The organism is uncultured Aquimarina sp. (genome assembly GCF_947500065.1).
Classification (GTDB): Bacteria; Bacteroidota; Bacteroidia; order Flavobacteriales; family Flavobacteriaceae; genus Aquimarina.
Map to the genome: position 1 here is coordinate 57,672 of NZ_CANMQT010000004.1, position 57,671 is coordinate 115,342.

The 57,671-nt window shown below is 32.7% G+C and carries 54 protein-coding genes (2 of these 54 cut by a window edge); 34 read left to right on the forward strand and 20 right to left on the reverse strand.

What is annotated here, in order from left to right; genetic code table 11:
• The 21 genes from Q0975_RS13045 to Q0975_RS13145 form a co-directional block, all read left to right on the forward strand.
• Positions 1-1,407, forward strand: the 3' portion of a protein-coding gene (locus Q0975_RS13045) for a TonB-dependent receptor (protein ID WP_299437315.1). 876 nt of this gene lie to the left of the window's left edge; the window shows 1,407 of its 2,283 coding nt (coding positions 877-2,283); its start codon lies off the left edge, out of view; it ends in the stop codon at positions 1,405-1,407.
• Between the two features lie 44 nt (positions 1,408-1,451).
• A complete protein-coding gene (locus Q0975_RS13050; RefSeq protein WP_299437317.1) occupies positions 1,452-2,573 on the forward strand; it encodes a PQQ-dependent sugar dehydrogenase in 1,122 nt (373 codons plus the stop codon).
• Positions 2,574-2,576: 3 nt separating this feature from the next.
• A complete protein-coding gene (locus tag Q0975_RS13055) occupies positions 2,577-3,062 on the forward strand; it encodes a cytochrome c (RefSeq protein WP_299437319.1) in 486 nt (161 codons plus the stop codon).
• A gap of 147 nt (positions 3,063-3,209) precedes the next feature.
• Positions 3,210-3,962, forward strand: a complete 753-nt coding sequence (locus tag Q0975_RS13060) for a hypothetical protein (protein WP_299437321.1) — start codon at positions 3,210-3,212, stop codon at positions 3,960-3,962.
• A gap of 46 nt (positions 3,963-4,008) precedes the next feature.
• Positions 4,009-5,094, forward strand: coding sequence for an anhydro-N-acetylmuramic acid kinase (locus tag Q0975_RS13065; RefSeq protein ID WP_299437323.1), 1,086 nt, complete (start codon positions 4,009-4,011; stop codon positions 5,092-5,094).
• A gap of 89 nt (positions 5,095-5,183) precedes the next feature.
• The gene (gene udk / locus Q0975_RS13070; RefSeq protein WP_299437325.1) at positions 5,184-5,792 is read left to right on the forward strand and encodes a uridine kinase; all 609 of its coding nucleotides are present in this window, start codon (positions 5,184-5,186) and stop codon (positions 5,790-5,792) included.
• Between the two features lie 88 nt (positions 5,793-5,880).
• The gene (locus Q0975_RS13075) at positions 5,881-6,192 is read left to right on the forward strand and encodes a septum formation initiator family protein (protein WP_299438193.1); all 312 of its coding nucleotides are present in this window, start codon (positions 5,881-5,883) and stop codon (positions 6,190-6,192) included.
• On the forward strand, positions 6,185-7,552 hold the full coding sequence (locus Q0975_RS13080; protein WP_299437327.1) for a methylmalonyl-CoA mutase subunit beta: 1,368 nt from the start codon (positions 6,185-6,187) through the stop codon (positions 7,550-7,552). The genes Q0975_RS13075 and Q0975_RS13080 overlap by 8 nt, the downstream gene beginning before the upstream one ends.
• A 93-nt stretch (positions 7,553-7,645) precedes the next feature.
• Positions 7,646-8,269 carry a hypothetical protein gene (locus tag Q0975_RS13085; RefSeq protein WP_299437329.1) on the forward strand — a complete coding sequence of 208 codons (624 nt, stop codon included), beginning with the start codon at positions 7,646-7,648 and terminating at the stop codon, positions 8,267-8,269.
• A gap of 107 nt (positions 8,270-8,376) precedes the next feature.
• Entirely contained in the window at positions 8,377-9,045 is a 669-nt protein-coding gene (locus tag Q0975_RS13090; RefSeq protein ID WP_299437331.1) for a hypothetical protein, read from the forward strand.
• A gap of 26 nt (positions 9,046-9,071) precedes the next feature.
• The gene (scpA, locus tag Q0975_RS13095) at positions 9,072-11,207 is read left to right on the forward strand and encodes a methylmalonyl-CoA mutase (protein ID WP_299437333.1); all 2,136 of its coding nucleotides are present in this window, start codon (positions 9,072-9,074) and stop codon (positions 11,205-11,207) included.
• An 81-nt stretch (positions 11,208-11,288) separates the two neighbouring features.
• The gene (locus tag Q0975_RS13100; protein ID WP_299437335.1) at positions 11,289-12,170 is read left to right on the forward strand and encodes an SDR family oxidoreductase; all 882 of its coding nucleotides are present in this window, start codon (positions 11,289-11,291) and stop codon (positions 12,168-12,170) included.
• A 309-nt stretch (positions 12,171-12,479) separates the two neighbouring features.
• On the forward strand, positions 12,480-15,335 hold the full coding sequence (locus tag Q0975_RS13105) for a pitrilysin family protein (RefSeq protein WP_299437337.1): 2,856 nt from the start codon (positions 12,480-12,482) through the stop codon (positions 15,333-15,335).
• A 134-nt stretch (positions 15,336-15,469) separates the two neighbouring features.
• On the forward strand, positions 15,470-16,234 hold the full coding sequence (locus tag Q0975_RS13110) for an AAA family ATPase (protein ID WP_299437339.1): 765 nt from the start codon (positions 15,470-15,472) through the stop codon (positions 16,232-16,234).
• A gap of 6 nt (positions 16,235-16,240) precedes the next feature.
• Entirely contained in the window at positions 16,241-17,146 is a 906-nt protein-coding gene (locus Q0975_RS13115; protein ID WP_299437341.1) for a ParB/RepB/Spo0J family partition protein, read from the forward strand.
• The gene (locus tag Q0975_RS13120) at positions 17,136-17,738 is read left to right on the forward strand and encodes a DUF5683 domain-containing protein (RefSeq protein WP_299437343.1); all 603 of its coding nucleotides are present in this window, start codon (positions 17,136-17,138) and stop codon (positions 17,736-17,738) included. Before Q0975_RS13115 ends, Q0975_RS13120 begins: the two co-directional genes overlap by 11 nt.
• 28 nt (positions 17,739-17,766) lie before the next feature.
• Positions 17,767-18,465, forward strand: a complete 699-nt coding sequence (gene dapB / locus Q0975_RS13125) for a 4-hydroxy-tetrahydrodipicolinate reductase (protein ID WP_299437345.1) — start codon at positions 17,767-17,769, stop codon at positions 18,463-18,465.
• A 163-nt stretch (positions 18,466-18,628) separates the two neighbouring features.
• Positions 18,629-20,197, forward strand: a complete 1,569-nt coding sequence (gene lepB / locus Q0975_RS13130; protein ID WP_299437347.1) for a signal peptidase I — start codon at positions 18,629-18,631, stop codon at positions 20,195-20,197.
• Positions 20,198-20,237: 40 nt separating this feature from the next.
• On the forward strand, positions 20,238-20,861 hold the full coding sequence (locus Q0975_RS13135) for a WbqC family protein (protein ID WP_299437349.1): 624 nt from the start codon (positions 20,238-20,240) through the stop codon (positions 20,859-20,861).
• Positions 20,861-21,169, forward strand: coding sequence for a DUF6122 family protein (locus Q0975_RS13140; RefSeq protein ID WP_299437351.1), 309 nt, complete (start codon positions 20,861-20,863; stop codon positions 21,167-21,169). Before Q0975_RS13135 ends, Q0975_RS13140 begins: the two co-directional genes overlap by 1 nt.
• 73 nt (positions 21,170-21,242) lie before the next feature.
• A complete protein-coding gene (locus tag Q0975_RS13145) occupies positions 21,243-22,022 on the forward strand; it encodes a M949_RS01915 family surface polysaccharide biosynthesis protein (RefSeq protein WP_299437353.1) in 780 nt (259 codons plus the stop codon).
• Between the two features lie 67 nt (positions 22,023-22,089).
• Here the strand turns inward: Q0975_RS13145 and Q0975_RS13150 are convergent, their stop codons facing one another.
• From Q0975_RS13150 to Q0975_RS13180, 7 genes are all read right to left on the reverse strand, one after another.
• The gene (locus Q0975_RS13150; protein WP_299437355.1) at positions 22,090-23,106 is read right to left on the reverse strand and encodes an endonuclease/exonuclease/phosphatase family protein; all 1,017 of its coding nucleotides are present in this window, start codon (positions 23,104-23,106) and stop codon (positions 22,090-22,092) included.
• Positions 23,107-23,108: 2 nt separating this feature from the next.
• Complete coding sequence (locus tag Q0975_RS13155) at positions 23,109-24,002, reverse strand: rhomboid family intramembrane serine protease (RefSeq protein ID WP_299437357.1); 894 nt, start codon at positions 24,000-24,002, stop codon at positions 23,109-23,111.
• The gene (locus Q0975_RS13160) at positions 24,002-24,760 is read right to left on the reverse strand and encodes a rhomboid family intramembrane serine protease (protein WP_299437359.1); all 759 of its coding nucleotides are present in this window, start codon (positions 24,758-24,760) and stop codon (positions 24,002-24,004) included. Before Q0975_RS13160 ends, Q0975_RS13155 begins: the two co-directional genes overlap by 1 nt.
• 6 nt (positions 24,761-24,766) lie before the next feature.
• Positions 24,767-26,644: a DNA mismatch repair endonuclease MutL gene (gene mutL / locus Q0975_RS13165; RefSeq protein ID WP_299437361.1), complete on the reverse strand. Its 1,878-nt coding sequence runs from the start codon at positions 26,642-26,644 to the stop codon at positions 24,767-24,769.
• The gene (locus Q0975_RS13170) at positions 26,645-26,938 is read right to left on the reverse strand and encodes a hypothetical protein (RefSeq protein WP_299437363.1); all 294 of its coding nucleotides are present in this window, start codon (positions 26,936-26,938) and stop codon (positions 26,645-26,647) included. It lies immediately after the preceding gene.
• Between the two features lie 164 nt (positions 26,939-27,102).
• Entirely contained in the window at positions 27,103-27,600 is a 498-nt protein-coding gene (ribH, locus tag Q0975_RS13175; protein WP_299437365.1) for a 6,7-dimethyl-8-ribityllumazine synthase, read from the reverse strand.
• A 92-nt stretch (positions 27,601-27,692) separates the two neighbouring features.
• Positions 27,693-28,466 carry a tetratricopeptide repeat protein gene (locus tag Q0975_RS13180; protein WP_299437367.1) on the reverse strand — a complete coding sequence of 258 codons (774 nt, stop codon included), beginning with the start codon at positions 28,464-28,466 and terminating at the stop codon, positions 27,693-27,695.
• Between the two features lie 136 nt (positions 28,467-28,602).
• Between Q0975_RS13180 and Q0975_RS13185 the strand changes: the two genes are divergently transcribed.
• The 3 genes from Q0975_RS13185 to Q0975_RS13195 are packed head-to-tail and all read left to right on the forward strand — an operon-like array spanning position 28,603 to position 30,413.
• Positions 28,603-29,688, forward strand: a complete 1,086-nt coding sequence (locus Q0975_RS13185) for a DNA replication/repair protein RecF (protein ID WP_299437369.1) — start codon at positions 28,603-28,605, stop codon at positions 29,686-29,688.
• Positions 29,689-29,702: 14 nt separating this feature from the next.
• Entirely contained in the window at positions 29,703-30,116 is a 414-nt protein-coding gene (locus tag Q0975_RS13190) for a lipocalin family protein (protein WP_299437371.1), read from the forward strand.
• A complete protein-coding gene (locus Q0975_RS13195; RefSeq protein WP_299437373.1) occupies positions 30,117-30,413 on the forward strand; it encodes a DUF721 domain-containing protein in 297 nt (98 codons plus the stop codon).
• Here Q0975_RS13195 and Q0975_RS13200 read toward each other — a convergent pair.
• On the reverse strand, positions 30,399-30,791 hold the full coding sequence (locus tag Q0975_RS13200) for a hotdog domain-containing protein (RefSeq protein ID WP_299437375.1): 393 nt from the start codon (positions 30,789-30,791) through the stop codon (positions 30,399-30,401). The two genes, Q0975_RS13195 and Q0975_RS13200, sit on opposite strands and share 15 nt — an antisense overlap.
• Before the next feature lie 176 nt (positions 30,792-30,967).
• A complete protein-coding gene (locus Q0975_RS13205) occupies positions 30,968-32,431 on the reverse strand; it encodes a hypothetical protein (protein WP_299437377.1) in 1,464 nt (487 codons plus the stop codon).
• 743 nt (positions 32,432-33,174) lie between these two features.
• Here Q0975_RS13205 and Q0975_RS13210 point away from each other — a divergent pair.
• Positions 33,175-34,602 (forward strand): M57 family metalloprotease, encoded by a 1,428-nt coding sequence (locus Q0975_RS13210; protein WP_299437379.1) that lies wholly within the window; start codon positions 33,175-33,177, stop codon positions 34,600-34,602.
• A 153-nt stretch (positions 34,603-34,755) separates the two neighbouring features.
• Here Q0975_RS13210 and Q0975_RS13215 read toward each other — a convergent pair whose 3' ends face one another.
• Together Q0975_RS13215 and Q0975_RS13220 are read right to left on the reverse strand one after the other, a co-directional pair.
• Positions 34,756-36,180, reverse strand: a complete 1,425-nt coding sequence (locus Q0975_RS13215; RefSeq protein WP_299437381.1) for a hypothetical protein — start codon at positions 36,178-36,180, stop codon at positions 34,756-34,758.
• A 218-nt stretch (positions 36,181-36,398) separates the two neighbouring features.
• On the reverse strand, positions 36,399-37,823 hold the full coding sequence (locus Q0975_RS13220; protein WP_299437383.1) for a hypothetical protein: 1,425 nt from the start codon (positions 37,821-37,823) through the stop codon (positions 36,399-36,401).
• Positions 37,824-37,996: 173 nt separating this feature from the next.
• On the opposite strand from Q0975_RS13220, the gene Q0975_RS13225 reads away from it, so the two are divergent.
• From Q0975_RS13225 to Q0975_RS13235, 3 genes are read left to right on the forward strand one after another with little or no spacing between them, the layout of a single operon-like run.
• Positions 37,997-38,518: a sigma-70 family RNA polymerase sigma factor gene (locus tag Q0975_RS13225; RefSeq protein ID WP_299437385.1), complete on the forward strand. Its 522-nt coding sequence runs from the start codon at positions 37,997-37,999 to the stop codon at positions 38,516-38,518.
• A 54-nt stretch (positions 38,519-38,572) separates the two neighbouring features.
• Entirely contained in the window at positions 38,573-39,487 is a 915-nt protein-coding gene (locus tag Q0975_RS13230; protein ID WP_299437387.1) for a FecR family protein, read from the forward strand.
• 4 nt (positions 39,488-39,491) lie between these two features.
• The gene (locus Q0975_RS13235) at positions 39,492-42,041 is read left to right on the forward strand and encodes a TonB-dependent receptor (protein ID WP_299437389.1); all 2,550 of its coding nucleotides are present in this window, start codon (positions 39,492-39,494) and stop codon (positions 42,039-42,041) included.
• 99 nt (positions 42,042-42,140) lie between these two features.
• Here the strand turns inward: Q0975_RS13235 and Q0975_RS13240 are convergent, their stop codons facing one another.
• The 3 genes from Q0975_RS13240 to Q0975_RS13250 form a co-directional block, all read right to left on the reverse strand.
• Positions 42,141-42,560, reverse strand: coding sequence for a nucleoside-diphosphate kinase (locus tag Q0975_RS13240; protein ID WP_299437391.1), 420 nt, complete (start codon positions 42,558-42,560; stop codon positions 42,141-42,143).
• 176 nt (positions 42,561-42,736) lie between these two features.
• A complete protein-coding gene (locus tag Q0975_RS13245) occupies positions 42,737-42,943 on the reverse strand; it encodes a hypothetical protein (protein WP_299437393.1) in 207 nt (68 codons plus the stop codon).
• A complete protein-coding gene (locus tag Q0975_RS13250; protein WP_299437395.1) occupies positions 42,924-43,394 on the reverse strand; it encodes an alkaline phosphatase D family protein in 471 nt (156 codons plus the stop codon). Before Q0975_RS13250 ends, Q0975_RS13245 begins: the two co-directional genes overlap by 20 nt.
• Before the next feature lie 79 nt (positions 43,395-43,473).
• On the opposite strand from Q0975_RS13250, the gene Q0975_RS13255 reads away from it, so the two are divergent.
• The 3 genes from Q0975_RS13255 to Q0975_RS13265 are packed head-to-tail and all read left to right on the forward strand — an operon-like array spanning position 43,474 to position 46,183.
• Positions 43,474-44,490: a DHH family phosphoesterase gene (locus Q0975_RS13255; RefSeq protein WP_299437397.1), complete on the forward strand. Its 1,017-nt coding sequence runs from the start codon at positions 43,474-43,476 to the stop codon at positions 44,488-44,490.
• Positions 44,487-45,038, forward strand: a complete 552-nt coding sequence (gldI, locus tag Q0975_RS13260; protein ID WP_299437399.1) for a gliding motility-associated peptidyl-prolyl isomerase GldI — start codon at positions 44,487-44,489, stop codon at positions 45,036-45,038. Before Q0975_RS13255 ends, gldI begins: the two co-directional genes overlap by 4 nt.
• 14 nt (positions 45,039-45,052) lie before the next feature.
• Complete coding sequence (locus Q0975_RS13265; protein WP_299437401.1) at positions 45,053-46,183, forward strand: peptidylprolyl isomerase; 1,131 nt, start codon at positions 45,053-45,055, stop codon at positions 46,181-46,183.
• A gap of 73 nt (positions 46,184-46,256) precedes the next feature.
• On the opposite strand, the gene Q0975_RS13270 is transcribed toward Q0975_RS13265, so the two are convergent.
• On the reverse strand, positions 46,257-47,717 hold the full coding sequence (locus tag Q0975_RS13270; RefSeq protein ID WP_299437403.1) for an aminoacyl-histidine dipeptidase: 1,461 nt from the start codon (positions 47,715-47,717) through the stop codon (positions 46,257-46,259).
• Positions 47,718-47,813: 96 nt separating this feature from the next.
• On the opposite strand from Q0975_RS13270, the gene Q0975_RS13275 reads away from it, so the two are divergent.
• The 3 genes from Q0975_RS13275 to Q0975_RS13285 all read left to right on the forward strand — a co-directional run bounded on the left by Q0975_RS13275 (position 47,814) and on the right by Q0975_RS13285 (position 53,295).
• Positions 47,814-48,878, forward strand: coding sequence for a DUF3810 domain-containing protein (locus tag Q0975_RS13275; protein ID WP_299437405.1), 1,065 nt, complete (start codon positions 47,814-47,816; stop codon positions 48,876-48,878).
• 119 nt (positions 48,879-48,997) lie between these two features.
• On the forward strand, positions 48,998-51,985 hold the full coding sequence (locus Q0975_RS13280; protein WP_299437407.1) for an amidohydrolase family protein: 2,988 nt from the start codon (positions 48,998-49,000) through the stop codon (positions 51,983-51,985).
• 17 nt (positions 51,986-52,002) lie between these two features.
• Entirely contained in the window at positions 52,003-53,295 is a 1,293-nt protein-coding gene (locus Q0975_RS13285) for an amidohydrolase family protein (protein WP_299437409.1), read from the forward strand.
• Between the two features lie 56 nt (positions 53,296-53,351).
• Here Q0975_RS13285 and Q0975_RS13290 read toward each other — a convergent pair whose 3' ends face one another.
• The 5 genes from Q0975_RS13290 to Q0975_RS13310 all read right to left on the reverse strand — a co-directional run.
• Positions 53,352-53,669, reverse strand: a complete 318-nt coding sequence (locus tag Q0975_RS13290; protein WP_299437411.1) for a hypothetical protein — start codon at positions 53,667-53,669, stop codon at positions 53,352-53,354.
• Positions 53,670-53,789: 120 nt separating this feature from the next.
• Entirely contained in the window at positions 53,790-54,911 is a 1,122-nt protein-coding gene (locus Q0975_RS13295; protein WP_299437413.1) for an alanine--glyoxylate aminotransferase family protein, read from the reverse strand.
• A 298-nt stretch (positions 54,912-55,209) separates the two neighbouring features.
• Positions 55,210-56,016, reverse strand: a complete 807-nt coding sequence (locus Q0975_RS13300; RefSeq protein ID WP_299437414.1) for a DUF6503 family protein — start codon at positions 56,014-56,016, stop codon at positions 55,210-55,212.
• A 78-nt stretch (positions 56,017-56,094) separates the two neighbouring features.
• Positions 56,095-57,075 carry a DKNYY domain-containing protein gene (locus Q0975_RS13305; protein WP_299437416.1) on the reverse strand — a complete coding sequence of 327 codons (981 nt, stop codon included), beginning with the start codon at positions 57,073-57,075 and terminating at the stop codon, positions 56,095-56,097.
• Between the two features lie 101 nt (positions 57,076-57,176).
• On the reverse strand, positions 57,177-57,671 hold the 3' portion of the coding sequence (locus Q0975_RS13310) for an asparagine synthetase B (RefSeq protein ID WP_299437418.1). 804 nt of this gene lie beyond the right edge of the window; the window shows 495 of its 1,299 coding nt (coding positions 805-1,299); the start codon falls outside the window, past its right edge; its stop codon occupies positions 57,177-57,179.

A 57,671-nucleotide genomic window follows, 5' to 3' on the forward strand; every position in this document is an offset into this window, starting at 1 on the left:
GAGAAAAACAACTTTTCTATTATTGCCAGTTATGTTGACCTTAAAGCTGGAATCCCTAGTTCTTTGGATCAAGAAGATTTTGATAACAATCCACAGCAAGCGGCTTTTACTTGGGGGCAATCCAAAGCATTTGAAGATGTTAACTATGGAATTGTAGGACTTTCCTGGAAACATGATTATAACACATCATTTTCGCAACATACCAGTATATTTACTTCTTTCAGGAATAATTACGAGCCAAGACCATTCAATATTTTAAAAGAAGAATCCAACACGATTGGAATTAGAAGTAGAATTGTTGGAACGACTACCTTATTCAAAAAAAAATGGAACTGGACAGCAGGTGGAGAATTATTTTTTGATTTTTACAATGGAAAAACTTTTGATAATTTATATGAAGATTTTCCAATAGGCACTGGTAGCGTTTTAGGAAACCAACTCTCAGATCTTGATGAAAAAAGAAATTATTATAATCTTTTTGCAGAAACCAACATAAAACTGAACAACAAACTTCAATTCAATTTTGGAATACATCTAAACCAGACATTTTTTGAAATTGACGATGAATTTTTAGATGATGGTAATGATAGTTCTGGAAGCTTTGATTTTGACCCAATTCTTTCTCCCAAAATTGGAGCAAACTATCAATTAAATAATAATTTCATTTTTTTCGGAAACATAGCACATGGTTTTTCTACTCCTACTACTTCAGAAACTTTATTACCAGATGGAGAATTCAATCCGAATATACGACCAGAAATTGGTTGGAATTATGAAATAGGTACTCGATACAACTTTTTAGAAGGTAAATTATATGGAGCTCTTTCTGCATATTCTTTAAGAGTTAAAGATTTACTAGTAGCCAGAAGAACTGAGGAAGACAACTTCTTTGCTATCAATGCAGGGAAAACGATTCATAATGGAATTGAAGGAACACTTAATTATAGACTTCTCCAAATGGATAAAGGTCAACTAAATGTATTTATCAATACAACCATCAATGACTATGAATTTGATAACTTTGTAGATCTGGATAACGATTTTTCTGGTAATGATCTTACAGGTGTTCCATCGCATATTATTAATGCAGGAATTGATTTTATTAAGAAAAAAGGAATCTACGGAAACCTTAATTTTCAAGCTATTAGTAAAATACCTGCAAATGATGAAAACACTGTTTTTAGTGATCATTATGAATTATTACACGGTAAAATAGGATACAAAAATAATCTTGGCAAACATGTTTCCTATGACGTCTATTTAGGAATTAATAATATTTTAGACACTAAATATGCCTCTCAGTTACAAATTAATGCTAGAGGGTTTGGTGGTAATGCTCCCAGATATTTTTACCCAGGATTACCTTTTAATATGTATGGAGGCATTAACATAAAATATAGATTATAAATAATTATTATTTGTACTTTTCAAAAGTAAAACCAATTATAGCTATGAAGAATTTTATATTTCTCAAACTATTAGTATTATGTACGCTACTTTCTTGCGCCCAAGAAAAGAAAAATGATATCCCAATAGCTCCTGACCCAAAAAATTATACTACGGAAATTGTGGTTCCGGATTTACAAATTCCATGGGGTATGGTTTGGCTTCCTGATGGAAGCATGCTTATTACAGAAAAAAGTGGTGAATTGATTCATTATAAAGATGGAGTCAAAACCCAAATTGGTAATGTCCCTGAAGTATATAATCGTAACCAAGGAGGATTACTGGATATAGAGCTACATCCTAACTATAGCAAAAATAGATGGTTATATATCACATATTCCTCTAGAGAAGGATCCGAAAAAGGAGGACATACCGCATTAATCAGAGCTAAACTCCAAAATAATCAATTAACTTCTATTGAAAAATTATACAAGGGAACTCCTAATACTACTCGTGGACACCATTTTGGTTCTAGAATAGAATTTGATAATGAAGGATATCTGTATTTTAGTATTGGAGATAGAGGAAACAGAGATGAAAATCCGCAAGATGTAACCAGAGATGGTGGAAAAGTTTATAGATTGAATGATGATGGAAGCATTCCTAGCGACAATCCTTTTGTAAGTAAAGCTGGAGCAAAAAAAGCGGTCTTTTCTTATGGACACAGAAACCCACAAGGAATGGCCATCAATCCTGTCGACGGAAAAATATGGGTACACGAACACGGTCCTAGAGGAGGTGATGAAATAAATGATATCAAAAAAGGAGTAAACTATGGGTGGCCAATTATTACGTATGGAATTAATTATAGTGGATCCTCAATTACGGATATAACCAGCAAAGAAGGAATGGAACAACCAATATATTACTGGATCCCTTCAATCGCTCCAAGTGGAATGGATTTTGTGACCAGTGACAAATATCCTGAATGGAAAAATGACTTGTTAGTAGGCTCTCTCAAGTTTCAATATTTAGAACTTATAGAGTTAGATGACAATAAAGTAGTCGGTAGAAAAAAAATAGTAGAAAATATTGGTCGAGTGCGCAACGTTCGGCAAGCTCCCGATGGATATATTTATGTTGCCGTAGAAAATAAAGGAATCGTAAAAATCATCCCTAATCCCTAATGAATGTTGGTTAAACTAAAGATAAGAAAACGTTTAAAACAAATACTGATTTTAGAAATCATTTCTATTCTGTTTTGTATTTCTATGTTAGCTAAACAAGGTACGTCTAATAACAATGGATATGTCACAAATGTCAAACTGGATTACCAAGAGACAGAACTATCTAAAAGTATTATACGGGGCGAGGAGATTTATGTTGATTTCTGCATGCAGTGTCATTTACCTGATGGAAAAGGAACCCCTAAAATTTTCCCTCCATTGGCTGGATCAGATTGGTTAGTAAATAAGCGCAAAGAGAGTATTCACTCGATAAAATATGGATTAAATGGCCCTATAAAAGTCAACGGAATTACTTATAATAGTGCTATGACACCTCTAGGGTTAGAAGATGAAGAGATAGTAGATGTTATGAATTATATTATGAATAGTTGGGGTAACAAACAAGAAAAAATAGTTACTATCGAAGAAGTGATTGCAGTAAAGAAATAACAGTAATTATAACTCATCTTTAAATCCTGTATTTTAAGAGTTAAAACATTTCATTGATTAAAAACATAACAATCTTAACATAATTTACGTTAAGATTTTTATAACTATTACAAAACATATTCAGAAAGTCTGTAGAAACCAAGATTTATGAAATCTCTATTATTTTTTGCCATCCTTTTCATAAGTTACTCTGGTTATAACCAACAAATAGATTATGAATCTCCTAATAGATATAGATTTAAGTACAGATCCATAGTATACAAAGGATCAAGAATGGACATAACGGCGCAGCTTAGAAAAATAAAAAATGGCCCTAAATTTTCTGGTATTCCAGAAGAAATACAAACTGGACTTAATGAACTTTTTATAGATGCTAAAAGTCAAGCATTCCCTAAAGTATATCGAAAAAAGGCAATTTTATTTCTTGATGCTTTATATAATTATGAGGAGTTCGTAATTATGTACAATGGTGCTCTTTATGAGGTTGTTGAAAAGTTAAAAAGAGATATGAAACGCATCGATTTCAAGCTTGAAAGGCAATATATTAAGTCTAAAACAGCAGTAGACCGCGTAAAAAAGAATGATTCGACGAATACAAAGGAAATAACTTTTTTAAATGAAGAACGACAGAAAAGTTTAATTAGATTGGCAAGTCATCGGTGGATGAAGAAAAAATTTGACGCATATAAAGGCATCAATATTGTCAAAAACCCAGATGAACTTATTACAGAATTTAAGAAAGCAGAAGCTTCATATATATTTTCCCTTTTTAACAAAAAAAGTGTTGATGAGATCAAAAAGTATCTTGAAAATGAAATTATAGATTTTTACTATAAAAAGGCAATTGTAGAAATTGACCCAGAAAAACTTGATCTTCAATACATCAATAAATATAACTAGATAAAAAGAATATTGTTAAAAATATTTTACTAGTTTGCATGAATAAATGTCAACTCTTCCTATAACATACAAGGTAATTGGATTAATGTCTGGAACTTCTTTAGATGGTTTAGATATTGCTTATTGTCAAATAGAAATACAACAAGGTTTATGGTCTTTTTCTATTCTTAAAACGAAAAACGTTGAATATAGCAAAGAACTTAAAAACAAGTTAAAGAACGCAGTAAATCTTGATGCTGTCAATCTACTTGCCTTTAACAACACTTATGGATCTTGGTTAGGCTTACAAGTAAAAAATTTTATAGACCAAAATAATCTTACAGTAGATTTCGTTTCAAGCCATGGTCACACGGTTTTTCATCAACCAGAAATCGGATTAACCTATCAGATAGGTTCTGGTCAACATATTGCTAATTCATGCAATCAAAAAGTGATTTGTGATTTTAGAACCAATGATGTCGCCCAAGGAGGACAAGGAGCTCCGTTAGTTCCAATTGGAGATCAACTGTTATTTAACAAGTACGGTTTTTGTCTTAATCTAGGAGGAATAAGTAATATTTCGTTCGACCTTAATGGTAAAAGAATAGCCTATGATATTTCTCCTGCCAATATGTTATTAAATCTTATTTGTGCTACCATACATGTTGAATATGATGATGGAGGACAGCTTGCCAGAACAGGAACATTAAACAATGAAATGCTAGCATCATTAAATAGACTAGCCTTTTATGAGGAACCCTATCCAAAATCACTAGGGTATGAATGGTTTGTAGAAAAGGTTATTCCAATTATTAAAAACACCGAGGATTCTGTTGAAAATTTATTACATACTTCAGTGTTACACATCACAGAACAAATTGCTAACGCAATAAAGAAAACTGACAAACAAAATTCATCTCTTTTGATAACTGGTGGTGGTGCTAAAAACGACTTTCTAATAGAAATTTTACAACAAAAACTTCAAAAATTCTCCAAAATCATTATACCCGACACCAGTATTATCGATTATAAAGAGGCTTTAATCTTTGCATTTATGGGAATATTAAAAGATAGGAATGAAATAAACTGTCTGAAATCAGTTACTGGTGCTAAAATAGATACTGCTTCTGGAGTTATTTATTATCCAAGTTAATATTTCTTTTTATTCTCACCATTAATAAAAAAAAGGCTATCACTCAAAAACTCGATAACTATTTCTAAATTTGCCAAAAACAATAGGGAATGCTTATTATTGGAATAGCTGGAGGAACTGGTTGTGGAAAAACAACTGTAGTAAAACAAATTGTAAATGAACTACCTGAAAATGAAGTATGCGTAATTTCACAGGATTCATATTATAAAGACACTAGTCATCTTCGATATGAAGAAAGAACTAGAATTAACTTTGACCACCCACAATCCATCGATTTTGAATTATTAGGAGTACACCTAGATGCATTAAGAAAGGGAGAAACTATTGAGCAGCCTGTATATTCGTTTGTAGAACACAATCGAACAAAAGAAACGGTAAAGACTGAACCTAGTAAGGTAATTATTGTAGAAGGAATTTTGATTCTTACGAATCCCCAAATTCGAGATATGTTTGACATAAAAATATATGTACAAACAGATAGTGATGAACGTCTAATAAGACGATTAAAACGTGATATTGCGGAAAGAGGTCGAGATATGGAGGAAGTTTTAGACCGTTACCAAAATACTTTAAAACCTATGCATCAGCAATTTATTGACCCAACCAAGGAGTTTGCCGATTTAATTATTCCGAATAATAATTATAACAACGTAGCTATTGATATTGTTCGTACTATAGTAAAAGAACGCTTGAATTAACTTTTGTACCTTTATAAACTAATAAATTACTGGATCTAAATTGAAGCTAAAACGCTATTTTGAAAAGCTAAGGAATACACCTGCCTTAATACCGATTTTTGCCATATTTTTCAACAAATATGTGTTAATCATTCTGGTATTTGTGGTGTGGATTTTGTTTTTGGACACAAATTCCTGGCTTATTCATAGAGAATTAGATCAAGAAATTAAGGAATTAAAAAATAATAAAGAGTATTACAAAAAAGAAATTGTCAAAGATCAAAAGAATATAAAAGTCCTAAAAGATAGTAGTGAACTAGAAAAGTTTGCAAGAGAGGAATATTTTATGAAGCGAGATAACGAAGAGATTTATATTATTGAATACGAAGACAGTATCCCTAAAAAAAAGAAAGATGACTAAAACTTTGTTCGATAGCTTTGATAAAGTTTCTACAAAAGAATGGAAACAAAAAATCCAATTCGATTTAAAAGGAGCAGATTATAACGAAGCCTTAATTTATAAATCTTATGAAGGGATTGATATAAAGCCTTTCTATAATGAAGAAGATATTACAGGAATTCATAATGATGTTACTAATCCTTCATCCTGGATAAATTCTCAAAAGATTGAAGTTGAAGATGCAGTAACTGGAAATAATGCTGGATTAGATGCTATAAAAAAAGGAGCAGAAAGTATTTATTTTGTTATCGCTTCAGAAAGTATTGATCCCATAACATTATTGTCTAATATCTCCCCAGACATATCTGTTTATATTGAAACTTTATTTTTATCAGCTAATTATATTCGTAAGATAAATGATATTGCCGATAAATCGCAGCTTTCTATTTACCTGTTAACCGACATCATTGGCAATCTAGCAAAAACTGGGAACTGGTTTAAAAGTCTAAAAGAAGATCACCTCGGTTTAGAAAACATTATAAAAGAAAGCTCTAATTTAAAGAACATTATTAGTATAGACCTTAGTATTCTTCAAAATGCTGGTGCTACTATGATTCAACAATTAGCTTATGGATTGGCACACGCTAATGAATATCTTAACCATTTTAAAAATCTTGAAAACAACCCTTTCCAGAAAACTCCTATAGTCTTTAATGTAGCTGTAGGGGGAAATTACTTCTTTGAAATTGCCAAATTGAGGGCTATCAGAGTATTATGGAATTCTTTAGCACAAGAATATAAAATGTTAAAAAAATGTTATATATTCGCCCATCCTTCACACAGAAACAAAACCATTTTAGATTATAATGTAAATATGCTTCGTACAACTACCGAGTGTATGAGTGCCATATTAGGTGGCGCAGACGCTATTCATAATTTGAGATATGATGATGTATATAATCTAGATAATGATTTTGGGGCAAGAATAGCAATCAATCAATTGTTAATCCTAAAAAATGAAAGCTATTTTGATATCGTAAACAATCCTTCATCTGGATCTTATTATATCGAAAGTTTAACAAATCAGTTGTCCGATAAAGCATTGTCTTTATTTAAAAACATCGAAAAAGGTGGAGGTTATCTGAAACAATTAAAATCTGGAACAATCCAGAAAAAGATAAAAGAAAGTGCAGAAAAAGAACAAGAGCTTTTTGACAAGGAAGAAATTATTTTAACAGGAGCCAATACCTACAAGAATCCTGAAGAATTAATACCTCCATTACAGAAAAGTCCTTTTCTAAAAAAGAATATACGAAAGACTTTAATAAGCCCAATTATTAAACGAAGATTGTGTGAGAAAATTGAGAAAAACATTTTATAACGCAAATAATTCATAATTTATTGTTAACTTTCGTAAAAATTAACATTTAAACAACAAACAATTAACAAAACTAAATCTTAATCGATGCCCCAAATGATTAGATCTAGAATCGCTTTAGTAACTTTATTACTATTAACATCTATTAGTTATTCGCAAAATGGTATAAATTGCCTAAGTGTTGACAGCAGTGGACTCTATTCCAAAGCATTCGACGCATTTGAAAAAGACTTATTCGAATATTACAAATTTGGAAACGACTCTATAAAGACATACCGTACTTTCTTAGCAGAAGTAGCAAGTTTATCTCTAGATTTAAGAAAATTACCCTCAGATAATTCTATTCAATTAGCAAGAGTTTTTAAAAAGAAGTCTAATGATCCTAATTCTATTTGGGTTAAATTAAGTGATTACGAAAATCAGGAAGCTACAAAAAAACCATCTCCATACACCCATCCTTCTAAAAAAAATGAAGAAGAAATTCTGATATTTAACTATAGAGGAGGACTTATTCAATGTTTAAAAAACAATAGTGACAGTGATGATTTTCGAGAAATAATAAGTACCCTTGAACAAGATGGAAACGTAAGTACATCTTTAATTGCACAAAGGATTTATTATATTCCTGACACGAAATTTCGTGCCTCCGAAATAAAAAAGTTTATTGCTTTTGATATCTACTACTCTATTCTGATGGTTATCGAAAAAGCTTTTGGTTAATCATTATTGCAATATTCTATCCTAAAGTGTTAACTTATTTTATATTTTCTAAAATAGATCATTAATAAAACCGTAATTTTACGTTTTCAATAATGGCTTATTTTTTTATGAAAACAACAATAATTATATCCATAATTCTTGTGAGCATTTTATGCTCTTGTTACAATAAAAAACAAAATACAATTCAGTGCGGTACTATTTCTAATCAGAAAATTATCAACAAAGCATTTGTTTCTTTCGAAAATGATCTATTTGCATATTATAAATTAGAAAATGATACCATTGGCACCTACAAAAAATTTCTTTCTGAAATTTCCAGTATGTCAATTGACCTAAAGACTATAGCATCCAATAAGTCCAGAAATATTACTGGAAAAATTTTAGAAAATGCTAGCACTGATAATTCTCTTTGGATTTCTTACTATGATTATTATCGACAACCTATTGAAAATAACAAAGAAGAAATTCCAACATCTCAAATACTTGAAAATTTAGATATTGAAACAGAGGAAGAGAAAAAAATTAGAATTCAACAAGAGAATAATATGCTTGTCCTGAACTATAAAGGACCACTTATACAATGCCTTAAAAATAATTCTAAAAATAATGATTTAACAAAAATTATTGAAAAACTAGAATGGATTGGACCTATTAATCCAAAAATAATAGCTGACGGTTTTAATGCCATTAACCCTGAAGACACTTTTCGATCTAAGGAAGTTAAAATCTTTATTGCTTTTGAAATATACTATTACATGCTAATGATTGCTGCGTAGCAGAAACTGAATAAGTTATCTTAAAAATGACCAGAAAGAACATTCAACATATTACGTTAAACAAAGAAAGTGAGCCGCTAAATTCACTTTCAGAAAATAACACGTTCACTACTTCGGAAGGGATCGACATAAAATCAAAATATACCGAAGTAGATATACAAAATCTTAAACATCTGAATTTTGCTGCAGGAATCCCTCCTTATTTACGTGGACCCTACTCTACCATGTATGTAAGAAGACCTTGGACTATAAGACAATATGCCGGATTCTCTACTGCAGAAGAAAGCAACGCATTTTATCGCAGAAATCTTGCTGCCGGTCAAAAAGGATTATCCGTTGCTTTTGATCTTGCAACACATCGTGGATACGACAGTGATCATGAAAGAGTATTTGGAGATGTCGGAATGGCTGGAGTAGCCATTGATACTGTGGAGGACATGAAAGTACTCTTTGATCAAATACCATTGGATAAAATGTCTGTCTCTATGACAATGAATGGAGCTGTGTTACCAATAATGGCTTTTTATATTGTAGCTGCAGAAGAACAAGGAGTAGATCAGAAATTATTATCCGGAACCATTCAGAATGATATTTTGAAGGAATTCATGGTACGTAACACCTATATTTATCCACCTACTCCATCCATGCGAATTATCAGTGATATTTTTAAATATTGCTCTAAAAATATGCCCAAATTCAATCCAATAAGTATTTCTGGATATCATATGCAAGAAGCAGGAGCCACTTGCGATATTGAATTAGCATATACACTAGCAGACGGATTAGAATATATCAGAAAAGGAATTGATGCAGGTCTGGATGTTGATTCTTTTGCTCCTCGCCTATCCTTCTTTTGGGCTATAGGAATGAACCATTTCATGGAAATTGCTAAAATGCGTGCAGCACGCATGCTTTGGGCAAAATTAATCAAACAATTTAATCCGAAAAACCCAAAATCCTTAATGCTCAGAACACATTGTCAAACCAGTGGATGGAGTTTAACAGCTCAAGATCCATTTAACAATGTAGCTAGAACTTGTATAGAAGCAAGTGCAGCAGCTTTTGGAGGTACTCAAAGTTTGCATACAAATGCATTGGATGAAGCTATTGCATTACCTACAGATTTCTCTGCAAGAATAGCGAGAAACACACAAATATATCTTCAGGAAGAAACACAAATCAACCGAACAGTCGATCCTTGGGCTGGAAGCTACTATGTAGAATCTTTAACAAATGATATTGCAGAAAAAGCCTGGAAACTCATAGAAGAGGTTGAAGAATTAGGTGGAATGACTAAAGCTATAGAAGCCGGAATTCCTAAAATGCGTATTGAAGAAGCTGCTGCACGTAAGCAAGCCAGAATTGATAGTCAACAAGACGTAATTATTGGAGTTAACAAATTTCAACTAGAAGAAGAAGAACATATCGCTACTCTGAAAGTAGATAACAATGCTGTAAGAAACCAACAAATTGAAGGATTAACAAAAGTAAAAAACTCTAGAGACGAACAAGCCGTAAAACAAGCGATACATAATTTAACCCAAGCGGCAAAAGATGATGCTCAAAATCTATTATCTTTAGCCGTGGATGCTGCCAGATCAAGAGCAACCTTAGGAGAAATTAGTGATGCCCTTGAAAAAGAGTTTGGAAGATATAAAGCGGAAATTAAATCATTTACAGGAGTGTATGCTAAAGAAATAAAAAATGACAAATCTTTTGCCAAAGCAAGAGAACTCGCTAACCAATTTGCGGATTTAGAAGGAAGAAGACCTAGAATAATGATTGCCAAAATGGGGCAAGATGGTCATGATCGTGGAGCTAAAGTAGTTGCTACTAGTTATGCAGACGTAGGTTTTGACGTAGATATAGGTCCCTTATTTCAGACCCCAACAGAAGCAGCAAAACAAGCTGTAGAAAATGACGTACATATCGTAGGGGTTTCTTCATTAGCTGGAGGACACAAAACATTAGTACCACAAATCATTGCTGAGTTAAAAAAATATGAAAGAGAAGATATTATGGTTATCGTTGGTGGAGTAATCCCTCCTGATGATTATGAATTCTTATTTCAAGAAGGAGCTGTTGCCATATTTGGCCCGGGAACGAAAATTAGTGACGCTGCAATTACTATATTGGAAATCCTGATTTCAACATTCGAATAACTTTAAAGTGCTATGCGCGCATAGTATTTTAAATATAAATTGTAACTTTCACCAAAATAATGATATTATAATACATAACATATGAGCTATACTGATAAAATGCTTCGCGATGGAGCGCTAGAAGGAAAAAATATTGTCGTTACTGGAGGTGGTAGCGGATTAGGAAAATCTATGACCAAGTACTTTATGGAGCTTGGAGCAAAAGTAGCTATCACATCGCGTAACCTTGAAAAATTACAAGGTACTGCAAAAGAGTTAGAAGCAGAAACTGGAGGTACTTGTCTACCAGTTCAATGTGATGTAAGACATTATGATCAGGTGGAAGCTATGAGGGATCAAGTTCTTGAAGCATTCGGATCTGTAGATGTATTATTAAACAATGCTGCAGGAAATTTCATTTCTCCTACAGAACGTTTATCAGCTAATGCCTTTGATACAATTATAGATATTGTACTTAAAGGAACTAAAAATTGCACACTTGCTTTTGGAAAACATTGGATTGATACCAAATATAAAAACACCAATGTATTAAATATAGTAACTACTTATGCTTGGACTGGTTCTGCTTATGTAGTGCCAAGTGCTACTGCTAAAGCAGGTGTACTAGCAATGACTAGATCTCTTGCTGTGGAATGGGCAAAATACGGTATGCGATTCAACGCAATCGCTCCTGGGCCTTTCCCAACTAAAGGTGCTTGGGATCGTCTCTTACCTGGTGATATGAAGGATCAATTTGACCTTTCTAAAAAAGTACCTTTACAACGTTTAGGAGAACATCAAGAATTGGCAAACTTAGCTTCTTACCTTGTATCTGACTTTTCTGCATATGTAAATGGGGAAGTAATAACACTAGATGGAGGTGAATGGTTGAAAGGTGCTGGGCAATTTAATTTATTAGATCAAGTTCCTGAACAAATGTGGGACATGCTCGAAGCGGCTATCCGAGCTAAAAAGAGCAAATAAGTGTAAAAACAAGTCAAATTAACTATAGCTGGATGTCAGATTTTTTATCTGACATCCAGTTTTTTATGCAAAAAAAACAAAGATTACGGGTAACACATCTAACTAATTCTGCACTTATACATATAGAATAAGTAATTCTTAATCTATAATAAAGAGTATTGAAAACCTATTATACTTTAAAGTAGGTATCTAATTAGGTTTCCAATACTCTTAACTAAACATTCAACTAAAAAAATAGTTCAAAGATGAAAGTTTTAACTATTTTTAGCTAATTAATAACTAAAACTAATTCACACTAATAAATCATCAATGAATAGAAAAACAATTTTCAACACATTCTTAGGAGTTTTTTTATGCAGTATTCCATTTTCTGGAATTGCTCAAACAACTACTAGTAAAGAGCTTGGAGCAGCTACTAATGTAAAAAATGAAGGTAAGATTCCTACGGATCCCAATGTCAAAATAGGAAAATTAGATAATGGTCTTACCTATTACATTCGTAATAATGGAAAACCTGAAGACAAAGTAGAATTAAGACTCGTTGTAAACGCAGGTTCCATTTTAGAAGACGAAAACCAACTTGGATTGGCTCACTTCATGGAGCATATGAACTTTAATGGAACTAAGAATTTTAAAAAAAATGAACTTGTAGATTATCTACAAACAATCGGGGTTAAATTTGGAGCAGATCTAAACGCATATACAAGTTTTGACCAAACCGTTTATATTTTACCTATTCCTAGTGATGATCCGGAAAAATTAGAAAAAGGATTTCAAATTATAGAAGATTGGGCTCATAATGCAGAATTGACAGAAGAAGCAATTGATGGAGAAAGAGGTGTTGTATTAGAAGAATATCGATTGGGCAAAGGAGCTAATGAACGTATGCTACAAGAGTATCTACCTATCATAGCCTACAATTCTAGATACTCTGAACGTTTACCTATCGGTACAAAGAAGATCCTAGAGAATTTCAAATACGAAGATGTAAGGACTTATTATAAAGATTGGTACAGACCGGATTTAATGTCTGTAGTTGCTGTGGGTGATCTTGACGTAGCCACATTAGAACAAAAAATAAAGGATCATTTTAGTGGTATTAAAATGCCGAAAAACCCAAAAAAGAGAGAAACTTATGATACTCCTAATCATAAAGAAACTCTTATTGCAGTAGTATCAGATAAAGAAGCCTCTAACTCTATAGTAAGAATTATGTATAAGGATAGAGAGATTTCAGAACCAATCACTAAGGTGGAAGATTATAGAAAAGAAATAGTAGAAGGGGTATTTAGCCAAATGATGAATAATCGTCTTAATGAATTAAGAAACAAACCTAACCCACCTTTTGTATTCGCATTTAGCAGTCATAGTGGAACATTTGCGAGAAACAGAAAAGCTTACCAATCGTTTGCTATGACACCGGAAACAGGACAACTTAATGCCTTAAAAGTAATTTTACAGGAGAACAAAAGAGTTAAACAATATGGTTTTAAAGCAGGAGAACTTGAACGTGCAAAAAAAGATATTTCTGCGCGGTGGGAAAAACAATTTAAAGATAAAGATAAGAGAGAATCTAATAGGATTATAGGACAATATATTAATAACTATTTACAACAAGAACCTATTCCTGGAATCGAATGGGAATATCAATATACAATGTCTCAATTACCTACTGTTACTCTAGAAGAAGTTAATGGGTTAATTAAAGACTTCTTGCATGATGATAACCGTGCAGTTGTTATGACCGGACCAGAAAAAGAAGGTCTAAAACAAGTTACCAAAGAAGAAATTCTTTCTTTATTAAAGGAAGTAGAAACTGCCAACATAGAAGACTATAAAGACGAGAAAGTTCGTGAGAATTTGATCGAGAAAATGCCAACTCCAGGAAAAATTGTTTCATCTAAAAGAGATGAAAAACTAGATATTACGGTATTAGAATTAAGTAATGGAGCAAAAATCACGTATAAGAAAACAGATTTCAAAAATGATGAAATACTGTTTTCTGGGTATAGTTATGGAGGAAGTTCTTTGTATAGTAACGAAGATTATTTGCAAATAGCTCATGGCGGCGGTAGTGTTTCGCAGACAGGTTTAGGAGGATTATCTTTAAATGATATGAACAAAGTAATGTCTGGCAAAATCGTAAGACTAAGACCTTATATTGGTGGTATTTCTGAAGGTTTTAATGGATCATCTACTCCTAAAGATCTAGAAACTTTATTTCAACAAGTATACTTATACTTTACTGATGTAAACAAAGACGAGAAGGCATTTAGATCAGATCTGGAAAAACAAAAAGGTTTTTTAAGCAACTATCTTTCTAATCCTCAAAATTATTTTCGTGAAGAGTTTAATAAATTTCAATTCGGGAAAAATCCAAGATATGTTGGTTTCCCTACAGCTGAAAAATTAGATGCAGCAAACTATGAACTAGCATATAAAAAATATAAGGAAAGATTCGCCGGTGCTGGTGGTTTCAATTTTTATTTTGTGGGTAACGTGGATGATGCTAAATTAAAAGAATACGCAGAGAAATATATTGCTAGTTTACCAAATACGGGTAAAGATGAAACCTATAAAGTATCTGATTTCAGGCCATTATCAGGTGCTCACGAGAAAACCGTATACAAAGGTAAAGACCCTAAAAGTGCTGTAAATATTATTTGGAGAGGAGAAACGGAGTATACTAAATCAGAAGATTTAGCAATAAAAGCGCTAGGAGAAATCCTTTCGATCAAATTAATCGAAAAACTTCGTGAAGAAGAAGGTGGTGTATATGGAGTTGGTGCAAGAGGAAGACTTAATAAATTACCATATGGAAGTTATAACTTTAGTATAAGTTTCCCTTGCGGACCTGAAAATGTAAAAAAACTAACTGATGCCGCTATCACTGAGTTAAAAACAATCATACAAGAAGGACCAACCGATAAAGATCTTGCTAAAATTAAAGAATCTAGATTATTAGAATATAAAGAAAAAAGTAAACAAAACTCATTTTGGTTAAACAACCTTCAGAGTGCTGATTATAATAAATCACCAATGGAGACTGGAGAAACATATGCAGAAACTATTGCTAAGTTATCCAAACAAGATGTTCAAAATGTTGCTAAAAAGTACTTAGATAAAGGACATATTTTGGGTGTTTTAATGCCTGAAAAAGAATAATTCAAACTTATTATTCATTCTAAAGGCCATCTGCTACAGCAGATGGCCTTTTTTATTATGCACTGTTAATATTTTTCATTTTTATAATGTATAATTAATTGTATTTTTATCGCTTAAAATCCAAATCTCCCCCAATGGGTAAAATAATAGCGATTGCCAATCAAAAAGGTGGTGTTGGTAAAACAACCACTTCTGTAAATTTAGCAGCTTCTCTAGGAGTATTAGAGAAAAAAGTATTACTAATAGATGCCGATCCTCAAGCCAATGCGACTTCAGGACTGGGATTAGATGTAGAGAGTATAGAAAAAGGAACCTATCAGATCCTAGAACATACGATCAAACCTACAGAAGCAATTTTAGAAACCAACTCTCCCAATGTAGACATTATACCTGCACATATTGATCTGGTAGCAATAGAAATAGAACTTGTAGATAAAGATGAACGAGAATATATGCTAAAAAAAGCTATTCTGGATCTTAAAACATCGTATGACTATATTCTTATCGATTGTGCACCATCACTAGGTTTGTTGACACTAAATGCACTTACAGCTTCAGATTCTGTTATCATTCCTATTCAATGTGAGTATTTTGCACTAGAAGGATTAGGTAAATTACTAAATACGATTAAAAGTGTTCAGAAGATTCATAATGAGCATCTGGATATAGAAGGGTTATTGTTAACAATGTATGACTCCCGATTAAGATTATCCAATCAAGTCGTTGAAGAAGTACAGAAACATTTTAACGAAATGGTTTTTAAAACAATCATTCAGCGAAATATACGTTTAAGCGAAGCACCTAGTTATGGTGAAAGCATAATAAATTACGATGCTTCTAGTAAAGGTGCCAGCAATTACTTAAGTTTGGCGCATGAGATTATAAAGAAAAATAGTTAAGGATTCATGGCGAAGGCAACAAAAAAACAAGCTTTAGGTAGAGGATTATCAGCTTTACTTAAAGATCCGGAAAATGATATCAAATCAGCAGATGACAAAAATGCTGATAAAGTAGTTGGAAATATTATAGAATTGGATCTCAATAGTATTGAAGTAAATCCTTTTCAACCACGTACCAGTTTTAATGACGAAACACTTCAGGAACTTGCTACTTCCATAAAGGAAATAGGTGTAATACAACCAATTACAGTTCGTAAATTAGACTTTGACAAGTACCAGTTAGTAAGTGGAGAAAGACGTTTTCGTGCATCTAAATTAGTTGGATTAAAAACCATACCTGCATATATACGTATTGCTAATGATCAGGAATCATTAACAATGGCTTTGGTAGAAAATATCCAACGTCAGGATTTAGATCCTATAGAAATTTCATTGTCCTATCAAAGGTTAATCGATGAGATCAATCTAACGCAAGAACAACTAAGTGATCGTGTTGGTAAAAAAAGATCTACAATTGCTAATTACCTAAGGTTATTAAAATTAGACCCTATTGTACAAACTGGCATTCGAGACGGATTTATATCAATGGGTCATGGTAGAGCATTAATTAATATCCAGGATCAACAGCAACAGCTAGATATTTATGAGAAAATCATAGGAGATTCTCTATCTGTTCGTAACACTGAAAAATTAGTTCGGTCTTTAAATAATACAGAAGAAAAACCTGAAACTGAAAAAACTGAAAGTAAAGCTCCTACCTATATCTTAAAAGGAATCAAAGATTTCTCAGAATATTTTGGTGCTAAAATTGATGTTAAAGTTTCCAGCAATGGACGAGGGAAATTAATAATCCCGTTTTCTTCTGAAGAAGATTTTAAACGCCTAAAGAAACTCATTGATAGTGAAAATTAAATCCTTTTATATTATTTTATTACTATGCTTTTGTATTCATCCTTTGTTTTCTCAAGAGGAAGATGAGAATAAGGATGAAGAACTAAAAATGGTTATCGAAGAAGTCGCAGTCAAAAAGAAAAAAAATAAAAAGCTAAGACCCTATGAACCCTTAGCGCCAGCTCGTGCAGCTTTTTATTCAGCAGTTCTGCCTGGACTAGGACAAGCCTATACTGGGAAATATTGGAAAATACCAATTGTATATGGCGCGCTTGGTGCTGGAGTTTATTTTTATCTTGAAAACAACAACACCTATAATGATCTTAGAGATGTTTATAAAGCTAGATTAGCTGGTGTTGATCCGAGTACCTTAAAGTTTGAAGATTTTTCTGATGATCAATTAATTGATTTGCAGAGACGTTTCAGAAAAGATCAGGAATTATCTTTACTTATTACCGTAGGTTTATATGTTTTAAATATCATTGATGCTAATGTAACAGCTCACTTACAACAATTTAATGTTTCAAAAGATCTATCGTTTAAACCCAAAGTAAATTTTAATGAATTCGGTGCAAAACCTAATTACGGTGTCTCACTAAACTATAGCTTCTAAATTTCATAACCAACAACCACAAAAAAATATGAATATTGCTCTTCTAGGATACGGCAGAATGGGTAAAACCATAGAGAAGATTGCGACAGAAAGAGGTCACACTATTGTCCTCACTGTTGATAAAGATGATAAAGAATATGATGTATCTGTTGCCGATGTAGCTATAGATTTTAGTATTCCTTCTGCTGCTGTAAACAATATCACCAATTGTTTCAATGCTGGTGTACCTATTATATCTGGAACAACTGGCTGGCTAGATCATTATGACCAAATTACATCCTTATGCAAGGAAAAAGACGGAGGATTTATATACGCTTCTAACTATAGTTTAGGTGTTAATTTATTTTTTGAATTAAACAAAAAACTAGCTAAAATGATGAACCCAATAGAAGGGTACGATATACATATGGAGGAAATTCATCATACGCAAAAATTAGATGCTCCTAGTGGCACAGCCATTACTTTAGCAGAAGGTGTTATAGAGAACACTAATAAAGATGCCTGGCAATTAGACGAAGGAGATGATAAAACAATAGCTATTAAAGCAAAAAGAATCAAAAACGTTCCTGGTACGCATACAGTCACCTATGCTTCCGCAGTAGATGATATAGAAATCAAACATACAGCTCACAATCGTCACGGCTTCGCACTTGGTGCAGTTGTAGCTGCAGAATGGTTATCAGGTAAAACTGGAGTTTTTGGAATGAAAGACGTTTTAGGATTATAAAAATTGATTAAAACTAACTGAGCATAGAAGAAGTATTTAAGAGAACAGATGAAATACCTTTTATAAATTCAGAAGAAAATCTAATAAATTAAATACCACAATGTGGTTTAAAAAGTGTAACACTTTTATAGTTACATACACTTATACTTAAAATACAAAAAAAATGACACTATCAGAATGGTTTATTTTTTTCCTGGCAGTACAAGTAGTACACTTCTTAGGAACTTGGAAATTATATATTAAAGCAGGAAGAAAAGCATGGGAAGCAGCTGTACCGGTATACAATGCAGTTGTTTTAATGAAAATAATCAATCGTCCTTGGTGGTGGGTTATTCTCTTATTCATTCCTGTTATTAATGTAATCATGCTTCCTGTAGTTTGGGTAGAAACCATTAGGAGTTTTGGAAAAAACACAACAACAGATACTATTTTAGTAATCGTAACATTAGGTTTTTATATTTACTACATAAATTACATGTTAGATGTAAACTATATAGAAAATAGAGATCTAAAACCAAGAACAGGTACTGGAGAATGGATAAGTTCTATTCTTTTTGCGGTTGTTGCTGCTACCCTAGTACATACGTACTTTATGCAGCCATATACAATCCCAACAGGATCTTTAGAAAGAACATTATTAGTTGGGGATTTCTTATTTGTAAGTAAGTTTCATTATGGTGCCAGAACACCTATGACATCGGTTTCTTTTCCTATGGTACACGATACAATACCATTGGTAAAAACTAAATCCTATAATAGCGATGTACAGTATCCCTATTTTAGATTACCTGGTTTCCAAAAAATAAAGCGTAACGATATAGTAGTATTTAGCTGGCCAGTTGATACCGTACGTTTTTTTAGAGATCCATCTGGCATTCATGTATACAAACCTATTGACAAGAAATCCAACTATGTAAAGCGCTGTGTAGGTGTACCAGGCGACTCTTTATCTGTCGTTGATGGATATGTGCATATCAACGGAAAGCAAACCGTATTACCTGATCGTGCCCAATTGCAATTTTCTTATACAGGAGCTACAAAGGGGAAAAGCTTTAATACTCAAAACCTTTACAATCGCTACAAAATCAAAGAAAATGAGTTTGGGTATAATAATACATTCTTTCAATCAGGAGGTTTAACAAACGAAGCAGCGGCTAAGTTTAAAAACCATCCTAATGTAGCTAGTTTAGAAAGAACAATTAAACCTTCTGGAGAAAAAGAACCTGGTATATTTCCTAACAACGGAAAAGTAAACTGGAATAGAGATAATTTTGGAGCTATTTATATCCCTGAAGCTGGAAAAACAGTGCAAATGGATCTAAAAAGCTTTTCATTATACCGTAGAATTATAGAAGTTTATGAAGGTTCTGAAATGGGAATTGACAATAAATTATCCGTAAACGGAAAGCAGATTTTGCTTAACGGTAATCCTATCGATAGTTACACCTTTAAACAAGATTATTACTGGATGATGGGAGACAATCGTCATAATAGTGAAGATAGTCGTGCTTGGGGATATGTCCCAGCCAATCATATTGTAGGGAAACCAGTTTTCATATGGATGAGTTGGGATAGTAATGCCAAAGGTCTTTTTAACAAAATAAGATGGGAACGCTTATTCACCACAGTGGGTGGTAATGGGAAACCCATATCTTATTTCTATTATTTCTTAATCCTATTAGTTGGTTGGATAATTTTTAGTAAATATCGCAAAAGAAAGAAAGCGGCCTAACATTTGTTTTCTCAGATATAAGAAAAAATAATTCTAACTATTGAAAGCCACCCTACTCCATCCTATGTATTTTGGTTCTATTGCGCAATACGCCGCAATAGCTCAATCGGATGAGATTGTTTTTGAAAATCAAGATAATTATCAAAAACAAACGTATCGTAATAGAATGTACATCTATGGAGCAAATGGCAAACTCTTATTAACCATACCTATAAAACATGTAGGCAATGGAAATAAACAATTATATAAAGATGTACGTGTAGAGAATGAATTTCCATGGCAAATGCTTCATTGGAAATCTCTCCAATCTGCTTATCGAACTTCACCTTTTTTTGAATATTATGAAGATGACCTAGCTCATTTATTTGAAAAAAGAAAAGATTTTTTATTGGACTTCAACTATGAATGCATGGAAGTCGTTTGTGATTCCTTGCAATTAGAGCTTCCATATTCCAAAACAGAAACCTATCAAAAGGATCCTAAAGATCTTAATGATATGAGGATATTAGCAAACTCCAAAAAAGTAAAAACAGGCGATTTGGAAACTTACATTCAGGTTTTTTCAGATAAACATGGATATATTCCAAATCTATCTATATTGGATTTGTTATTTAACGAAGGAACGAACGCGCTTACGTACCTAGAAAATCAATTGATTTTCTGATGTTTCGACTAGTAACACACTATGGATTTCATTTTTTAATACCATTAGGTATCGCATTGCTTTTCTTTCCCAAACAATGGAAGAAGGTATATTTCATATTCATAGGAGCAATGCTAATCGATCTAGATCACTTATTAGCTGATCCTATTTTTGATCCCAACCGATGTAGTATTGGTTTTCATTTTTTGCATAGTATTTATGCTATAATTGGGTATATCATTTTGTTGTTTCCAAAAAAAACAAGAATTATTGGTGTTGCCTTACTTTGGCATATTATAACGGATCAATTAGATTGTTGGATGATGTAAATACATCTATTTAGAAAATATTCTTTATTTTTAGTAAAAACTAGTTGTAATCTTTTAAAAACCCAATGTATCCATGAATAGAATTCTACTTTTTATCGTGTTTTTGACTTTTCTTTCTTGCGGAAAACAATCCAAAGAATCAAAAGAAAACACTAAGGATCAAACAACCCTATCAGAAGTTGCAACGGCATTGCCTATTCAAAAACATGCTTCTATACCAATGGACACAACACTAGTAAGGAGGCTTTCTAACAAAGAAACCTCTTCTATTTTCACAAACAATAGACAAATCCAATTGGGTATTTCAAATACATTATACCAAGCATATACCTATAAAGATGATACTAATGAATATTATCTAGTATTAACCGATCATCAAAAGGGTATAAATGAAAACAAAGACACCTTATACGATAATGTATATGCACTAAATTTAACTAATAAAAACTATCGATTTAAAAAGAGGTCCTCTATCAAAGGTGAAATTGATAAAGAATGGGAAACCTCTATAGGTTTCTGGAATCAATACTCACAACTATCTGATCTTGATGGTGATGGTCATATAGACCCTATTATAGTTTATGGTACCACAACTGAAAACATGTATGTAGATGGTAGACTAAGAATAATAGCATATTACAAGAAAAAAAGAGTAACAATTAAGCATCAAAATAGTGAAATCTCTGATGGTAGACTTACAAAAATTAACAAAAACTTTTATACTTTCCCTTTAGAAATACAAGAAGCAGTCAAAGAAAAAATGAGGCTAATGATAAAAAATGGACATGCAGTTTTTGCTGATGACTGGGAAAAAAGCATGAAAAACAGGGCTACACGTTTAGAAAATTTGTAAAAACATCAACAATCATAATTACTTGTAACTGTTACTAAGTAATTATTAGTAATTGTATGATTCAAAATTAAAGTTTAATCCTTGAAGATATAGGGTAATGATCCGAAAGTTCTACATCAAAACTTTTAAAACCTACCACTTCTGTGTCTTCAGGAACTAATATAAAATCAATTCTAGCTGGAAATAATTCAAAATTAAATGTTTTCCCAAACCCTTTACCAGCTTCCTTAAAAGTATCCTGAAGATCTTGTGACTTTATCTTATCATATATATAAGAATATGCCGTATTGTTAAAATCTCCCATCACAATATTCCTGTATGGTGATGATTTCATATGAGCAATCAATTGTTCTGCTTGACTTTGTTGTTTTTTAAACGAAGTCTGAATCCGCTTGAACAACTTCTGAGAATCCGCTTTCGCTAAATCATCAGTCTTAGTACTGATTCCATGAGATTGCAAATGAGCATTATATACTCTTATCGTATCAGAAGGCATTGCAATATCAGCAAAAATGACATTATTAGCAGTCTTCTTAAAGCTTAACGAACCTTTATTTACAAAAGGGTATTTAGAAAAAATAACTAATGCCAATTCTTGACTACGGTGATGAAAATACTCATACTTATGTGGATATTGACTAAAATCTATATCTGGATTGTTATAAAACTCTTGCACGCAAAAAATATCCGGATTTTCATCTTTTACTAATTTAGAGATATCCTTTGGTATAACATCAGAATCAATCCATTTAAACCGATTAAAAGCATGTACATTAAAACTAAACAAGGAAAGCGTATCGTTAATTTCATTAGAAGATTTACCTCTTAACTTATACAAAGAAGATACATGAGAAATCCCAAGAATTAGTACAATTAACGATAACAACATCTTTCGTTTTAGGAGTATTACCCAATACAAAAGAAACAATGCATTAATAACGATCAAAATAGGTACCGTTAAACTCAATACCGATAATAGCGGAAATGTTTGTGGGGAAATATATGGTAATAGATAGGACATCAATAAGGCAAAAGCTACCAACGAGTTGATAAAAAATACGATCTTATTAACCAGTTTTCTCATGACTAATCCTTACCCGCTTTAAACAAAAAGTCTTTTTCCTGTTTGGTTAAGCTATCATATCCACTTTTACTAATTTTATCAAGTATTGCGTCTATTTCAGCTTGATTGGGGTTTTTAACGGTAGCTGATGATGTTTTTTTAGCAGCGTTTTTTGATTTCTTAGCTTTATGCACCGTTTTTAAGGGGCTCTTCTTTCTTGGCTTAAAAAGACTTACGATGGCATCCATGAATTTCTCAAACCAACTCCCTATATCATTTCCTTTCTTGAGTTGACTAGCATATAAATAACCAAATAATGCACCTCCTAAATGCGCTATATGTCCTCCTGCATTACCAGCAGGTATTTGGATAATATCTAGTATCACGAAAAAAGCTGCTATCCACCAAAACTTAACACTTCCTATAAACATTAATCGAATAGACATATGAGGTATATAAGTAGCTGTAGCTATTAATATCGCCATTACAGAAGCGGAAGCTCCTAACAAAACAGAATCCCCAACTTCAGAAAATGCCGGAAACAAATTATAAGACAGCATATAAAGTAATGCCCCAAAAATCGCACCTAAAAAATAAACCGTTAATACTCGCTTTCCTGTGAGATAAGAGACAAAATATCTTCCAGAAAAGTACAAAATAATCATATTAGATGCTATATGCCAAAATCCACTATGCAAAAAAGCATAGGTGATTATTGACCAAGGTTTTGTCAAAAAATCATTAAACTCCTTTGGAAAAACAAACCAGTCCATCAAAAAGCCACTGGAAGCATTAAACAAAAAAGCAAAAGTGTTTAAAAGATAAAACGATACAAACACAACGACATTGATCACTATCAATTTCTCAATGATCGTAAACTTCTTAAACTTCAATTTTAAATCGTCTATCTGTGACATTAATTCCAACGATTTTTATTAAACGAATTCTTTTTCCAGTACCACATTGTAATAAATCCTATTATTGCTCCACCTATATGTGCCCAATGCGCTACATTAGTAGCCCCATAAATACTTTGACCAGTAATTCCTCCAAACAAATCCAACGCGAAATATCCAGCTACTAAATATTTTGCCTTAATCGGAATTGGAATAAACATAATGTACAAAGGTAAATTAGGATACAACACAGCGAAAGCTGCTATAACTCCAGAAATTGCACCAGAAGCACCAACCATAGGCGTTAAATACGAACCTAACATTTGTTGTGTTACTTCTTGAGGAATATCAGGATACACTACATATTTCCCTGTTACTAAAGCATTATTCAAAAAATCCTCAATTTGTATTGCCGAAAACCCTGCTTCTTGATACGCCTGATATCCTGGTAAAAACTGAAAATATGTAAAAAGTATTTGTAATCCTGCTGCTCCAAGTCCAGATGAGAAATACAAAAACAAAAACTTTTTCTGTCCTATAGAATATTCCAAATGGCTTCCAAACATATACAACATAAACATATTAAAAAATATGTGAGTAAATGTAGTTTGACTATGCATAAACATGTGCGTAATGATTTGCCATACCTCGAAATTCTCGTTCTTCGGAAACCATAATGCAAATAATCGAAAAGCCGTATCCCCTAAACTCAATGCTCCTACGAAAAAGATCACATTGATTATTAATAAAGTCTTTACTGTATCTGTAATTCTACCCATCTACTCTTAAAATTTTTTATCTATATCATCTACTGTTAACGTGATGAATGTTGGCTTATTATCTGGTGTCACTGTTGGTTCTGTACACGCAAAAAGGCTATTTACGATATGTTGCTGTTGTTCTTTGGCTAAATCTACTCCTGTTCTTACTGCAATACTACCAGAAATAGATCTTGCCAATAAGTCTGTTAATGAAAAACCACTATCTGGTACTTCTTGTTCAATATCGCTTACCAACTTCTCCAAAAGCACAGAAACTTCACTTTCTGTAGTTACTGTAGGAATTCCTGAAATAGAAACTTCTTCTCCGGCAATTTCTCCAAAAACAAAACCCGTATTTTCTAAATGCTCTCGCACAGATTTTAATAACTCTATTTCTTGTTTAGAAAAGGATAACTTTAGTGGAAACAACAACTGCTGACTCACAGCACTAGCCATTGTAATATTGCGTAAGACCTCCTCATATAACACCCTCTGATGCGCTCTGTGCTGATTAATAATCACCATACCACTCTTAATAGTAGTTACAATATATTTTCGTCTTAACTGATATGTTGTATTATGTTCTAACTCCGCCTGTTGATCTCCATTAAACAAAGAACCCGTTACCTCAGCACTCTCAAACTGTATAGAAGAAAAATCACTTTCGGTAGGTTTAGAAGGTATTTCTGTGGTATCCAAACCAGCATATAGGTTTTCCCAACTACCCGCTGATTCTTTCTTAAAACTCGTATAACTTTTAGTTGAAGAAAATGATGAATCTTCTTTCTTTTCTTCTTTAAATGGATTAAAACTTCGATCCACCTCTATGGTAGGAGTTTTGACTATTTTACTTTTATATTCATATGGAGTATCCATAGATGAATCCCTATTAAAATCCAGCACTGGTGCCACATTAAACTGCCCTAAACTATGTTTTATAGTAGAACGTAGCATTGCGTATAATGCATGTTCATCATCAAATTTAATTTCAGTTTTTGTGGGATGAATATTGATATCAATTGATGTAGGGTCTACTGTAAGGTAAATAAAATAACTAGGATGTGTTTTTTCTTTCAGCAGTCCTTCGAATGCAGAGTTCACTCCGTGATTGAGATAAGCACTCTTAATAAATCTATTATTGACAAAGAAAAATTGTTCTCCTCGAGTTCGCTTAGCATATTCAGGTTTACACACAAATCCAGTAATACTAACTAAGTCAGTTTCTTCATCGACAGGTACTAGTTTTTCGTTGGTTTTTCCTCCAAAAATATGTACAATTCGTTGACGACAGTTAGAAATTGGCAAACTAAACACCTCACTATTATTGTGATACATATCGAATTTAATATCAGAGTGCACCATTGCAACCCTATGAAACTCATCGATAATATGACGTAATTCTACCGTATTTGATTTTAGAAAATTACGACGTGCAGGAATATTATAAAACAGATTCTTAACGCTGATAGAAGTTCCTTTTGGAACTACACATACTTCTTGTGAAGTCACCTCGCTACCTTCTATTTTGATTTCTGTTCCTACTTCATCATCCTCTTGTTTGGTTTTTAGTTCTACATGCGCAATGGCAGCAATGGAGGCGAGTGCTTCTCCTCTAAACCCTTTGGTATCTAGTTGAAATAAGTCTTCTGCTGTTTTTATTTTTGAAGTGGCGTGTCGTTCAAAACTAAGTCGAGCATCTGTAACGCTCATGCCCATTCCGTCATCAATTACTTGAATCAGTGTTTTTCCTGCTTCTTTAATAATTAATTTAATATGAGTCGCCTTAGCGTCAATTGCATTTTCTAATAGTTCTTTAACTACAGAAGCTGGTCTTTGCACTACCTCTCCGGCAGCTATTTGATTAGCTACATGATCCGGTAATAGTTGTATGATATCTGACATTTATTGTCGGGCAGTAAATATGGATAAATCAAAATCAATTAAATATAAAAAGACGAAGATTAGCACAGCTGCAATATAAATGACTCTTTTGTTTATTTCTCTATTTCCTCGATTACGGCTCGATTTCCGATCTTCGCTCCATTGAGACCCAAAGTCAATTGCATTTCTGGTATCACGATATTTAGCAATTCTATTTTCAAAATCATAGATATTTCCTTCACTCTTACCTTTATAATACCGTGGAGTATAGTTATATCTTCGATTTGTTTTTCTCTTAGGGATACTTAATTTCACGTGCTGCTCCTTTCTTTTTATATTATCCAAATATACTTAAAAATGCAAAGTAATCTAAAGCTTTTAGCATTACAATAACATTGAAATATTAACAGCAAGGATAATGCCGTTTTTTAAAATCTGGAAAAGAGAGGGATTATATTAACTAAAGAGAATATGACTTCCTAAAACTTAGCATTTTTACGCAATTGTGCCATTTTTATGGCTGCGATAGCCGCTTCTGTACCTTTATTACCGTGTTTACCACCTGCACGATCTATTGATTGTTGCATATTATTATCTGTAAGTACACAAAAGATAACAGGAATATCGTTTTGGATATTTAAATCTTTAATTCCTTGAGTAACTCCTTCACACACAAAATCAAAATGTTTTGTTTCTCCTTGAATAACACTACCTATAGCTATAACAGCATCCAGCATATCATAAGATTCCTGCATTTTCTTACAGCCATAGATCAGCTCAAAACTTCCAGGAACGTTCCATCTAACAATGTTTTCTTTTATTGCTCCACAATCTATTAAAGCATCAAAAGCACCTTGAAAAAGACCTTCTGTTATAGTTTCATTCCACTCTGAAACAACAATCCCAAACCGAAAATTTTTCGAGTTTGGGATCGTAGCTTTATCGTATTGAGATAAATTTTTATTTTCTGTAGCCATGTTTGGTTGACTGTTTATTGTTGATAGTCGATAGTCGATAGTTTTTATGACTTTGTTTTAAAAACTAAGAACTAAAAACCAACAACTGTAAACTACTTAAGCATTCCTTGAGCTCTTCCTAAGTGTACATCAGCTTGATTAGCTTCTACACTTTTAGAAAACTCTTCTTTTATTCTTTCTAAATACGTAATTGCTACTTCTGGTTTACCTAAAGAAATTGCAGTAATTGCAGATTTAAGTAAAAATCTAGGAGTAGTAAAATCATTTGTCTTAGCTTTTACCGCTTTCTGATAATATGAAAACGCCTCATCCATTTGATCCAACTGAGCAAAAGCATCTCCTATTCCTCCTAATGCTAAAGGACCTAGCATTTCATCATCACTCTTAAACTTATCCAGGTAATCGATAGCTTCTTGATACTTTTTCATATTAAGGTATGAAAAACCTGCATAGTAATTAGAAAGATTAGCTGCCTTAGTACCACTGTAGTTTTCTATAATCTCTAAGAATCCGTATTTACCATCTCCTCCATTAAGAGCTAGTGTATATAAAGAATCACTAAGAGTAGTATTTCCATTTACTGCATTATCAAAATATTCTTGCGCTTTAAACATCTCATTAGATGCTTCTAACTCTTTTGGCTCCTGAATATATTTCTGATATCCAAGATATCCTAAAACTACAACAGCGATAGCACCAACAATGATAAATATATATTTTTGATTAGCAGCAACCCATTCTTCAGTTCGGGAAGCACCTTCATCTAAAGTATTAAATACCTCAGCAGTTGTAGAATTGTCTTCTAATTGCTCTACCTCTTCTGCTTTATTTTTTGGTTTGTATCCTCGTTTCTTATAAGTTGCCATAAATTATATTTAATGAACGGCAAAAATAAAATTTTTATTCATAATTAAAAGCGAAAATATTTGTTATTTTTCAATAATTTGCACTTCTTATTTGAGAATTTCTAAAAAGTCGCGACTTGCTGACGATCAGTAATTTATGATTCTAAAATCACTTTCTTTAATCAATTATAAAAATTTTGAATCGGTTAATTTCGAATTTGACGATAAGATTAATTGTCTTGTTGGCCACAATGGAGTGGGAAAAACTAATATTCTGGATGCTATTTATCATTTGTCTTTCGGAAAAAGTTATTTTAATCCAATTACTAGTCAAAATATAAAGCATGATACCGATTTCTTTGTTATTGAAGGGTTATATGAAAAACTAGATCGAGAAGAAAAAGTAATCGTAAGTGCAAAAAGAAGTCAGAAAAAAGTAATAAAGCGAAATAGCAAAGCCTACGATACTTTTAGCGAACACATAGGCTTTCTTCCTCTTGTTATTATTTCTCCAGCTGATAGAGATCTCATTACAGATGGAAGCGATACTCGTCGTAAATTCATAGATGGTGTGATTTCTCAGAGTGACACCGCTTATCTTTCTTCTTTATTAAAGTATAGCAAGGTGGTTTCTCAGCGTAATTCACTTTTAAAATATTTTGCTGCAAACAATACATTTGACCCCACTACTTTAGAAATCTACAATCAGCAACTAAATGAACTGGGAAGTATTATTTATAAAAAAAGAACTACTTTTCTTGAGACATTTATTCCTATTTTCATAAGTCGTTATGAAGCGATTAGTTCTGGCAAAGAATCTGTAGCATTGCGTTATCAAAGTAAATTATCACAAACTGATTTGCTAACACTTTTAGAACAAAACATAGCTAAGGACAGAATGCTGCAATATACCAGTGTAGGAGTACACAAAGATGATTTGTCTTTTGAGATCGAAGGTCATCCTATAAAGAAGTTTGGAAGTCAAGGACAACAAAAATCATTTTTAATAGCGTTAAAACTCGCTCAGTTTGACTTTATAAAAAAACAAAGCCAGGTGAATCCATTGTTATTATTAGATGATATTTTTGATAAACTGGATGAACAACGCGTAGAACATATCATACAACTTGTAGATGATCAAAATTTTGGACAACTTTTTATCAGTGACACTCATGCAGATCGTACAGAAAATGTGGTAAAAAAAATATCTCAGTCCTATAAGATTATTAAGCTTGGATTGTAACAAAAAGAAAACCTATGTTAAAAAACTGTATTTATATATTCGCACTTCTATTAGTTTCTTGTTCGAAACCGGATCCAAAAGAATATATCAAACATCTCTCTGGATATTGGGAAATCGAAAAGGTAATTACATCTGATGGTGTTGAAAAACAATACAATTTCAATCAAAGCATTGATTTTTTTGAAGTAACTAATATGGAAGGTATTCGTAAAAAAGTACAGCCACAATTAAACGGCAATTTTATAGCAACAAGAGATAGTGAAACCTTTACATTAGTTATCGAAAATGACAGTTTAAGAATACATTATAAAACCCCATTATCAACTTGGAAAGAAACATTGATTTCTGCCAAAGAAAATCAGATAATCCTGCTAAATGACGCAGGAAACCTTTACTTTTACAAACCATACACAAAGATTGAATTATAAATGGCAAGGCGACAAAATGATCTCCAAAGCATAAACAACGTTCTCAAAGATTTTGTGAGCGAAAACAAACTTCAGAAAGGCCTGGACAAGGTCGAGGTGCGTGATATTTGGGAACAAATTATGGGTCCTGCCATTAATAAATATACCAGAAATATTAAACTGGACCGCGAAACATTATTCATAGAACTTACCTCTTCTGTACTTAGAGAAGAACTAAGCTATGGGAAAGAAAAAATCATCAGTAATCTGAATGAAGCTTTAGGCAGAGAGCTAATCAAGAAACTAGTTTTGCGCTAGTCTATCCTTTACGAATTCAATTTTGGTCTTACCGTGTGGTGAAGGTTTTCCGTTCTCATCAAGATTGACCATAGTAATCTTTTCTACTTTAATAATTGTTTTTCGAGTTAGCTTATTTCTAACTTCACAAGTTAAAATTAAAGATGATCTTCCAAACTTTACTACATCCATTCCTATTTCTACAATATCACCCTGAACAGCAGAACTGACAAAATTTATTTCTGACATAAATTTTGTTACTACCCTTTTACTTTCTAACTGAATAACTGCATAGAGCGCAGCTTCTTCATCTATCCATTCTAATAATCTTCCTCCAAATAATGTTTCATTCGGGTTTAGATCACCCGGTTTCACAATCTTTCTAGTGTGGTATCTCATATTCCTTTACTTTCGTACAAAGTTACTAAAACACCTGATTTTTTCTATAGATTTATAGCTCTTAGGAAAGAATTATCTTATTCGAAATTTCACTAAAGAATTACTGCTAAATTAGAAAATTTGAATACAGAATGTTACAACTTACATATTTTAATACCAAAGAAGGTTTATCTATTTTATTGAACAACTAATTCTTCACAAAACTCTGTTCCATCAGGACAGGTATCGGTTTCAGTTTTGATACAGATTTGATACGTTCCCGGACTAAACTGAAAAAAGAACATATTATCTGCACCTTGACCACCATCTTGTTCTACGACATCTCCATTAATTGTCCATTCATAGGTGATTACATCAATATTCTCGAAATTGGCTGTGAAATTATAACCAGATGTATTCCCTTCTTGTTCTATTGTGAAAAATAAACTAGGACAGATTGCCTCTACTACAATTTCTTTACAAAATTCCGCTCCATTAGGACAAGAAGGTGTCTCGGTTCTGATACACACTTCATGCACTCCTGGCAACAAATCAGACAAAAGTGTATTATCTCCTTCAATGCCTCCATCAGTCTCCACAAACTGATTGTCAATAAACCATTCATAGTTTAGCTCATCAATTCCTGTGAAACTAGATGAGAAAGTATATGCTAATGTTCCTGATTGCTGTTGAGATTCAAAAAACAATTCCGGACAAAAAGCAGCAACTTCTATTCTTTTACAAAATTCAACGCCTTCTGGGCACATCGCTGTTTCGGTTTTAATACAAACCTCATAAACTCCAGGAGCATTAAAATCCCGTATTAACAAATTATCACCCTGATTGTTTGGCCCATCATTTTCAATAAACTCACCATTGATAAACCAACTATAAGAACCTATAGCGTCAAGGTCTGGGAAATCCGCCTCGAATCGATACCCTAAATTAAAAATATCAGTTTGTTCGAAATTAAAATCTAACTGAGGGCAACGACTCTCACAAGATTCTATCAACCTAAAAAAACCAAAATAAGTATCTATTATAGTTGTACTATCAAAATTAGGAGCGACTAATACATTTACTGGGAATTTAAAATCTGGTTGATACGTTATTTCTTGATTTTGATAAAAAACCAAAAATTCTTGATCTGAAGCTATGCTAGTTTCATTCCCATCAGCATTTAACAAAATAACAGGATAATCAAATTTAAAACAACTATTAAAAAAACGATCAAATTCATCTCGAACAGTATCAAACTCACATTCTCTTAAAATATTTAGTAGCGCTGTTTCATTGGCAATAGAAACCTCCGTATCCGTATTCTTAAAAACAATTTTAATAGGAAATTGTAATCCAGTAATATTAAAATTTATTCCTTGACTAGAGACTACATCTACTAACCCATCATAACTGTCAATCCTAATAGTTGAATCAGTATTATACCCAAGCGTTATTGGATAGACAAACCTAAAACACTGTTCACTTTCTGAAGGAAAAATCTCACCTGAATTAAAACTATTAAGAACAGTTACTAATGAGGTACTTGATATTACCCTATCCGTATTTTCTTCTGGAAAGAATGAATCATCATTCACACAACTACTGAATAATAGTACGATTAGCAATGTGGATAATTTTATGTATGTATTAAAATTCTTCAAAATAAGTTGTCTTTATATAAGTAAAACGTTTATACGTTGATACACCCTACCATACAAACATAATTTTAAATGATATGCGATTTAAAAATTTTAGCCAAAAAAAAACTTTTAAGTTACTACTTAATTATTTTCAATGTATGAAAATTAAATCAAAACCAAAAAATGCTTCAATTTATATCCAAAATGTCTCCAATAAACATACTTCATTTGATAGACTTTATAAAGTAAAATTTAAATACGAAACTTTAATACTTTTCAGAATTCCTTAAAACCAAAAGGTTACTTAATTAAAAAGAATTAACACATCTTTTTTTTAACTAACAATAATTGGTTTTTTCCCCTCAAAACAATAAATTACACTTACTAAAAATCAATCAAAAAACAAACTAACACCTTGTTTATAAAAAGACTACCATAACACAAAGGGAAAATTCATTTTCACAAGAACTTTCTTTTAATTACACACATACCGGCTATAACTTTTAGGGTAAACGGACAAACTTAAAATAATTGACTACATACTTTTAAAACAACTGCATTTCTATTGATTATTAAATACAATAAGAATATCAACACATCAACGTAATAATTACAACTCTAAAGTAGATTTACTTTAGAAAACTACATTAGATATACAAAACATACAGAAGAAACTTCTCATCATTTTAGGTGAGTAGTGACAAGGAGAAAAAAATGACCTGAACACTCCTAAACAAGGTAAGGCAACTCTAAAACTCACACCGATGAAAAAATTAATTACAGGCCTTTTGACCACTTTATTATTCTCTATTCTCATAGGGTGTTCTGAAGACGACTTAACACTTAACGAAGAATCAACTTCTAACGCACAAAGTCTCAAAGAATATGAAATTACCGAGAATGATTTAATTAAGATTAGAAAATTAAATTTCAATACTTTAGGATTAAGGTTAGTCGATCGAAAAAACACTGACGGTACATTTGAAAAATATTATATCATCGAGGAAGATATAATGATACCTTTTGATCAGGTGAATGAAATGATATCATCTAATAATTCAGCAAAGCAATATCATTCTAATAATATAGTAACTAATAACAGAAACATAACTATAAGAGGTGTGAATCAAGGAGCAAATGACCTTACAATTTCTCAACAAAATGCACTCACACAGGCAATACAAAATTATAATGATTTAGATATTGGTCTCAACTTTATTTTAACTTTTGGCCCAAGAGATAATACAATGGATATTAATGCAATCGAGATCATAGATTCTCGTGCTGGTGCTAGCGCAGATTTTCCTTTTAATGGGAATCCTGGACCAGAAGTAAGAATATTCTCAGGAACAAGAAACTTGAATGCTCAAATATTAAGACATATCTGGATACACGAGTTTGGTCACACCTTAGGCTTGCGGCATACAGATTGGTTTAGTAGAGAAAGTTGTGGTTTAGACAGCTCCGAACCCATTAATCCTCCTGGTTTTCCTAATGCAAACGGAGCTAATCATATTCCTGGAACACCTACAGGATTTGATCCAAATTCTGTAATGATAGCTTGTTATAATAATTCTGTCCCTGGAGAATTTGGGGGTTTTGATATTGTAGCATTAAACTTTTTGTACCCTCTATCTTTATCATTAACGGGATCATCACTTATTTGTAATAATTCTACTGAAATTTACAATCTAAATAATACAAATTTTCCTATTACCTGGACAACATCTTCAAATCTTCAGATTTTATCTTCTTCTGATAATAGTATTACGGTAAAGCCTGTAAATAGTTCGTTTAATGGATCAGGGTTTATCCAAGGTACTTCTCCAACTCAAAACATTCGTAAAGATGTGTGGGTAGGAAAAGCTGTTGTAGACTATATTGAATTTGGCAATGGTATTGGAGAAACTGATTATTTTTGTTCTAGTCATTATGGTAATACTTATGATATCTTTCCTAGGTTACCAGGTACAACACATCAAATAAGAGTTCGAAGATGGCCTAGTTTATCTATCGTATATAGTCCATCAACTAATTATTCCGGAAATTCCGGTACACTAAACTACACACCTTCTCCTGGTTGGTATGTTTTCGAAATAAGAAGAACTAACCCTTGTGGCACTTCAGAATGGTTCGAAACCGAGGTTGAGTTTGTAGATTGTTCTAATAACGAAGGTGGAGGAGAATTTTAATTTCTATATAAATTCCTTCATTAGAAACTTGATTCTTTTATGATCTAAGTTTTGGCTTTAATAACCTTGTAAAGTTTAATAAACAAAATTCCCTGGAAGAATGGCAATGCTCCCAGGGAATCAACCTAATTAATCTAACCTAACTAAACTTGTTTATTCAATCACTAATGTTTTACAAAATGTTGTTCCATTCGGACAATTTGGCGTTTCTGCTATGATACAGATTTCATATGTCCCTGCTCCAAACTGATAGTACAAATAATCATCTCTATCATTACTGCCTAGTGTCTCAGAATTCACTACATCTCCATTGATGGTCCATTCGTAAGAAACATCATTCATACCTTCGAATTCTGCCCAGAAATTATATCCAGGTGTATTTCCTTCTTGTTCAATATTGAAAAATAAATTTGGGCAATCTGTTCCTGATTCTTCTATTTCAATTACTTTACAGAATGTTACTCCTTGTGGACAGTCTGGTGTTTCTACAGAAAGACACACTTCATAACTTCCTGGATTAAATTGATAGTAAAAAGGATCATTGTGCCCAGAACTAGTTCCTACATAATCTCCATTTACAGACCACTCTAATGTTACATTATCTATTCCTTCGAAAGCGTTTGGATAAAAATAATACGCAGGGTTATCTCCATCTTGCTCTGCTTCAAAAAACAAATCAGGACAAGTAGTATCACCTTCGATTTCAATAATCTTACAATATGATGTTCCTTCTGGACATTCTGGAGTTTCAGTTTTTAAACATACTTCATATCTTCCAGGAGCGAATTGATAATAGAATCTGTTATTGTCACCATTATTAGAATCTTCTACTAACTCTCCATTAATATACCATCCTAACCACTCAACATCATTAGCTCCTTCAAATTCCACTTGGAAGTAATATGCTGGATTATCACCGTCTTGTTCTGCAATAAAAAATAAATCAGGACATGTTTCATTAACTTCTTCTACCTCTATTACTTTACAATACGAAGTTCCATTAGGACAATCAGGAGTTTCTGTTTTGATACACACTTCATATCTTCCTGGTGTTTCAAACTCCCAGAACAAGTAGTTGTCATCATTCTGATTATCATTTTCTACTACCTCTCCGTTAATAAACCACTCATAACGTGTTTCTTCAATTTCTGGAAAATCTGCTATAAACTTATATTTATTTGGTCTTTCGAGCTGTCTTGCTTCAAAGAAAAGGTCTGGACAAGGATCAGTTTCATCTCGATCCACCTCAATCTCTTTACACACCTCTATAGGACAAGTATCGCTTGCTACTTTTACACAAATAGTATGCGTTCCTTCTTCAAATTGATAATCGAATATCTGACTCGCTATATCATTCAGGTTTCCTGTGTCTACTTCTTCTCCATCAATAGACCAAGTAAATCTCACATCTTCTACACCATCTAATTGAGCTACAAAACGATATACTGCGCTACCTGGCACATTCTCAATATTAATAGTTATATCCGGACACGTTTCGAATTCTTCGTTTTCTTCACAAGAAGTAAATCCTACTAGTAATGTAAAAATCATTACACACCAAATACTAAGTTTTTTCATCTTTATAATTTTTTAGGGGTTGTCAATAGTTAATTTTCAAGAAGCTTTATAACCGCTCCACAATAATGAAACGCAGCTAAAAAAGAATACCCTACCCCCATTCCTACAAAAAAAACATTAAACACCTCTCTTTTTTCTTAAAACCCTAATAAAAATGAGGTCATACATATGCATGACCTCATTAGTGAAATATTCAGAGTGATTCTTTTCTTATCAGTTTATCCTTGATAATCTATCTCAATACATTTCTCTAAGTTACCGCAGGTTTGTGAAACCGCTTTATAACAGATTTCATATTTTCCGGATTGATTAACGTGATCTTGAAGTCTTGCAACTCTAGGTGTAATCGGTGTAATTACAGTACCATCAATTGTCCATACTACAGAACTAGGATCTATATCTGTAATTGATAATGACGTTGCGATAGCAATCTTATCCTCATAATTAATCACATCAAAAACTGAACAATCGATACTTTGCGGTTCTGGTATAACAATGCTCGCGCAATATTCTGTTCCATTTGGACAGTCATTCGTTGCTGCTTTAATACAAACATTATAAGTTCCTGGATTATATGAACTCAAATCAAGTAGATCATCTCTATCCTGATTTTGTAAAGTTTCTGTTTCTACCAATACACCATCAACAAACCACTCATAAACATCTAATTGATCAATCCCAGGAAAATTAGCAAACATCAAAGTTCCCTCTTCAATAAATGATAAGTCAGGACAATCATCTCCACCATTATTATTATCTGTTACCTGGACTGTTGTACAAACCTCTATTCCTTGAGAACATTCATTAGAATTAAACTTCACACATACTTCATAAGATCCAAGGTTATAATCACTAAGATCCAATGTAACAATACTGCCTTGAACCTGTAAATCTTCAGCAGCTAAAAGTTGATTATTTACATACCATTTAAATAAATCAATATCCTGCGTACCACTTATTGTTGCGGTCACCACATTTCCTTCTGAAACAATTGAAAGATCTGGGCAAGATCCTTGTCCATCTCCATCTACAGTAATGTCTTCGCAATATTCAGCACTAGTACAGGTTGGACTTTCAGAAATTAAACAAATAGTATACGTACCTTCTTCTAAATCGTTAAGAGAAAATTTATTATCCCCTTGATTATTAGTGCCTTCATTTTCTATAATGACTTCATTGCCAAGAGTCTCTCCAGTAACTTGCCAAGCATAAAATTCTAGCGTATCAATACCCTCAAAATCAGCAATTAGGTAATCACCTTCTTTTGTGAATTTCAATTCCGGACAACCTTCCATATCCTCTCCAACAACTATATCCTCACAAAATTCTACACCTCCAGGACAATCAGGAGTTTCTGCTTTTATACAAATAGTATAAGTACCTACTTCATATTCAGAAATATCTAAAGTATTGTCACGCTGATCTTCTAAACTCTCGGTTTCTACCAATTGGTCGTTTACAAACCATTCGTATACATCTAAACTATTTATTTCTTCAAAATTAGCAATTAGTTTCCCACCATCTCTTTCAAAAGATAATTCAGGGCATTCTGAGGTTGGATCGTTTTCATCATTTTCTTCACAAGAAGTGAATGCAACTATAAGCCCAAGCATAAGTAGGCAAAGGATTCTAAGATTTTTCATTTTAATTTTTTAATTAAAGATTAAGTAAAAACTCAATTGAGATGTTTGTGTGTTATAACAATAATAAAACGATAAGGAACACGCCTACCCCACCCCTCATTTATCTTTTTTTTGCAATTTCTTTTTTTTGATACCAGAAAAAAATCTAGTTTTGACGTCTAATGAATCCCCAAATGTCTGATAGTAAAAACTCTACTTGTGACGAACAAGTCTTTGATCAATTTTTCAAAAGTCATGCTAAACTTTTGAGAAGTTATCTATATTATAAATTTGGGGATCTTGATCAGGCAGAAGATATTGTGCAGGACTCCTTCATTAAACTATGGAATAATTGTTCAAAGGTATCCATAGATAAGGCAAAAAGCTATGTCTATACAATCGCTACTAATCTAGGAATTAGTATAGCGCGCCATCAACAAGTAAAGTTTAAGCACCAAAAATACATTACACAACGAAAAAGTGATGTTACCAATGAATCTCCTGAATTCGTCATGCTAGAAAAAGAATACATGGAGAAGCTAAAAAATGCTATAGCAGATTTACCGAATAGACAGAGAGAAGTTTTTCTTTTGAGTAGAATTGATAAAAAAACATATAGAGAAATTGCCGAGTTATCGAATGTATCGGTAAAAGCAATAGAGAAATTAATGCATAAAGCTTTAGTGACTTTAAGAAAAAAAATCGGAAATATTTAAAACAGAGGTAGGGTAACACCAAACTTAAACGTTTCTATTATATATAAGCAGATTATGTTTGACAATAAAAAAGATGATATATTCTTATCCAGATGGGTTAATGGAGATCTTTCTCCAGAGGAACTTAGTGAGTTCCAATCGCATCCGGAATACGAATATTATATGAAGATTTTAGCTGGTGCTGATACTTTGGATCTGGCGGAGTATGATGTAGATGCTGCTTTACGTAACATAAAATCAAATAAACAAACTTCTTATAAGAAGAACACAAAACCGGTTATTAAAATTTGGCCTTATTTAGCTGTAGCAGCTTCGGTTGCGGTTATATTTGGATTATTCTTATTCAATTCTAATGACTCATTTGCAACTTCTTATGGCGAACAACTAGCAGTAACCTTGCCAGATGGTTCTGAAATGATATTAAATGCTAAGTCTGAAGCAAGTTTTGATGAAAAAAATTGGAAAACAAACAGAACCGTTTCACTAAACGGCGAAGCCTATTTTAAAGTAAAAAAGGGAAGTAAATTTACAGTTACTACTAAAAACGGAGATGTTTCCGTATTAGGAACTGAATTTAACGTACAATCACAAGCTTCATTTTTCGAAGCAGTTTGCTATGAAGGCAAGGTACGTGTTACAAGCAACCAAGATAATACAATTCTTACAGCTGGAAAAGCTTACAGAAACATTACAAACACGGCCCCTGAACATTGGACGCTTGTAGCGCAAGAACCTTCCTGGATTACTAACACAAGTTCGTTTAGAAGTATTCCTCTACACTATGTTTTCAAAGAATTAGAGGATCAATACAATATCACTATCAATACAAAGAATATAGATACAGATATAATTTATACTGGAACTTTCCCTAATAATAACATAAATGTTGCTCTTAAAACAGTTTTTAGTACCTTAGGTTTGCAATACCAGCTATTGCAAAACGGTAAGACCGTGGTAGTAGAAAATTAAAAGAATGAAGAGACTTTTATGTGTATGCATACTTTTGTGGAGTACATCTGTTTTTTCACAGGAAAAAGCAACTATAATTGATGCGAAAAACTACCCTTTATCGCAAGTAATCCCTTCTTTAGAAAAACAATTCAATGTAAAATTCTCATACATTGATGCAACTATTATTAATAAATCTGTTTCAATACAAACCAATGCTGATACAAGCATAGAGGATGTTATTAAGAGCTTGCAATTACAATCAAAATTAAAATTCGAAATTACAGGAGAAAATTTCATCACTATTAGAAAGTATTCTCAGAATGATAGTGTTACCATCTGTGGTTATATTTATAATGAAAATTCTGAGCCGTTAGAAAAAATTAGAGTATTCTTTAAAGCTTCTAGAACTAACATAACTACCAATGAGAAAGGGTATTTTGAAAACACAGATATTCCTTTTAATTCCGCGATTTTAATAAGTGCGCCAGGATTTAGACAGAAAGTATTAAACTCTTCTGAATTTCTTACTAATGAATGCATTAATATCTATCTCACCAATACCATAGAAGCGCTGGACGAAGTCGTTATTCAAGAATACCTTACCAAGGGAATTACTCAAAATAAAAAAGTAGTAAATATTAACCTAAAGGACATTGAGATATTGCCTGGTCTTACGGAACCGGATATATTGCAGAGTATTCAATTGACGCCAGGTGTTAATAGTCCATTCGAAACCGCATCAGGTTTATATGTACGTGGTAGTGCTCCTAATCAAAACTTAGTGCTTTGGAATGGCATCAAAACATACCATCAAGGGCATTTTTTTGGTATGTTATCTGCTTTTAATCCATATGTTGTAAAAGAAGTAGATTTTTCTAAAAGTGGAGTTAGCGCCCAATATGGAGATAGAATCTCCGGAGTAATTGATATCAAAACTGAAAATGAGGTTGTTAACCGTTTTACCGGAGGAGCAGGGTTTAATATGATCAATGCGGATGCAGTTGTTCATGCACCGATTATAAAAGATAAAGTATCATTACAACTATCCGGAAGACGTTCATATACGGACGTTCTAGAAACATTTACCTATAAACAATTTGCTGATCGTGTTTTTCAGAATACTACCATCGCGGAAACAAACCCACTTAATGAAGTTAAAAATGATTTTTTCTATGCAGACTATAATGCCAACCTGATTGCTAAAGTGTCGGATTTTGACAAAATTGAAGTAAATGCACTTTACAGTAAAAATGATCTTGATTTTAGAAGAAGTGATGATCTTATGTCTTTTAATGATGATTTAGCAACAGAAAATGAAGGGTATAACATAAGCTGGAAGCACAGCTGGAGTGATCGTTTTAACGTTCGTACTAGTGGATATTACACAAGCTATTTGCTGAATTATCAATTCATCACCGGAGCATCTGGAATAACAACTGAAACTGAAAGCAAAAAGAATAGTGTAAAAGATTTTGGTGCTGCTATAGATGCTAATTACTCTCTATCTGATTATCATAAAATTCTTGGTGGATATCAATTTTCGAATAATACTATCAAGTATGCATTTGTAACTACTACGCCTAGCTATGAATTAGTTTTGGATCAAGATGATCGTTTTCTAAATACACATGCAGTTTATGGTGAATATAAATATGAAACCCCTAAAAACTTTTATCTCTCTGCAGGACTGCGCTTAAATCATTATACCGAATTAGATAAAACATTTATAGAACCCAGAGTTTTTATACAGAAAAACTTATCTAAATATTGGGAAGTAAACGCTACAGGTGAATATCGTAGCCAGGCTGTCAGCCAGATTAGAGAATCCGTAGTTAGTGATCTATCCTTAGAAAATCAAGTTTGGACGCTATCAAACAAAGAGCAGTTCCCTGTGATTACTAGTTATCAGTTTACGCTAGGAAGTAGTTTTAAGAAAAACAAATGGTATTTTGATGTAGATACATATTACAAACAAATAGATGATATCACTTCGCTAACGGCAGGTTTCATCAATCCAATTGATAATACCTATCATAACGGAGAAAGTAGCGTCTACGGCATTGATTTTTTTCTAAAAAAGCGTTTCAAAAACTATAAGACCTGGGTAAGTTATTCATATATCAATACTCGAAATAAATTTGAGGATATCAATAATAATGAATCTTTTCCTGGTAATTGGAACATTGAACACACGGTAAAATGGTCTCACTTTTATAAGATCAATAATTTTCAATTTTCCTTAGGTTGGCTCTGGCATACTGGCAAAGCTTTTACCAATGTTGCTGGAGTTGATGAAAGTGGGAATCTGGTATTACTAGATTTTGGAGAAATCAATGGTACGAATCTACCTATATATCACAGATTAGATTTTTCTGCAATTTATGATTTCAAAATAAGGTCTAATCCATATATCAAATATCGAATAGGACTTTCTGTATTGAACCTTTATGATCGAGAAAACATATTAAATCGAGAGTTTAGAACTACCAATTCACTAGACAATCGATTTATTAACTCAGATATTTTTGCTTTGGGGATTACTCCTAACCTAAGTTTTAGGGTGCTTTGGTAGTATTGCTTCTGATAAAAAAATCTAATTGAAAGTCATAAAAAAAACCATCTCGAATCATCAAGATGGTTTTTGAACACTATATAAAATATAACTTTTTTACTAGAATTGCTCTCTTCCTGAGAAATGGAAAGTGCCTTCTATAGCAGCATTATCATCACTATCACTACCATGTACCGCATTTTCGCTAATTGAAGTAGCAAACTTCTTACGAATAGTTCCTTCTGCAGCGTCTTCAGGATTCGTAGCACCGATTAAGGTTCTAAAATCTTCTACAGCATTTTCTTTTTCAAGAATAGCCGCCACGATTGGACCACTAGTCATATATTCTACTAATTCTCCATAAAAAGGACGCTCGCTATGTACAGCATAAAAAGCTTTAGCATCATCAGTAGTTAACTGTGTTAATTTCATTGCTACAATTCTAAAACCTGAAGCAGTGATTTGCTCAAGGATCGCTCCGATGTATCCTTTTCTTACCGCATCCGGCTTAAGCATGGTAAAAGTTCTATTTGTTGCCATTTTAAAAATTTGTTTTTTATCCTATTTCCTAACAATAGGAAATTCTATTCTTTTAATATTTTTTTTTGACCACAAAAGCCAAATGCAAAATTTTGTGCAAAAGTATAGATAAAAGCATCAAAAACAAGAAATTTCCTCATAAAGTACTGCCTTTTATAAAATCAGGTCAAAAAATTCTAATTTTTAGGATATTGTTGTATAAATTCCTGTAAAATTCTATTGTTTTCTCCTCTCATCTGCATAATTACCTTTTGTTTATCAAAATCAAATTTTAAAATCCCAAAACTAGGAATAAAAACTACCTCTCCTACTCTATTTTTATTAGGCTCTCCGTTATATTTGGTATATGCATGGGTTAATCCACTAGATGTAAAATCTACCAATGGATATGAAAATCCAGGTAAATTTATTTTTAAAAATAGGATCATCTTTCGGTACTCCGAGAAAATCATAAAACAACTGTTGGCTTTCTCTTTTCATTTTCCATTCTACTCCTGCATCACTTTTACCATAATCATGATCATCCCAGGTAGCAAGAATAAGAACAGTATTTTTTAATTTTTGATAATCTGTATTATTATTCTGAATTTTATAGTCATTCTCAATTTTAGCCATATCGTCAGAATCACCATAGATATTATCGCCTCCCCAGATAAAAACGTTTGGTTGGTTTTTTTTTAGAATCTCAGCCCAAAAAGGTTGTGGATTATCTTGTTTGTTGCAACTTCCAAAAGCAATCGTAAAATCCGAAGTTTCGTTTTGTACTATGTCTTGACAAAAAGCACAATGAATTGTAAAAAATAGTACTAAAAGTATACTGCTAAGAGTTTTCATTTTGATTGAAATTAGAACTCAATAAAATTAAGAATTCCTTTATTATCATATTATTAATAAATAGTATATTCGCTGATCTATGAATACGAGTGAGATTAAAGAAATAAAAGGACTTTTAAGTTCCCCAAAAAAAATTGTAATTATTCCTCATAAAAATCCTGATGGAGATGCTATTGGGTCTACTTTAGCATTATATCATTATCTAACTGGATTAGGACATGATGCTACGGTTATTACGCCTAATGACTACCCTCGTTTTTTAAAATGGATTCCTGGAGAGAATACCGTTTTAAAATATGATGCTGATACTGAGTTAGCAGTTACTAAAATCAGGGAAGCAGATATTATTTTTACTCTAGATTTTAATCATTTTTCCAGAACTGGAAATATGGAAAGTCTATTAGAAAATACAGATACTACCTATATTATGATTGATCATCATCAGCAACCAGATGATTATGCTACATATACCTATAGTGATGTTGGCATGAGCTCTACTTGCCAAATGATTTATCATTTTATAGAAAAATTAGATGACTTGGATAAGGTCACTGCGGATATAGCAACATGTATTTATGTTGGTATTATGACAGACACAGGTTCTTTTAGATTTAGATCTACAACAAGTACTACTCATAGTGTAATTGCTGATTTAATTGATCGCGGTGCGAACAATACCGCAATCCATGAAAACATATATGATAATAACTCTTATTCTAGATTACAACTACAAGGAGTAGCTCTCAAAAATTTAAAGATAATTCCAGAATATAAAACCGCTTATATAACGTTATCACAAAAAGAATTAGATGACCATAATTTCAAGAAAGGTGATACGGAAGCTTTTGTTAATATGGGTTTATCTGTTGAAGGAATAGTTTTTGCCTTGATTTTTATCGAAAATAAAGGTGAAAACATTATAAAGATTTCTTTACGATCTAAAGGTGATTTTTCTGTTAATGAATTCTCTCGAAATCACTTTGAAGGAGGCGGTCATCATAATGCTGCAGGTGGAAAAAGCAATCTTTCTCTTACTGAAACCATTGAGAAATTTATTAGTATCTTACCTTCCTATAAAAATGCCCTAAATCCATGAGACATTTTCTTCTATCATTAAGTCTTTTAGCATTATTTTTCTCCTGTAAAGCGCCTGAAGCAAGGAAACCTGTAAGTATCTCATCTGGATCGTTTATTAGCGAATCTATAAACAGAAATAAGGAACTTAGCGCTAGAGAAGAAACTAGAATCCAAAAGATTATCAAAGAAGATTCTTTAAATAATTATATTACATCAGATGGTGGATTCTGGTATTATTATGAGAAAAAAGATACTATTTCTACTATTACGCCAAAGTTTGGAGATGTTGTAAATTTCAATTATAACATAAAAGATCTAAACAATGTAATTATATACAATCGAAAAGAGTTAGATACTGTAAACTATGCGATTGACCAAGAAGATTTATTTTTTGGACTGAGAGAAGGATTGAAACTGATGAAAGAAGGAGAAATCGTAACATTTTTATTCCCTTCATATCAAGCTTACGGTTATTATGGAGATGATAATAAGATTGGAACAAATATTCCGTTAATATCAAGAGTAACACTCAATAAAATTACCAAACAATCAACAAAAGAAAATTAAATTTTAACAAAAAAATGAAAAAACTAAATCTTTTATTTTTAGCTCTTATTGCTATAACCTTTAGTAATTGTGAAGAAAAATATCCCGAGCTCGCGGATGGTGTATATGCAGAAATCATTACCAATAAAGGAACTACCGTTGCCAAGTTATATCATGAAGCAACACCGCTAACAGTTGCTAATTTTGTTTCTCTGGCAGAAGGAACCAACACCTTAGTAGATAGTTTATATCAAGGAAAAAAATACTATGACGGTATTATATTCCATAGAATAATTAAAGATTTTATGATCCAGACGGGAGATCCTTTAGGAACAGGGACTGGTGATCCAGGTTATAAATTTCCTGATGAATTTGTAGACTCATTGGGCCATAAGTCTAAAGGAATCTTATCTATGGCTAATTCAGGTCCTGCTACTAACGGAAGTCAGTTTTTCATCACACTAAAAGAAACTCCATGGTTAAACGGAAAGCATACTGTATTTGGTGAAATCGTTTTTGGACAAGATATCGTAGATAGTATTGGAGTTGTTGAAACCAAAAAACCTGGCGACAAACCAGTTTCTGAAGTAAGAATGGAACAAGTAAATATTATCAGAAAAGGTAAGAGCGCTAAAGCTTTTGATGCTAAAGTAGTTTTTGAGGGTCAGTTAAAAGCCTTAGAAGAAGAAAAATTAGAGCAAGAACGTCTTAATAAAGAAAGAAACGCTAAAGTTGCGGCTAAGCATGCAGAATTAAAAGAAAAAGTAACTACACTAGAAAGTGGCTTAGGAATTTATTATGTAAACAAAGGAGATGGTGAACAACCAAAGCTTGGTCAGATCGTTCAAGTCAATTATGAAGGATACTTTGTTGATGGAAAATTATTCGATACAAATGTTGAAGAAAAAGCTAAGGAAACGGGAACATGGGATCATCGTCGTGCAAGTCACCCTAAGGGATATGTTCCTTTAGAAATGCCTTATTCTCCGGATGCTCAAATGATTCCAGGTTTTAGAGAAGGTGTACAGAATATGAAAGTTGGTGATAAAACTGTAATTTTCATTCCTCCTCATTTAGGATATCCAAATGGAAGAGGTCAAATACCTGCTAATGCAGACTTAATCTTTGAACTAGAATTAGTCGGAATACAAGGAGAAAAAAAGTAATACTAAATAACTTATAAAAAAGGCATCTTATTTAAAATAAGATGCCTTTTGTTTTTACAATAAATACTAAAAATTATTTCACAGGAATATTTTGTAGAATTTCCTTTACAAAACCCCAATATTTCTTAGCTGAAGAAATACTTGCTCTCTCATCTGGAGAATGTGCTCCTAAAATAGTTGGACCAAAGGATATCATATCCATATTAGGATAATTTTGACCTAAGATACCACATTCTAATCCAGCGTGACAAGCTGCTACATGAGCTTTTTCTCCATTAATTTTTTGATACAACTCGTCTAACACCTTTAATATTGAAGAATTCATATTCGGTGCCCAACCGGGATAATCTCCATCCGTCGTAACCTCACATCCTATCAATTCAAAAGTTGCTCTAAGTTTATTTACTAAATCCAATTTTGTTGACTCCACACTACTTCTAGTCAAACATTCGATCTTAATAGTACCACCACCAATTGTTACTTTGGCTATATTATTAGAAGTTTCTACCAAATCAGAGATAGATAAACTCATTATATATACCCCATTATGAGCTGCATACAAAGATTTTAGGAGACCTTCCTGAACTCCTAGTTCCATAACACTACTTGGTAAATCAATCTGCTTTAATTCGATTGATAAATTGGGATCTACCGAAGAAAGTTCGTTTTTAATAGTTGAAACTAACTCTCCTATTTCAAACTCGAAAGCTTCGGAATGTATTGTATCCACTACGATTGTTGCAAAACTTTCTCTTGGGATAGCGTTTCGCAAGCTTCCTCCTTTGATTTCGTGGATTCTAAGTCCAAAATTTTCAAAACCATCAAACAACAACCTATTCATAATTTTATTAGCGTTACCTAATCCTTTATGAATATCCATTCCAGAATGTCCTCCATTTAGCCCAGTTACAGAAATAGTATATGCTGATTTCCCTTCCTCTATCTCTTCTTCTTCATAAGCTCTTTCTGCAGTCACATCTACTCCTCCTGCACATCCTACACCTATTTCATCGTCTTCCTCTGTATCTAAGTTTAATAAAATATCTCCTTGTAGCCAATTCGGTTTTAATCCCATTGCTCCGGTCATTCCAGTTTCTTCATCAATAGTAAATAAAGCTTCTATTGCTGGATGAGAAATTTCGTTAGACTCCAGAATAGCCATAATAGTCGCTACACCTAACCCATTATCTGCCCCCAAAGTAGTTCCTCTCGCTCTTACCCAATCACCATCAACATACATTTCGATTCCTTGCGTATCAAAATCAAAGACAGTATCTGCATTTTTTTGATGAACCATATCTAAATGAGATTGCATAACTACAGTTTTTCGATTCTCCATACCTGCCGTAGCTGGCTTTTTAATCAAAACATTACCTACTTCATCTATTTCTACTGGTAATCCTAATGAATTTCCAAAATCTTTCATAAAAGCGATTACACGTTCTTCTTTTTTCGAAGGTCTAGGAACAGCATTAAGATCTGCAAATTTATTCCAAAGTTCTTTGGGCTCTAGGTTTCTTATTTCCGAATTCATATGTCTCGTATGTTTTTGGCAAATGTACATTATGAAAATCTTAATTCAAATGATATATTAAATGTTGTAGATTTACATACTATTATATTTTATTTCATGCAATCCAAAACAAAATTATACCTTACTATTCTATTACCATTACAGATCTTAATTATTAAAATTCTTTCTTTCTTTCCTGAATTTGTTGATCGATTTTATAGTAATGGTTTGTTTGTATATACTTCTAAAGCATTACGATATGCGTTTGGTTGGATTCCTTTTTCTTTCGGAGACATCGGTTATAGTATTTTGATTGTACTCCTAGTCCGTTTTTTATTCAAAAAAGTATTTCGAAAAAAAGTAGCGTGGAAATCTGTATTGCTAGACGTTGGTGCTACTTTATCCATTGTTTACGCATGCTTCCATCTTTTATGGGGAATTAATTATTATAGATTGCCAATGCATGAAATATTAAAGATTAATGATCAATATACTGAAGCTGAACTTGTATTGGTTTCAGAAAAATTAATTGATAAGGCTAATACCATCCATGCCAATTTAGAATCTAACGATACGTTGTCTATAGTAATGCCTTATAGTAAAGAAGAAATATTTGAAAAAACCATCCCTGCTTATCAGCAACTTAACCATATCTTTCCCACTATTAATTATTATCCAAAAAGTATTAAAAAATCTCTATTAAGTGTACCACTGACATATATGGGATTTAGTGGCTATCTTAATCCAATTACTAATGAAGCTCAGATTAATGGATTAATAATTAATTACAAAGCGCCAACCACCAGCTGTCACGAGGAAGCACATCAGTTAGGTTTTGCTAAAGAAAATGAAGCTAATTTTATAGCAGCTCTAACTACTATGAATTATGACGACGCTTATTTTAATTATAGTGGAACCACCTTTGCTCTAAAATTCTGTTTAAATGACCTGTACCTTAGAGATGAACAAAAAGCACTGTGTTTGATAGAGAAACTAAGACCAGGAATTCGAAAAAACTATCGAGAAGTTAATGAGTTCTGGATGCGCTATCAAAATCCATTAGAGCCTATTTTTAAAAGTTCATACGACACCTATCTAAAAGCAAACAACCAACCCAAAGGCATGGAAACCTACAGTTACGTAGTTGCCTTATTAGTAAACTATTATAAAGATAAATTATAGATCTTTAAAATTACTTTGATTTAGAACTCACTTATCAGTTGTTAAAAAATTACTAATTTTTAAGGTCTTTCTATAGCAACAGTTATCTTTAAAACCAATTCATCTTTACACTAACTCTTATGAAAAAACTATTATTATCGCTCTTAGCGATATTTATGGGACTTAATCTTTACGCTCAAGAATATTTTCCAAAAAATGATGGCGTAAAAACGTCCAACTCTAATTATACTGTTTTCACGAATGCTATAATCCATACTTCTCCAGAAACAGAAATCAAGAACGGTACGTTAATTATTCAAAAAGGAAAAATTACACAAGTAGGAACTTCTCTTACAATCCCAAAAAATAGCGTGGTAATTAATTTAAAAGGAAAACATATTTACCCTTCTTTTATTGACCCTTACACAAATTTTGGTATCAAAAAGCCTAAAAGAGAAGGAAATCCTTTTGGAGGAAACCCTCAGTATGATGCTTCGAGAGAAGGTTACTATTGGAATGATCATATTCGTCCGGAAACAAATCCTCTTAAAGATTTCACATATGATAATAAGAAGGCTGATGAATTTATCAAAGAAGGGTTTGGAGCATTAAACACACACATGCCAGATGGAATCATCAGAGGAATTGGTATGCTCGTTGCCCTAAATAATGATGGAACAGAAGGTGAACGATTGCTTAGCGAAGCGTCATCTCAACTACTTTCTTTTTCTAAAAGTGCAAAAAGCAAACAATTATACCCAACTTCTCTAATGGGATCTATGGCACTATTAAGACAGACGTATAACGATGCTAGCTGGTATGCCAAAGGAAATATGGACAATAAAGATCTATCATTAGAAGCATTAAATAGAAATAAAAATCTACCACAAATTTTTGAAGCTGGAAGCAGAATTAATGGTTTTAGAGCTGACAAAGTAGGTGATGAATTTAATATCCAATACATAATTGTTGGTGGTGGAGATGAATATGCTAGAATTGATAAAGTAAAAGCTACCAATGCCAAATATATTCTTCCCCTTGATTTTCCTGATGCATATGATGTATCAGACCCATATATGTCCAACTTAGTAAGTTTAGGTGATATGCGTCACTGGAATCAAGCTCCAACGAATCCATCTGTCCTTGATAAAAACAACATACAATTTTCCTTGACTACACATAAATTAAAAAAAATAGGAGATCTTAAAACCAGAATAGAAAAGGCAATAGCACACGGGTTGGATAAAAAAACTGCCTTAGCTTCTTTAACTACAGTTCCTGCTCAAATTCTTGGCAAAAGTGATGTACTTGGTATTATAAAGAAAGGTGCCTATGCCAACTTTCTGATTACTAATAGTGAAATGTTTTCAAAAGATAACATCATTTATGAAAACTGGGTACAAGGTCATAAAAATGTTGTTACCGATATGAATGTGACTGATATCAATGGATCATATGACCTTACTCTTGCAGGTAAAACTTATGACGTATCAATATCCGGAAAACCATCAAAGCCAAAAGCAGAAGTAAAACTTGGAGAAACCAAACTTGGAAGTAAAATCACTTATAAAGATGATTGGTTATCCATAACCTTTACCGATGCTGACACTACAAAAACACAGTATACCAGAATCGTTACCGCAATCAATAAAAATCCAAAATTTTTAACAGGAAAAGCAATTCTTCCTAACGGTGCCGAAACAACTTTCACAGCAAAACAAAAGCCTAAAGAAGATACTGAAGAAGATAAAAAGAAATCTGAGGATAAAGAAGAAGCACCGAAAGTACTTCCAGTTACCTATCCAAATATAGCCTATGGAACTAGTAAACTTCCAACATCCCAAAATCTATTGTTTAAAAACGCTACGGTGTGGACAAACGAATCTGATGGAATTCTAAAGGAGACTGACGTATTAGTGAAAGATGGAAAAATTGCTGCCATCGGTAAAAACCTTAACTCCGGAAATGCAAAAGTTATTGACGCAACCGGAAAACATCTTACAAGTGGTATAATTGATGAACACTCCCATATAGCTGCAGCTGCTATAAACGAAGCTGGCCACAATTCTACCGCCGAAGTGACAATAGAAGACGTTGTTTCTCCAGATGATATAAATATGTATCGCAATCTAGCTGGTGGAGTAACTTCTATACAAATCCTTCACGGTTCTGCTAACCCAATTGGCGGAAGATCGGCAATTCTAAAATTAAAATGGGGAGAAAGTGCAGAAAACCTAATTTACAAGAATTCTCCAAAATTCATCAAATTTGCTTTAGGAGAAAACGTAAAACAAAGTAATTGGGGTGATAGAGAAAGAGTACGTTTCCCTCAGACTCGTATGGGAGTAGAACAACTCTATATCGATTATTTCACACGTGCTAAGGAATATGAGCAACTAAAAAATAGCGGAAAACCATATCGCAAGGATATAGAAATGGAAACTCTTGTAGAAATCCTTAATGGTAAACGTTATATCAGTTGTCATTCTTATGTACAAAGTGAGATTAATATGTTAATGAAAGTTGCAGAGAAGTTCAATTTCAGAATAAATACATTCACTCATATTTTAGAAGGTTATAAAGTTGCCGATAAAATGGCCGCACATGGTGTTGGAGGATCCACGTTCTCTGACTGGTGGGCATATAAGTATGAGGTAAATGATGCTATTCCTTATAATGCTACAATTATGCACAATCAAGGAGTTACAGTAGCTATTAATAGCGATGATGGTGAAATGTCCAGAAGATTAAACCAAGAAGCTGCAAAGTCTGTAAAATACGGAGGAGTAAGTGAAGAAGACGCCTGGAAATTCGTAACATTAAATCCTGCAAAACTTTTACACATTGATGATCGCGTAGGAAGTATCAAAATTGGTAAAGATGCCGATATAGTATTGTGGACTGATCATCCATTATCTATTTACGCAAAAGCTGAAAAAACAATTATTGAAGGAGCTGTATATTTTGATCTTGAAAAAGACAAAGCAATGAGAAAAACTATTGCACAAGAAAAAAATCAGCTTTCTACTATGTTACTAAAGGCTAAAAACAATGGTTTAAAAACACAACCGCCTAAGAAAAAAGAAAAACAAGAATTTCATTGTGAGACTTTAGAAACTATCCACTAAAATTAATGAATCAAGACATGAAAAACATATCATATATAGTGTTGTTACTACTATTTTCATTTGGAAATATAACAGCACAGCAAACCCCTGCTAAAGCTCAAAATGAGGCTATTACAATTACAGGTGCAACAGCACACATAGGTAACGGTGATGTGATAGAAAACAGTATTATTATTTTTGAAAACGGAAAAATAACCAATATTGGTGCTAATGGAAGCGCTACGACAAAAGGAAAGGTAATTGATGCATCAGGCAAACACATATATCCTGGATTCATAGCACCTAATACGACTTTAGGACTTGTAGAGATTGGAGCAGTAAGGGCTACCGATGATGACAGTGAAATAGGTGGTTTCAACCCTCATATCCGAAGTATTGTTGCTTATAATGCAGAAAGTAAAATTGTAGAAAGCATGAGGCCTAATGGAGTTTTAATCGCTCAAACTACACCTCGCGGTGGATGGATTTCAGGAACTTCTTCTATTGTACAATTAGATGCCTGGAATTGGGAAGATGCTGCGCTAAAAACGGATGATGGAATTCATCTGAATTGGCCAAGTCCTTTTACAAGAGGAAGATGGTGGTTGGGTGAAGATCCAGGTTTTAAACCAAATAAGAAATACAAAGAACAAGTTACAGAAATCAATGATTATCTGTATCAAGCAAAAGCGACTATTAAATCAAGCTCGGGTAAAAAACACTTGCCTCATTTGGCAATGGCTAAAATCTTTGATGGTTCTCAAACATTGTTCATCCATGTTAGCCCTGAAAAAGCAATTCTAGATGTTCTTAGTTTTGTCAAAGAACATGGAATGCAAAAAGTAGTATTGGTACATGCAGACGAAGCATACAAAGTTGCTAATCAGTTAAAACAACAAAATATTCCTGTATTACTAACTAGAACTCATTCTACACCAAATTATGAAGATGATGATTATGATTTACCATACAAAAATGCAAAAACACTAATGGATGCTGGTGTATTGGTAGGGTTAGAAAATAGTGGTCAAATGGAACGCGCTAATGCTCGTAATCTTCCTTTTCAGGCTGGAACAGTTGCTGCCCATGGATTGGATAAAGAAAAGGCTTTGCAATTAATCACTGGGAATACTGCAAAAATACTAGGCATTGATGCTATGGTAGGTACACTAGAAGTAGGAAAAGATGCTACCTTATTTATTAGTATCGGTGATGCTTTGGATATGCGAACCAATCAATTAGAAAAAGTTTTTATCCAAGGTCGTGATATCAGTTTAGAAAGTCATCAAACTAGACTCTGGAAACGATACAGTAATAAATACAGTAAATAATTGAATTTATAATATATGTAAAAAGAGGCGCTTTAATCAAAGCGCCTCTTTTTTGTTTAAATTCCTAGTTTCACCATTTGGTGCTCGCTTTTATACTTAAGCGCCACTGTAACTCGAACTGATTCATATATTTCATCTCCTCCTTTGGATCTCCAAACCGCTTTAACTCCTTCCTTTATCAACCAGGAAAATGAAGGTGTATAGGTAGGTCTAGGAACTAAATGCATAGCATTAGAAGCTTCTAATGCTTCAGCATAGATTTCTGCTGCTAAATCTCCTAAATCATCAGTTACATCGTACTCTGAAATTGTATTATTAGGATAAAAAAAGTTTAAGATTTCTACGACCATTTGGTCATCGTGTAATTTACTCATCGAATAAGGTTTTAAGAGATTAAAAAAAGATTAGCTATTTTGTGTATACAAATTTCGCAAATTTTAACTCCATATCACCCCCCGTTTTCAGTGAAATTCAACTCCCTATTTTTGAGTACATTAACTTTTAAATTCCTTCATATCCTGAAGAGCACTAACTAACATATTGACATGATTTAGTGTACAACTTTCGCCCATTATACCTATACGCCATATCTTACCTGCAAAGTCACCTAATCCTCCTCCAACTTCGATATTATAATCATTCAATAATCTTTTTCTTAGTAACGTTTCGTCATTTCCTTCAGGTAGAAAAACAGCATTTAAATTAGGTAATCGATATTGTTCTTCTACCAAATATCTAAACCCTAAATTTTCCAATTTAGTTTTCAAAACTTGATGAACATTTTGATGTCTCTTCCATCTATTTTCTAATCCTTCTTCTAAAACAATTCTAAGAGATTCCCTTAACGCATATACAGAAGAAACCGGTGCAGTATGATGATATGCTCGTTTAGCACCTCCCCAATAATTTTTCACTAAACTTAAATCTAGAAACCAGCTTTGCACTTTCGTTTTTCTATTTTCCAAAGCTTTTAATGCGTTGTCAGAAAAACTAACTGGAGACAATCCTGGAGGTGCACTTAAATTTTTCTGTGTACCTGTATATATAGCATCTATATTCCAATCATCTACTCTTAGTTCCATTCCACAATACGAAGTTACCGCATCCACCATTAGCAATCCACCTGCATTATGCACCAAGTCGCTTATTTCCTTTAGTGGCTGTAATGCTCCTGTAGATGTTTCAGCGTGAACAAGTGCTACTAATTTTGGCTTCTTACATACATCTAATACTTTTTTAATATCTTCTGGACTGATTACAGTTCCCCAATCCACCTTTACTTTATGAACTTTGGCTCCACATCTTTCTGCGATATCAGCCATTCTACCTCCAAACACTCCATTAATACAAATGATAGCTTCATCTCCTGGTTCCAATAAATTAACCAGACAGGTTTCCATACCAGCACTTCCTGGAGCAGAAACAACAAATGTCATATTGTTTTGAGTCATAAAGGTATCCTGTACCATTGTTTTGACTTCATCCATAATGGTTACGAATTCCGGATCTAAGTGCCCTATTAAGGGTGTGGACATTGCTTTAAGTACTCTAGGATGTGCATCTGATGGTCCTGGCCCCATCAATATCCTATTACTCGTAGTAAGTTCTGTATACATAAAATTAGTTTTTGCGTGTGTTACTATATCGTTTTCGTAAATAGAATTAGATATAGGACATAAAATTAGCTAATTCTAAAAATGTACTTAAACATCAATTTTTACCTCCTTGTTAAAAAATCAATGCAAAATGATTATTTAGCAATATAAAAGATAAATGAAACCCAAAAATTACCACATTCTAAAAATGATATGATAATTTTTACGAAAAAAAGTTTTTGATTTACAAAAAAGAACCCCATTACTAATAGCAATAGGGTTCCATTAAATAATTTTCCTTTTTCGATATTGATACTTCTTACATAGTATCTTCTTTCTCTTCTTTTGGTTTTCTAAATAAAGAAAGATCTAATTTTTCCGAACTTGCACTCGCATTTACAAAATTCCTTTCACTTCTAACATCGCCTACTACACTTTCTTTATATTCTCTCCATTTTAACGTTTCTGGAAGTAATAAACCATCTACATCACTCCAATCCGTATATTCTATCAAACTTATTTTTTCACTACTTTCTTTGCTAAAAAATGTTACTGTATATCCCAAATACTTCATTTTGTGAGAATCCGCATCGTAGTACAAGAAATAATTATCTTTTGGCGAATCACCAACTCCATCTCCATAAGATACTTTATAACCAGGATACAAGGTATCACCTACTTGAAGATCATCTACTTTTTCATAAGAAATACCTTCATCCCCCAATACAAAAGGCATTGCATAAAAATAAAACATTAGGTTATGATAAAAACGAGGGTTCCCTTTAAAATGGGTAGAATCTTGTATAATCCAAGCTTCTTCTCCGTCAAAACCAATTACAAATTTATCAGTTTCTATACGAGCATGCCGAGTCTTAAGATCAGTAGTATGCTTTTCATTACCTTCTGGATTGGCAAGCTCAAAAACAAGTGTATTTTGTTGATCAAAAGTTTGTATTCCTCCGTGAGCAGTAAATACCGCAGCTATATCCGCAGGAAAATCTTTAGAACGATCCGGAATCGTTTCTTCTACTGGTGCCTCACTTACAATTTCTTTTTCGGCCTTTGAAACTTCCTTGCAAGAAATTATAGTACTAATTGCAATAAGTAGTAATGATATTTTTTTCATTTTAGAGTTAAGGTTATTGTTTAAGTATACAATAGTCGTATCATATTCATAGCCTTACAAAATATTACAAATTACTTATTACTTCTTACTTTTTACTATTTTGCCAGCTTCATATATGTGATTTTTATCAGAAAAAATATACTTGCTCTCATTATACTTGAACGTATTCACATCCGCTTCTTCAACAATTTTCCCGTTAAAAAAAACATGATCCTTATCCTTAGTATATCCATATTCTAATTCCTCAAACGTAGAAGCATCAACATCATCCATAATTAATCCATGATAATAAATATGATTATCAATTTTAATTAGAGAAGAATAATCACTAAAAAAGCGTATTTCTTCACTATTTTTAAATGGGAAACTAAATATCTTATTTGCACTATCTATATATACGTAAACATTCTTATCATCTCGAATACAGGAATTTGTTAATGAGATTACCTCTGAAATATTAGCATCTTCTATTTTTAATAGCGGCTTTCCATATCTATAATGATATACAGCCTTTGCATCCATACAAAATTGATAATTAATAACTTCAAAAGATTCATGAGCTACTTCTGTACATTTTATATTATTACGATATATAAAGTTTTTATCTTTTGCAAAATCAAATCCCAACTGCTCATAGGTTTCAGCATCCGCTCCTTCCAGAACTTTAAATCCTTCTGCATCTGAATCATCCAAATAATAAAGGTCATCCACTAATATATACACATGGTTTTTATCCATTGGCATAAATCCAGATTTTACCTGAAAAGATGGAACATGGATTGGAGAGTTTATTGCTCTGGATTTAAAATAAGCATATTCTTCATCTTTAGCATAATCTCTTCCCAAAACTTGAAAAGTAGCCATATCTACCTTCATTTCACGTTTTCCTAATGAAAACCAATTCCCCATTGGACTATATACAATTCCCTCTTTATCTCTTGTGTAATAATACGAATCCGATAATTCTTCGTTAACCAAATTCCCGAAGGGGTTAAGAAAGCGATATACTCCATAGATACACAAAGCACCTATTGATATAAACACAACGACTAGTATCATGATTATTTTTTTTGCCATTGGTTCAAAACTACAAAAAGTAAAATAGGAATATCACCCTATAAACAGTGATTATTAATAGTACCAATTAGCACAAAAATCTATTAGGTTTTTTGCTTCTTCTTTTTAGCAGCAGGAAAGAGAACATTGTTAAGAATCAAACGATACCCAGGAGAATTAGGATGTAATTCCAATTCTGTTTTTGGATCTCCTACTCGATGTTGATAATCTTCGGGATCGTGTCCACCATAAAAAGTAAAGAATCCTTTTCCTTTTATTCCATGAATGTATCTAGCTTCATTATTAGTTCTGTTTTCTCCCAGAACTAATACATTCGATTTAATTTCATTAGGATCATATGCTGTTGTCTGTCCCATAAATCCTTTTACCAAAGCAGTATGGTTCTGACAAAGCATAGTAGGAATTGGATCCCATTTTGCTGAAAAATCCATCAATGTAAAATAATCTGTAGTCTTAGAAATGCGTCGTTTTCGTGTCATATCAATAGAAGAGAACTCATATACATTGGGACTACGTTCTAATGTAAAATTCTTGAAAGCAAAAGTTTTAGTATAGTCTATTTTAGATTGATATCCTGG

Bases quoted from the DNA above. Each gene is read 5' to 3' on its own strand.
- Q0975_RS13050 (WP_299437317.1), top strand. From the start codon at position 1,452: ATGAAGAATTTTATATTTCTCAAACTATTAGTATTATGTACGCTACTT.
- Q0975_RS13055 (WP_299437319.1), top strand. From the start codon at position 2,577: ATGTTGGTTAAACTAAAGATAAGAAAACGTTTAAAACAAATACTGATT.
- Q0975_RS13060 (WP_299437321.1), top strand. From the start codon at position 3,210: ATGAAATCTCTATTATTTTTTGCCATCCTTTTCATAAGTTACTCTGGT.
- Q0975_RS13065 (WP_299437323.1), top strand. From the start codon at position 4,009: ATGTCAACTCTTCCTATAACATACAAGGTAATTGGATTAATGTCTGGA.
- udk (WP_299437325.1), top strand. From the start codon at position 5,184: ATGCTTATTATTGGAATAGCTGGAGGAACTGGTTGTGGAAAAACAACT.
- Q0975_RS13080 (WP_299437327.1), top strand. From the start codon at position 6,185: ATGACTAAAACTTTGTTCGATAGCTTTGATAAAGTTTCTACAAAAGAA.
- Q0975_RS13085 (WP_299437329.1), top strand. From the start codon at position 7,646: ATGATTAGATCTAGAATCGCTTTAGTAACTTTATTACTATTAACATCT.
- Q0975_RS13090 (WP_299437331.1), top strand. From the start codon at position 8,377: ATGAAAACAACAATAATTATATCCATAATTCTTGTGAGCATTTTATGC.
- scpA (WP_299437333.1), top strand. From the start codon at position 9,072: ATGACCAGAAAGAACATTCAACATATTACGTTAAACAAAGAAAGTGAG.
- Q0975_RS13100 (WP_299437335.1), top strand. From the start codon at position 11,289: ATGAGCTATACTGATAAAATGCTTCGCGATGGAGCGCTAGAAGGAAAA.
- Q0975_RS13105 (WP_299437337.1), top strand. From the start codon at position 12,480: ATGAATAGAAAAACAATTTTCAACACATTCTTAGGAGTTTTTTTATGC.
- Q0975_RS13110 (WP_299437339.1), top strand. From the start codon at position 15,470: ATGGGTAAAATAATAGCGATTGCCAATCAAAAAGGTGGTGTTGGTAAA.
- Q0975_RS13115 (WP_299437341.1), top strand. From the start codon at position 16,241: ATGGCGAAGGCAACAAAAAAACAAGCTTTAGGTAGAGGATTATCAGCT.
- dapB (WP_299437345.1), top strand. From the start codon at position 17,767: ATGAATATTGCTCTTCTAGGATACGGCAGAATGGGTAAAACCATAGAG.
- lepB (WP_299437347.1), top strand. From the start codon at position 18,629: ATGACACTATCAGAATGGTTTATTTTTTTCCTGGCAGTACAAGTAGTA.
- Q0975_RS13140 (WP_299437351.1), top strand. From the start codon at position 20,861: ATGTTTCGACTAGTAACACACTATGGATTTCATTTTTTAATACCATTA.
- Q0975_RS13145 (WP_299437353.1), top strand. From the start codon at position 21,243: ATGAATAGAATTCTACTTTTTATCGTGTTTTTGACTTTTCTTTCTTGC.
- Q0975_RS13150 (WP_299437355.1), bottom strand. From the start codon at position 23,106: ATGAGAAAACTGGTTAATAAGATCGTATTTTTTATCAACTCGTTGGTA.
- Q0975_RS13155 (WP_299437357.1), bottom strand. From the start codon at position 24,002: ATGTCACAGATAGACGATTTAAAATTGAAGTTTAAGAAGTTTACGATC.
- Q0975_RS13160 (WP_299437359.1), bottom strand. From the start codon at position 24,760: ATGGGTAGAATTACAGATACAGTAAAGACTTTATTAATAATCAATGTG.
- mutL (WP_299437361.1), bottom strand. From the start codon at position 26,644: ATGTCAGATATCATACAACTATTACCGGATCATGTAGCTAATCAAATA.
- ribH (WP_299437365.1), bottom strand. From the start codon at position 27,600: ATGGCTACAGAAAATAAAAATTTATCTCAATACGATAAAGCTACGATC.
- Q0975_RS13180 (WP_299437367.1), bottom strand. From the start codon at position 28,466: ATGGCAACTTATAAGAAACGAGGATACAAACCAAAAAATAAAGCAGAA.
- Q0975_RS13185 (WP_299437369.1), top strand. From the start codon at position 28,603: ATGATTCTAAAATCACTTTCTTTAATCAATTATAAAAATTTTGAATCG.
- Q0975_RS13190 (WP_299437371.1), top strand. From the start codon at position 29,703: ATGTTAAAAAACTGTATTTATATATTCGCACTTCTATTAGTTTCTTGT.
- Q0975_RS13195 (WP_299437373.1), top strand. From the start codon at position 30,117: ATGGCAAGGCGACAAAATGATCTCCAAAGCATAAACAACGTTCTCAAA.
- Q0975_RS13200 (WP_299437375.1), bottom strand. From the start codon at position 30,791: ATGAGATACCACACTAGAAAGATTGTGAAACCGGGTGATCTAAACCCG.
- Q0975_RS13210 (WP_299437379.1), top strand. From the start codon at position 33,175: ATGAAAAAATTAATTACAGGCCTTTTGACCACTTTATTATTCTCTATT.
- Q0975_RS13215 (WP_299437381.1), bottom strand. From the start codon at position 36,180: ATGAAAAAACTTAGTATTTGGTGTGTAATGATTTTTACATTACTAGTA.
- Q0975_RS13220 (WP_299437383.1), bottom strand. From the start codon at position 37,823: ATGAAAAATCTTAGAATCCTTTGCCTACTTATGCTTGGGCTTATAGTT.
- Q0975_RS13225 (WP_299437385.1), top strand. From the start codon at position 37,997: ATGTCTGATAGTAAAAACTCTACTTGTGACGAACAAGTCTTTGATCAA.
- Q0975_RS13230 (WP_299437387.1), top strand. From the start codon at position 38,573: ATGTTTGACAATAAAAAAGATGATATATTCTTATCCAGATGGGTTAAT.
- Q0975_RS13235 (WP_299437389.1), top strand. From the start codon at position 39,492: ATGAAGAGACTTTTATGTGTATGCATACTTTTGTGGAGTACATCTGTT.
- Q0975_RS13240 (WP_299437391.1), bottom strand. From the start codon at position 42,560: ATGGCAACAAATAGAACTTTTACCATGCTTAAGCCGGATGCGGTAAGA.
- Q0975_RS13250 (WP_299437395.1), bottom strand. From the start codon at position 43,394: ATGAAAACTCTTAGCAGTATACTTTTAGTACTATTTTTTACAATTCAT.
- Q0975_RS13255 (WP_299437397.1), top strand. From the start codon at position 43,474: ATGAATACGAGTGAGATTAAAGAAATAAAAGGACTTTTAAGTTCCCCA.
- gldI (WP_299437399.1), top strand. From the start codon at position 44,487: ATGAGACATTTTCTTCTATCATTAAGTCTTTTAGCATTATTTTTCTCC.
- Q0975_RS13265 (WP_299437401.1), top strand. From the start codon at position 45,053: ATGAAAAAACTAAATCTTTTATTTTTAGCTCTTATTGCTATAACCTTT.
- Q0975_RS13270 (WP_299437403.1), bottom strand. From the start codon at position 47,717: ATGAATTCGGAAATAAGAAACCTAGAGCCCAAAGAACTTTGGAATAAA.
- Q0975_RS13275 (WP_299437405.1), top strand. From the start codon at position 47,814: ATGCAATCCAAAACAAAATTATACCTTACTATTCTATTACCATTACAG.
- Q0975_RS13280 (WP_299437407.1), top strand. From the start codon at position 48,998: ATGAAAAAACTATTATTATCGCTCTTAGCGATATTTATGGGACTTAAT.
- Q0975_RS13285 (WP_299437409.1), top strand. From the start codon at position 52,003: ATGAAAAACATATCATATATAGTGTTGTTACTACTATTTTCATTTGGA.
- Q0975_RS13290 (WP_299437411.1), bottom strand. From the start codon at position 53,669: ATGAGTAAATTACACGATGACCAAATGGTCGTAGAAATCTTAAACTTT.
- Q0975_RS13295 (WP_299437413.1), bottom strand. From the start codon at position 54,911: ATGTATACAGAACTTACTACGAGTAATAGGATATTGATGGGGCCAGGA.
- Q0975_RS13300 (WP_299437414.1), bottom strand. From the start codon at position 56,016: ATGAAAAAAATATCATTACTACTTATTGCAATTAGTACTATAATTTCT.
- Q0975_RS13305 (WP_299437416.1), bottom strand. From the start codon at position 57,075: ATGATACTAGTCGTTGTGTTTATATCAATAGGTGCTTTGTGTATCTAT.